Consider the following 55,025-nt stretch of genomic DNA (forward strand, 5'->3'; position numbering starts at 1 on the left):
CACCTCTGGCTCCACTGGCGCCAGCCGGGGCTGTTCCTGGCGCGCGAGTGGCTGGACAACGAACCCGGCATCCACTGGTCCCAGATGCAGATGCAGAGCAGTACGGTCGGCATCAACCGCGTGCGCATCTACTCCCCGACCCGGCAGGCGCGCGAACAGGACCCGGACGGGGTGTTCCTGCGGCGCTGGCTGCCGGAACTCGCGGACGTCCCCACCGACTTCATCCACGCGCCCTGGGAGTGGAGCGGCGCCGGACGCCTGAGCTACCCGCCGCCCATCGTGAACGAACACGAGGCCGGACGCCGCGCCCGCGCCCGCATCAGCGCCGCCCGCGCCAGCCCGGCATTCGAGGCCGAGGCCCACCGCATCTACGCGAAACACGGCAGCCGCAAGAAGGCGGACCTGCGCGCCGAAAGGAAAGCTCAGGGTCTGCCCGACAAACCCCCACCCCCCCGGCGGCCCGCTGCCGTAAAAAGGAACATCATGAGTGATCAACCCGATCTGTTCGGCCTGGCTCCGGCCGCCCCGAAGGCCGTCCTGCCCGCTGGCCTCCCCGCCGACTGGCAGCAGGCCCTGCACGGCGAATTCAGCGCCCCGTACTTCCACGAGCTGAAGGACTTCCTGGTGCAGGAACGCCGCGCGGGCAACGTGTTCCCGCCCGCGCCGGACGTGTTCAATGCGCTACGCTTCACGCCGCTGGAGGACGTGAAGGTGCTGATCCTGGGCCAGGACCCCTACCACCGCCCCGGTCAGGCACACGGCCTGAGCTTCAGCGTCCGCCCCGGCGTGACCATCCCCCCCAGCCTGCGCAACATCTACAAGGAACTGACCGCCGACCTGCCCGGCTTCACCCCACCCCGCCACGGATACCTGAAGGCCTGGGCCGAGCAGGGCATCCTGCTGCTGAACGCCGTCCTGACCGTCCGCGAGGGGCAGGCGAACAGCCACGCCAACAAGGGCTGGGAGCACTTCACGGACGCCGTCATCCGCGCCGTGAACGACAAGCCCGACCGGGTCGTGTTCGTCCTGTGGGGCGCGTACGCCCGCAAGAAGAAGAAACTCATCACCGCGCCCCAGCACGTCATCATCGAGTCCGCGCACCCCAGCCCCCTGAGCGAGGCGAAATTCTTCGGCAGCCGCCCCTTCAGTCAGGTGAACGCCGCGCTTGAGGAGGCGGGTCTCACGCCCATCGACTGGCAACTGCCCATGCAGGCCGAAGAATGACCTCCCGCACCGAACTCCTCGCCGGGGAGTACCTGCGCCGCGAAGGCAGCGACCCCAAAAAATTCAGGTACTTCTGGCCGGACGGCACGCCATACAAGGACAGGGCGGGCATCGAACGCATCGCCAGGCTCGCCGTCCCCCCCGCCTACGGGGACGTGTACGTCAGCCCCGACCCGGACGCCGAACTCCAGGCCTTCGGCCGCGACGCCGCCGGACGCCTCCAGTACCGCTACCACCCGGACTTCGTGCAGGCGGGCGCGCTGAAAAAATGGCAGCGCCTCACCCGCTTCGCCGGGGCGCTCGGCACCCTCAAGACCGTCACCGCCGGTGACCTGCGCGCCCAGGGCCTGCCCCCCCGCAAGGTCACGGCCCTCATGACCCGCCTGCTGCACGTCGCCCGCTTCCGCGTCGGCAGCGACATCTACGCCCAGCAGCACAAGACCTACGGCCTCAGCACCCTGCGCCAGCGGCACGTACAGGTGGGCGGGAACATCGTCACCTTCCACTTCAAGGGCAAGCACGGCATCACGCAGCACAAGGCCACCACCGACCGCACCCTCGCCACGAACATCACCCGCCTGCTCGACCTCCCCGGCCCCTGGCTGTTCCAGACCACAGATGCCGAAGGTGCGCGTAGGCGCGTCCGCAGCGGCGAACTCAACGCGTACCTCAAGGAAGTCATCGGCCCCTTCACCGCCAAAGACTTCCGCACCTGGGGCGGCACCCTCCTCGCCGCCGAATACCTCGCCGAAGCGGGCGTCGCCGACACCGAAAAACAGGCCCGGCAGACCCTCGTCGACTGCGTCAAATACGTCGCCGCCGACCTGGGCAACACGCCCGCCGTCACCCGCAGCAGCTACATCTGCCCCGTCATCTTCGACCGTTACCTGGAAGGCAAGATCCTCGACGACTACGAACCCCGCGCCACGAAAGGCGAGAGCGACCTCGACGGCCTGACCCGCAGCGAAGCCGCCCTGAAACGCCTGCTGGAAAGCGAGAAGACCCTCAGGACACGGCGGAAGAAAGCGGCGTAATACCTGCCTGAACAGCTATTCTGGCCTTCTTGAACACGAATGACCCGCAGGTACAATTCCAGATCGCTCTTCGGAACGGTAAATTTGGCACCCTACGGCCCCAGACTCAGAAGGCAACCGTTCTTCAGTTGCTGCCCAAGATCGAGCCTGGAACAGTTGATGGTTTCTACTATCAAGCTCTGTACCGGACATCTTGCCTTCAAGCCGCGCCTGGCGCGTGAAATGGCGTGCTCAGCAGCCTGATCAGTGCGGGTCACTCGGGGAGATTCCACCGCAGGGCATGGCACAGCCGCTCCGCGCCGTACCGCACGAGGCTCATGGCCGCCCGGCCATGAGCCTTCACCTTGACCGGAACCTGCGCCTGGAGCCACACGCCCACCCGGAGGCAGCTGATCCAGGCCAGGACGACCAGCCCGAACAGACGTTCCAGCCGGTCCGGGCGGGTGATGCCGGTCCGCTCCACATCGAACCCGCGGACCTTGAGGCTCGCAAACGTGCACTCCACCGACCAGCGAGCCCGGTACAGCACGCAGGTGTCCCACACGCTGAAATCCGTGGCAATGGCCACCAGGTCCCCTGCGGGGGACCTGGTGGCCACGACCTGCATCACCTCACCGTAGACGTTGGCCCGCTCGGCGAGGCACCGCACCTCCCCGACCTGCAGATCTCCAAACCACGTGTCCACGCGCAGCTCGTCCACGACGGCGTTCTTCCGGATGCGGATGGCCCGTTTGATGCCCTTGCGCCTCAGGAAGCGGAACCACTCCCCACCGATGAACTCCCGGTCAGCGACCAGGCCCTTCCAGCGGCCCGCTGGAAGGGCCTTCAGGAGTCGTGAGACCAATTGGATGCGCCGGACCGGGCCGCTGTTGCCGTCGTGATCGAGAGCGGTCCAGACGAGCGGCACCGTGTACCCGTGCACCACAACGCCGAGGACCAAGAGGTTCAGGGGCAACTCGCCACGCTCCCAGGTCGTCCGGTCCATGCTGAGCAGCAGTTTCCCAGGGGGCAGCAGGGCCAGCAGGAAGGCCAGGAACACCGGTCCGGTCAGCTGGGGATCCCGACATCCTCGTTCCACCCGGCGTTTCTTCGCGTCGAGGGAGCTTGCCCCAGGCAGGTGGGCGCACAGGTCACTCTGGTTCACGCTCCTCGCGGTCACCATCGCGAAGATCACGTCCACGACACGCTGCAGCGTGTCGTGGCGCAGGAAGGGCACGCAGGCTTTGAAATGGCGGGTGAGTTCAGTACGCTGGAGATCGGCGGGTTCTGGGATGGTCACACACCCAAAACACCGCCGTTTGTCGTGCCGATTCGCGACCGATCATACGTTCAGGAATTTTGCGTCCAGCACAGCCTCAACCTGAAGATGTCCGGCACAGAGACTATCAAGACAACATGGAATGGCTGTTTGCCGGAGAGCGACTGGAGCGGTTGAGAATCAGTTTGACGGGTCTTTCCGGGACACCCGTGAGCTTGGCCAGCTGCAACTTCAGTGGATAGCTGTGCTCTGGCAACGGCCCTACCGGGAGGTTCTTGCGTTGTTCCAGGCAAGTGGAAAGACGTTCCGGTCACTTAAGTACACAGACGGGACGCTCGGCCTGCATTATTTTCGTGCTCCTTCGGCCCTATTGCTCGACTTCGACGCCGAGGGCATATGTGAGCGGTTCACACTCGAATTCGAGGACAGGTTTGGACTACTCAGCGGGATTAGGTCGTTGACCCTGCACGATTAGCTCCCGGCTACCTCAGGTCCTTGCGCATGTTGATGTTGGTGGCGTGGTACCCGAGTTTCTCGTACAGGGCGCGGGCGGCTGTGTTGTGCCCGAAGACGTGCAGGCCGATGCGGGTGGCGCCGCGCGCGGCGGCGTCGGTTTCGAGGAGGGTGAAGGCCTGCGTGGCGTACCCGCGCCTGCGGTACGGTTCGAACACCTCAACCTCGTAGATGAAGGCGGTGGTGGCGAGGGCGGTGCGCTGGAGGGCGTACCAGAGGACGCCGACGTCCGCGTCCTCGTGCGGGTCGTGCAGGATGTACAGGACGTTGTCGGGCGTGTCCGGCCCCTGGGGAAGCAACTCCCGGAATTCGCGTTCGCTGCGCGCCTGGGCCTCGCCGGGGCTCCACTGGCCGCTCCTCACCTTCTCGGCGGCGTACTCGGGAACGGCGCGGGCCAGGAAGCGGGTGAAGGCACCGGCGTCCATCGGTCTGAGGTGCAGCATGAGGGCAGTGTAGGTGGGCGCGGCGGGGCGGGCGATACGCGTTTCAGCGCATGCGGGGCCGGGCCCGGGCGGGTACGGTGGCGGGGATGACGGACGCGCCCCCACCCATGCATGATTCGGAGGTGCGGGTCGACGCCGCGCTCGTGACGCGCCTGCTGGCCAGGCAGTGCCCGCAGTGGGCAGGGCTGCCCGTGACCCTGCTGCGGCACTCCGGGACGGACAACGCGGTGGTGCGGCTGGGGGACGGGCTGGTGGCCCGCCTGCCCCGGATCGGGTGGGCGGCGGCGGACGTGGCGAAGGAGGCCCGCTGGTTGCCGCTGCTGGCGCCGGGGCTGCCGCTGCGGGTGCCGGAGGTGCTGTTCACGGGCGTTCCGGGCGCCGGGTACCCGTTCGGGTGGGGTGTCTACGGCTGGCTGCCGGGTGTGGACGCGGCAGTGGGAACCGTGCGGGACGAGGCGGAACTGGCGCGGGATCTGGCGGCCTTCGTCCGGGCGTTGCAGGCGACGCCGCTTCCGCTCGGGCAGGGGCCGGTGGGGTCGCGTGGCGTGCCGCTGGCGGAGCGGGACGCGGCGACCCGCGACGCCATCCGCGCCTGCGCGCAGCTGGGCTTCCTGGATGAAGGGGCGGCGCTGGCCGTGTGGGAGGACGCCCTGAAGGCCGCGCCCCACGTGGGCCCGCCTGCATGGCTGCACGCCGACCTGAAGCCCGGGAACCTCCTGTCGGACGGCGGGCGGCTGAGTGCCGTGATCGACTGGGGCGGCCTGACGCTGGGCGACCCGGCGGTGGACCTCCAGCCCGCCTGGAATCTGCTGGGGGCGGCGGGCCGCGCGGCCTTCCGGGAGGCGCTGGGCGTGGAGGACGCCGCCTGGGCGCGCGGGCGGGGCTGGGCGCTGAGCGTGTCCGTGATCGCGCTGCCGTACTACCGGCACACCAATCCGGGGCTGGCCGGGGTGTGCCGGGACACCCTGCGCGCCCTGCTGCCGGGCTGAGGCGCGGGACTGCGCGCCGGCTTCCGGTGCGTCCCGGGCCGCGCGCCCTATGATGCGGCTCATGACGAAGCGGCCCGCCGTGGGGGACAAGCAGGACAAGGGCAGTGACGTGCAGGCGATGTTTGCCAGCATCGCGCCCCGTTACGACCTTCTCAACCGCGTGCTGAGCCTCGGGGTGGATAAGGGCTGGCGCCGGGCGGCGGCGCAGGAGGCGCTGGCGCTGAAGCCCGCGCGGGTGCTGGACGTGGCGACGGGCACGGCGGATTTCGCGCTGGAACTCAAGACCCGCGCCCCGCAGGCCGAGGTGATCGGTAGTGACTTCGTGCCGCAGATGCTCGCCATCGGCCGCGAGAAGGCCGCCGCGCGGCACATCGACATCCGCCTGGAGGAAGGGGACGCGTTGAACCTGCCGTACCCGGACGGGAGTTTCGATTCGATCACGTGCGCTTTCGGGTTCCGGAACTTCGCGGATTACGCGCGGGGCCTCGCGGAATTCTGGCGGGTGCTCGCGCCGGGCGGGCGGGCCGTGATCCTGGAGTTCCCCCCGCCCCGTCCGGGCCTGCTGGGCAGCCTGTTCCGGGTGTACTTCCAGCATGTGCTGCCGCGGATCGGTGGGCTGATAAGCGGGAACGCCTCGGCGTACACGTACCTGCCTGAGAGCGTGCTGGCGTTCCCCGAGCCGGAGCGACTGGCGCAGCTGATGCGCGCCACGGGCTTCCGCACCCGCTACCGCCTGCTGACCTTCGGCATCGCCGCCATTCACGTGGGGGACAAGCTGCCGTAAGCCAGGCACATCTGCTCGACTCGCGCGCGTGCGGGGGGCAGCATGGACCCATGCGAGGACGGATGCGGGTGGCGGCCCTGTTGGTGGGCCTGTGGGGTGGCGGGGCGCAGGCCCAGGCCGCCCCGTTCACGGTGGGTATGGTGCGCGTCCCGGAGGGCCTGCGGGTCCACTGGCCGTCCGGGGGTGAGGTGGGGGTGCTGGCCTGCCGGGGCGCGACCCTGAGCCTGCGCCGGGCAGGGACCAGCACGAGCGGTCCGGGCCCACTGCGGGCGCTGCTGTCGGGTTCGCGGCTGATGTTCGGGACGGTCACGACGACCCCGACAACTGCCCTGGCCCCGGACGAGGTGCGGTTCAGCTGCACGCCAGCCTCTCCACTGCCGGACGTGCGGCTGGGCGTGGACGTGAACCTCCGCTGGCGCTGACCTCCCCGTATGACCGTCAGGCCAGGACGGGTTCTGCCTGTTCCTCGTACTGGCGGGCCTGGAGGGCCCACAGGTCGGCGTACTCGCCGCCGCGCGCGAGGAGGGCGGCGTGGGTGCCGTCCTCGATGATCTGCCCGGCCTTCATGACGAGGATCCGGTCGGCCATCAGGACGCTGCCGAGGCGGTGCGTGACGAGCAGCGTGGTGCGGCCGCGCGCCAGGGCGGCGAAGGTGCCGAACACCTCGGCCTCGCTGCGGGGGTCGAGGGCGGCGGTGGGTTCGTCGAGGATCAGCACGCGGGCGCCTTTGTACAGGGCCCGGGCGGTGGCGAGTTTCTGCTACTGGCCGCCGGAGAGGTCCGCGCCGCCGAACGCCTGCCCCAGGCGGGTGTCGAGCGTGCAGCTGTCTGTCAGGACGGTGTTCAGGCCGCTGCCCTGCACGGCGGCGTTCAGGCGCGCGTCGTCCTGCGTCTGCCCCAGGAGGATGTTCTCGCGCAGCGTCCATTCGAAGCGCGCGAAGTCCTGGAAGACGGCGGCGACGCCCGCCCGCCAGTCGTTGAGGTCGAGGTCGCGCAGGTCGGTCTGCTCCGCGCCCGTGCCGATCAGGATGCGCCCGGCGGTGGGGTCGTAGTAGCGCAGAAGCAGTTTGACCAGGGTGCTCTTGCCCGCGCCGTTCTCGCCGACGATGGCGACGGTCTGCCCGGCGGGGATGGTCAGGGTCACGTCCCGCAGCGCGGGTGGCTGGTCGCGGTACGCGAAGCTCACGTTTTTCAGGGTGATGGCGCCGTCTGCGGGCAGCGGGCGCGGCTGCGCGGGGTTCTGCACGCCGCCGGGCGCGTTCAGGAACGCGTCCAGTTTGGCGAACCAGTTCAGGTGCTGCGTGCCGCTGCTGCTCAGTTCGGTCAGGCGGCTCAGTTCCTGTCGCAGGGCGGCCAGCGCCGTGATCACCAGTGCCACGCTGCCCGCCCCGACCCGTCCGGCCTGCGCCTGCGCGACCACGAACGCGAATAGGCCCCCGGTGACCAGCAGCGACAGGGCCTCGAAGGGCAGCAGGGCCAGCAGGCCGCGCGTGCGCTGGGCGCGCAGGGTGTTCTGGTACGCGTGGGTGCGGGTCAGCGCCTCGCGTTGCAGGTGCGGCGCGAGGCCGTACAGCCGGACCTCCTTGGCGTACTCGTGCCGCAGCGCCACGCGCGACAGGTAGTTCACCTCGCGCGCCTCGGGGGTGTTCTGGATGAACAGGCTCCAGCCCAGCCGGTAGAACGCCATCTGCCGGGACAGCAGCGGCAGCAGGCCCGCCACGACCACCAGCGGCACCCACCACCCGACCAGCAGCAGCGTGGCCGCCACGCTGACGGCCGCCACCACGCCGCGCAGCGCGTACACCAGCGTGGACAGCAGGTTCAGCGGGCGGTGACTTGCGCCGCCCTGGAGCACCTCGATGTCGTCGTGGAACTGCGGGTCTTCCAGCACGTCCAGGCCCTGCAATTCGGTCATGCGGCGCATCAGGCGCTGGTTCACGTGCAGGGTGTAGTGGTCGGCGGCGACGCCCTGCATGACCTGCGTGAGGGTCACGGTCACCTGCGTCAGGAGCGCCGCGCCCACCCACGCGACCGCCAGCACCGTCAGGTTCACGCTCTGCCCGGCCAGCAGGCCGCTCACGCCGTCCACGGTCCACTTCCCGATCAGGATGGTCACGGCGGGCAGCGCGCCCTGCGCGGCGCCACTCAGGAACAGACCTGCCGTGATCAGCGGCTGGGCGCGCCACAGGTCCGGCAGGGTCAGGCGCAGGGTGCGCCACAGGTCACGGGCAGGCAGGGAGGCGCTCGTCATGGGAGGCCCGCAGCGTACGGGAACGCACCCGGGGCGTGGGCTGCAGGTGCGCTTGACGGCCGCGTGATCAGTTCAGGGTCTTGATGTATGCGTGCAGGTCAGCCACCTGCGCGTCGCTGATCTGCGCTTCCCCGTAACGGGGCATGGTCGCGGACAGTTCCCGCTCGGGGGTTTTGCCTTCCCGCAGGGTGGTGGCGAACTGCGCCAGCGTCCAGCTCCTGGGTCCGTCGGCGGTCACGAGGCTGGGCCCGATCTGACCCTGACCGTTCGCGCCGTGGCAGCCCGCGCAGTTCCCGGCGAAGACTGTCTGCCCGGCCTGGGCGTCCCCGGCAGCCTCGGTGTCGCCCGCCGCTGTGTCGGGGGTGCCGCCAGCGGCCGCCTCCCCTGCGGCGCTGCTGGCGCCCTCGCCGGCGGCCATGTCACCCGAGTCCGCCTCACCAGACGCACCTTCCCCCGCCGTGCCCCCGCTCGCCATACCTTCTCCGCTGGCCATGCTGTCCTCACCGGTGCCCGTGTCGCTCTTGCCTGCGTCGGCGGGGCCGTTCTCGTTGGCGTTGGCGGGCGCGGTGCTCGCGGGGGTAGCCTCGGCCGGTTTGCCCATCAGTTGCGGCGTGGCGATCAGCAGGCCCACGCCCAGGATCAGGCCCAGCGTGACGCCCAGCCCCCAGGACGCCACGCTGCCCCGCACCCACTGGTCCCGCCGGGGGGCGGCGGGGGCCTCGCCCTGCTGCGGGGTGGGACGCTGCGCGTCACGGCGGGCCGGGGTGGAGTGGGGTACGTTCATGCGCGGAGCATACCGCCCGGTCAGCCGGGCAGAAATCCCGCGCTGCATGAGCGATCCTTCATGCAGCGCGGGGCGTCACAGCAGCGGGGCGGGGGGCGCGGCGCGGTCCTCGTCCGGCCACCACTGCCGCGCGGCGAGGTCGCAGCGGCCGTCCCTGAACTCCACGCCCTCGGCCATCAGCAGGCGTTCCTGCATGTCCCCGAAGCCGACCTTGTGGGTGCTGACGCGGCCCTGCGCGTTGATCACCCGCTGCCACGGCAGATCTGATCCGCCGACCAGCGAGTTCAGCACGAAGCCCGCCTGCCGCGCCGCACCGGGATTCCCGGCCAGCAGGGCCAGCTGTCCGTAGGTCATGACGCGGCCCTCGGGAATGCGGGCCACCAGCGCCAGGACACGCTCGCGGAAGCCGGGGGTCGGGTCGGGGGTGGTCATGCCGGGGCTGGTCATACGCGCATTCTGGCAGGCAGGGGTGCGGCGTGGCAGGGGCAGCGTCTCGTGGTGGGACAGCGGGTCAGCGTTTCGCGGCGGTGGGGGCGGGCTCGGCCGACGCGCCGTCGGCGGTCACGCCATTGACGAGCGCTTCGCGGATACCCTGCGCGATCCCCAGCGCCACGCGGTCGAGATAGTTGCTGTCTTGCAGGTTCTGCCCGTCCACGGGGTGGCTGGCGAAGCCGATCTCGACCAGCGCGGCCGGGACGCGGCTGTTGCGCAGCACGCCCAGGGACTGGCTGTTCTTCAGGCCCTTGTCGAACGCGCCGGTCTGCTGCACCATCTGCGTCTGGAGCAGCGCGGCCAGGGCGCTGCTGCGCGCGTGGTTGGGGTTCCACCACGTCTCGATGCCGTAGCCGCGCAGGGCGACGGCGGCCTCCAGAGCGTTCACGTGGATGCTGACGAACAGCGCGGTGCCCGGCGTGCCCATCGCGGCGCGCAGTTGCAGGTCCGTGGTCTTCACGGAGTGCAGTTCGCGGTCGCTGTCGCGCGTCAGGATGACGTCCACCCCGGCGGCGCTGAGGAGCTCACGGACGCGCAGTGCGACGTCCAGCGTGACCTGCTTCTCGATGACCGCGCCGACCGCGCCGGGGTCTTTGCCGCCGTGACCGGGATCGAGCACCACGCGGGGTTTCACGAGGCTGGTGCTCAGGGCCAGCAGCGCGGTGGGGCGCGCGGCGAACTGCGGGGCGACGGCCTGCACGGTGCGCTGGCTGGCGGTCAGGGGGGTGCGGTCGGCCAGGGCGGGCGACAGGTCCAGGACCAGCCGGGACAGGTCGCCGCTGGCAGGGGGCAGGAGCTGGGCGCGCCAGCCGCTGCGGTCGGTGGTGCGCGCGGCGGTGCTCAGCGTGACGGTGGCGCCCTGCGCGGTGGGGGCGTAGGTCCAGCCGCGCAGTTCGGGGCTGACGCCCGTCGCCTGCTGGGGCGCGGCCGTGACGCCGCTCAGGGTGATGTTCAGCCCGCCGGGGCCGGTGGTGATGCGGTAGCTGCTGCCGGGGGGCAGGTCGAGCACCACGCGGGTCTGCCCGGGGCTCTTGCCGATGCGGGGCGTGCCCAGCGGGGCGGGGCGGGCGGGACCGGGCACGCTGCCCTGCAGGGCGCTGGGCTGCGCGGGGTTGGCGTCCGGCAGGCTGGGGGCGGGCAGGGGGACGCTGCTCCTGACCTGATCGCCGGGGGGGAGGCTGCCGGGCAGCGGGGCGTTCAGGACGGTCTGCGCGGCGGCGCTGGTGGGGGCGCTGGTGCGTACCTGGCCGCGCACGCTGCTGCCTGCGCCGCCGCTGATGCCCGGGCCGAGTTCCAGGATCAGGACGCGCTTGCCGGTGGCGAGGGTGGCCTCGCTGGCGCGCCAGCCGTCGTTGGGGGCCAGGGGGTACGGGGTGATCAGGGTGGCCTGCCCGGCTCCGGCGCGGTACTCGCTGACGCTGGCGCCCAGTTTGGCGCTGATGGCGGGCTGCACGCGCGCGCCCTGCACGTCGAGGCGCAGACCCGCGAAGGTGGGGGTCAGGGCGTAGGTGAGGCCCGCAGGGAGGTCGAACACGACGCGGGTGACGCTGCCCTGGCTGCTCACGCGGGGGTTGCCGAAGGTGGCGGCGCTGTCGGGCGTGGCTGGAACGGTGCCGGGCGTGACGGCGCCGGGGGTCGTGATGGGCGCGAGGCTGGGCAGGTTGATGCCGGGTGCGCCGGGGGTGAAGGGGGTCGCGTTCTGGGCGAGGCTGCCGGTCGCGACCGTGAACAGCAGGCCAGATGAGAGCAGGATGGCTGTTCGCTTCATGTGCCTTTTACTGTACGGGACAGCGGTGAGAACTCCGGGTGGGTCCTCATGGGAGTGTCGTCAGCCAAAAGTGTGATCATGACGGCATTCCGGGACTCTGCCTCTCATGAGTGCTGGCCGCCTGCGCCTCTTTCATGAGGTGCCGGGCGGTGTCCGGTCCGAACCACTGGTGAAGTGTCAGATCAATGGTTTATTTTACAAAGTATGCTAGAATCCAGGGCATGACTCAACTCTTCACCCCCTCCGCCCCGGACCGGCTGCGCGTGGACATCTGGTCGGACGTCGCCTGCCCCTGGTGCTACATCGGCAAACGCCGCTTCGAACAGGCCCTCACGGCCTTCCCCCACCGCGATCAGGTCGAGGTGATCTGGCACGCTTTCGAACTCGACCCCGGCGCGCCCGCAGAGCACCCGCTGACCATGCGCGACGCCCTGGCGAAGAAATACGGCCGCACCGCCGAGGACGCGCAGGGCATGATGGACCACGTCACCCGCACGGCCGCCGGGGAGGGCCTGGAGTACCACTTCGGGCGCGCCCGCCTGGGCAACACCTTCCAGGCGCACCAGCTCATCCACCACGCCGCTCAGCACGGGAAGCAGGACGCCATGAAGGAACGTCTGCTGCGCGCCTACATGAGTGACGGCGACCTCGTCAGCGACCTCGACACCCTGGTGCGCCTCGCGCAGGAGGTCGGCCTGGACGGCGCCGAGGTCCGCGCGGCCCTGCTCGACGGCCGCCACGCCCACGCCGTCCGTCAGGACGAGGCGCAGGCACAGGCGCTGGGCATCAGCGGCGTGCCGTTCTTCGTGCTGGGCGGCAAGTACGGCGTCAGTGGCGCGCAGGACCCCCAGACCCTGCTGGGCGCCCTGAATCAGGTGTGGCAGGAGACCCACCCGGCCCCCCTCCAGATGCTCGGCACCGAGACCCCCGCCGACGGCTGCGAGGACGGTCAGTGCGCCGTGCCCGACCGCGCCTGACCGGAACCCGACACGCACGGAACACGCCCCCGGGCAGTCGCGCCGGGGGCGTGCTCCATGCGGTTCAGGCCGGGTCGGGTGTGAGCTGCCCACTGGGCGCCGGGCCGTCCTCGGGCCGCGGACTGGGCTCGGCGGGCGGCAGGGTGCCTCCCGCCAGCACGGTCTGCAACTCCTCGCCGCTGAGGCTCTCGCGGGCGACCAGTTCGTCGGTCAGGCGGTGCAGGATATGCGCGTGCTCGGTCAGCAGGCCCAGCGCCCGCTCGAACTCCCCGTTCAGGATGCGGCTGACCTCCGCGTCGATCCGTTCGGCGGTGTGGTCGCTGTACACGCCCTGCTGCGGCCCGAACCCCAGGTAACTGCCGCTCTCCTGCGCCAGCGCCAGCTGTCCCACGTCACTCATGCCCCACTCGGTCACCATGCGCCGCGCCAGCCCGGTCGCCTGCTGGAAGTCGTTCGCGGCCCCCGTCGTGACCTGCCCGGTCGCGACCTGCTCGGCGGCGTGCCCGGCCAGCGCCACGCAGATGCGGTCCAGCAACGCCGCCCGCGTGTAGTGCATGCGGTCCTCCGGGGTGTACAGCGCGCTGCCCAGGCTGCGCCCGCGCGGCACGACCGTCAGCTTGTGCGCCTTGTCCGCGTGGGGCAGGAGCTGGGCGGCGAGGGCGTGACCGACCTCGTGGTAGGCGGTGACCTTGCGGTCGGCCTCGCGCACGACCATGCTGCGCCGTTCCGGGCCCATCAGCACCCGGTCACGCGCCTCGTCCACGTCCCGCCCCGTGATCCGGGTCCGCCCCGACCGCGCCGCCAGCAGCGCCGCCTCGTTCAGCAGGTTCTCCAGGTCCGCCCCCACCATCCCGGCCGTGCGCCGCGCGATCACCCCCAGGTCCACGCTGGGGTCCAGGGGTTTCTTGCGCGCGTGAATGCGCAGGATCATCTCGCGGCCCCGCACGTCCGGGGCGTCCACCACGACCTGCCGGTCGAAGCGGCCCGGTCGCAGCAGCGCCGCGTCGAGCACGTCGGGGCGGTTGGTGGCGGCCAGGATGATGACCTCCTGCCCACTGCCGAAGCCGTCCATCTCCACCAGAAGCTGATTTAAAGTCTGTTCGCGTTCGTCGTTGCCGCCCTGCATGTTCATGCCGCGTTTGCGGCCGACGGCGTCGATCTCGTCGATGAAGACGATGCAGGGGGCGTTCTTGCGGGCCTGCTCGAAGAGGTCACGGACGCGGGCGGCGCCGACACCGACGAACATCTCGACGAAGTCGCTGCCGGAGATGCTGAAGTAGGGGACGCGCGCCTCGCCCGCGACTGCTTTGGCCAGCAACGTCTTGCCGGAACCGGGGGGGCCGACGAGGAGGACGCCGTGGGGGATGCGGGCGCCGAGCTGGTGGTAGCGGTCGGGGTGGCGGAGGAAGTCGACGACTTCCTGGAGGTCGGCTTTGGCCTCGTCGCAGCCGGCGACGTCGCCGAAGGTGAGTTTGATCTGACCCTCGCTGATCACCGCCGCCCGTGACCGCCCGAAGGTGCTCGCCGCGTCCGTCCCGCCACCCTGACGGCTGCGCAGCAGCAGCACGATCAGGCCCACGATCAGCGCCAGGGTCAGCAGCAGGCTCAGGGCGCCCAGCACGCTCAGGCGGGGAGGCGCGCCGTACGACACGTTCACGCCGCGCGCCTGCAGGGACTCCAGGTTCAGCAGCGGGTCCGCCGCGAGGGTCCGCGTGCGGTACGGCCCGCTGTCCAGCGCGCCCGTCACGACGGCCGTGCCGTTCTGGTACGTGATCGTCGCGCTCTGCACCTGCCCGCCGTCCAGCGCCCGCGCGAACGCCGTGACGTCCAGCTCGCCGCTCTGCGCGCGCGGCCACAGCACCCACGCCAGCAGGAGTGCCAGCACCGCCCCCCCAGCCACCCACAGCCAAGTTCCGCGCTTCATGCCCCAGTCTAAGCCTCCCGCCGCGCCCCACACTGCGACGCAGCCCGGCATCCGCACCCGCCGGGGGCGCACTTCACGCAGCCCTGATCAACGCGCGCCGGGGCAGACGTCCGTCAGGTTCGCGGGGCATACTCTACCGGTGCTGCCCGCCCGCCCCCCCCACCACCACCGCGCCCGCCGCGCCCGTTTCCGAACGGCGCTGCTCACCAGCCTGAGCCTGCTCACGCCGCCCCTGACGGGCGGCGCGTCCCTGCTGCTGCTGACCGCGCCCGCCGCCCACGCCGCCCAGCCCGCCCTGGGCAGCGTGCAGCTGACCTTCACGGTCGACGACACCGACCTGTACGTGAACGGCGCCCCGCAGCGCTGGCTGAGCCCCCCGCGCAACATCGCCGGGCGCACCATGCTGCCGCTGCGCGAGACGGCCGCGCTGCTCGGCCAGCCCCTCCAGGCCAGCGGCACCCAGGTGCAGCTCGCCCGGCTGAGTCTCGACACCCGCAGGAACACCGCGTCCCTGAGCGGCGCCGCGCAGCCCGCCGGGACGGTCGCCAGCGTGGGGCCCATCACGTACGTCAGCGCCCGCACCCTCGCCGACGCCCTGAACGCCAACCTGACCGGTGACGACACCGGACGCGGCTTCACCCTGACCGCCCTGCGTGACGGCGGGAACCCCATGAGCCCCCAGGCGCGCTTCAGCACCGACAAGAACGTGTACGCGCCCGGCGAGCGGGTCGTGTACACCGAGTACCCCTTCGATCCGGACGGCGCGGACATCACCGCCCGCCGCTGGACGGGTCGGCAGGACGTGTACTTCCAGCCCGGCACGTACACCGTCACCCTGACCGTCACGAACAGCCGCGGCCTGCAGAGCCAGCCGTTCACCCGCACCATCCGCGTGGAGGGCCAGCCGGTCGACACGCCCCTGACGTACGCCCTGAAGTACGGCCAGCCCGGCGACGCCTTCCCGGACCCGCAGATCCTCACCTACCCCGCCGCGCTGATCAGCCCGCAGCCCAGCCCCAGCTACCCGCTGCTGTTCAGTGACAGCCCCGAGGTGCCCGACCAGAGCGGCATCCTGTACCAGGACAGCGTCACCGGCCGCGCCCGCCTGCTCGGGTACCACATGAACGGCCTGACCCGCCCCGCGCGGCTGTACGTCGTCGCCCGGAACCTCGAGAGCCGCCCGGTCGAGGTCCGCAGCGAACGTCTCGGCGAGACCGCCCCCACCCGCATCGAGAGCATCCTGGGTCAGGTGACGCTGCTGGAGTACTTCGCGTCCACCGGCGGCACCACCCTGACCCTCTCGCCCGGGCAGTCGGCCGCCGTGTACGCCAGCCCCACCCTGGGTGTCGGCAGCGGCGTGAACCTCATGCAGGACCTCAGCACCTCCGGCCGCGTGGAACTCACGTTCGTGATGCTCGAGGAGAGCCTGCCGCCCACCCCGCAGGTCATCCAGCAGCTGCCGTACCTGCGCCCCGACGGGCGGCACGTGCGCGGCACCTTCCCGGACGCCGTGCGGACCCTGCGCGTCACGCTGGGGGCCCTGCCCACCCGCCTGATCATCGGGGACGGCCGCGTGGACCCCGCCGTGACCGGCACCGACGCCCTGACCGGCCAGCCCGTGCGCCTGAGCGGCAACTACGGTGTGCTGTACGACCTGGAAGTCAACGGCGCCGCCGGGACCGCCGTGGCCCTCAGCCCCCGCGGCGGCCTGTACCGGGGCGCCATGAACATCCAGGACGGCCCGATCACGCAGACCATCAAGCTGCCCCGCACCGGCAACGCCCTGAAACCCGACGAGCCGGTGCTGCTGTGGCGCGCGCAGAGCGACCGCCTGAACATCGACTTCGTGCCCAGCAGCGGCAGCAACCTGCCCATCAGCCTCGTGTTCTACCGCGCTGGCCGCGTCGGCGCCGAGGGCGGCGTCATCAAGACCTACCGCCCCTGAGCGGGCGGGGGAGAGGGGCGCCTGCGGGAGACTGGGGCGCCCCTCCCGGTTGTATCCGGTCAGGTCGGGTGTGCCGAGAGCCAGTCCAGCACGTCCTGCGCGCTGCGGTCCGGCGGGAACACCGGGTAGAAGACGTGCTCGATCACGCCGTCCCGCACGATCAGCGTCACGCGCCGCAGCAGCTCCTCGCGGCCCGCGTGGAAGGTCGGCAGCCGCAGTTCCTGGCGGACCGCGCCCGCCGCGTCGGACAGCAGCGCGAACGGCAGGTGCAGTCGCGCCGCCGCCTCCCGCTGGTACGCGGTGTCCTGCACGCTCAGGCCGAACACCCGCGCGCCCGCCGCACGCAGCTCCGCGTGATGATCCCGGAACGCGCACGACTGCGGCGTGCAGCCCCGCGCGCCGGGAATCAGGTCCCAGTCCTCCGGCATGGCCTGATCCGGCCGCGCCGTCTTCGGGTACGCGTACACCACCGTCCGCCCCGGCAGGACTGACAGGTCATGGGCCGCGCCGTCCGTGCCGGGCAGCGCGTACGCGGGCCAGCACCGCCCAGGCAGGTGCGCGCACGCGCCGTCGTCGGTGGGCACGGGCAGGTCGGCCGGAAGGATGTGCGGGTCGGTCATGCCCGCGAGCATAGAGGACGCCGCCCCCACTGGTCGGGGGCGGCGTTCAGAGGTGGATGTTTACGCGCCGACGAGCGCTTTTTCCCAGCCGAAGACGGCCTTGTCGTCCACGGCGATGCTCTCGTTGCCGGCCTTGATGGTCGCGGCGAGCGCCTTGGTCTCGGGGAACAGTTTGGCGAAGTAGAACTTCGCGGTCTGCACCTTGCTGAGGTAGAAGCCGTCCCTGTCCTGCCCGGCGTCGATCCTGTCCTGGGCGACCTTGGCCATGCGGGCCCACAGGTAGCCGTACACGACGTGCCCGAAGTAGCGCAGGTAGTCCACGGCGGCGGCGTTGACCTCGTCGGCGCCGCCTTCCTGCATGGCCTTCTGGCCGATGACCATGGTGAGGCTGCCGAGCTGCTGCGCGGCCTTGCCGAGCTGGTTCACGTAGTCGCCGATGTGCTCGTCGCCTTCGTGTTCCTCGGCGAATTCCTGCAGGGTCGCGGCGAGTTTCTGGAGTTTCTTGCCGCCGTCCATCAGGACCTTGCGGCCCAGCAGGTCGAGCGCCTGGATGCCGTTGGTGCCCTCGTAGATCTGGCCGATGCGGGCGTCACGGACGAACTGCTCCATGCCCCATTCCTTGATGAAGCCGTGGCCGCCGTACACCTGCTGGCTCTGCACAGCGATGTTGAAGCCGTTGTCGGTCATGAAGGCCTTGGCGATGGGGGTCAGCAGCGCGACCAGGTCGGCGGCTTCCTTGCGGGCCTTCTCGTCGGTGTGGTGGTGTTCCACGTCGAGGCTCAGGGCCAGCCACATGGCCAGGGCGCGCCCGGCCTCGGTGTAGGCCTTGCCGGTCAGGAGCATGCGGCGCACGTCGGGGTGCACGATGATCGGGTCGGCCTGCTCGCCGGGGTTCACGCGGGGTTCGTGGCGCATCTGGGTGCGGTCCTTGGCGTAGGTCAGGGCGTTCTGGTACGCGACTTCCCCGAGGCCCAGGCCCTGCAGGCCGGTGCCGAGGCGGGCGGCGTTCATCATGATGAACATGTGGTTCATGCCCTTGTTGATCTCGCCGACCAGCCAGCCCCTGGCGCCGTCGAAGTTCAGCACGGCGGTGGCGTTGCCGTTGATGCCCATCTTGTGTTCGAGGCTGCCGCAGATCACGCCGTTGCGCTCGCCGGGCGTGCCGTCAGCGGTGGGGATGTACTTGGGCACGAGGAACAGGCTGATGCCCTTGGTGCCCTGGGGGCTGCCGTCCAGGCGGGCCAGCACGAGGTGCAGGATGTTGTCGGCCATGTCGTGCTCGCCGGCGCTGATGAAGATCTTCGTGCCGGTGATGGCGTAGGTGCCGTCGCCGTTGTCGCTGGCCTTCGTGCGGATGATGCCCAGGTCGGTGCCGGCGTGGGGTTCGGTGAGGCACATGGTGCCGGTCCACTCGCCGGACACCAGCTTGGGCAGGTACAGGTCCTTGAGTTCCTGGCTGCCGACGGCGTGCAGGGCGCTGTACGCGCCGTGCGAGAGGCCGGGGTACATGCTCCAGGCGACGTTGGCGCTGTTCATCATCTCGACCAGCACGTTGCTGATCAGGTGGGGCATGCCCTGACCGCCGAACGCGGGGTCGGCGTCCAGCGCGGGCCAGCCGGCGTCGCGGTACTTCTTGTACGCCGCCTTGAAACCGGTGGGGGTGGTGACCTCGCCGTCGTCGTGGCGCACGCAGCCTTCGCGGTCACCGACGACGTTCAGGGGCACCAGTTCGGTTTCCACGAAGCGGGCGGCCTCGTCGAGGACCTGTTCCAGAAGGTCCTGGTCGGCGGTCTCGTTCTGGGCGTAGTAGGGCATCTTCCCGAGTTGCTCGGGAGCGCCGAGGAGTTCGTTCATCAGGAACTTGATGTCGCGCAGGGGGGCCTTGTAGGTGGGCATTCTGTGTCCTCCTTGGTGGGGGTTCGTCCGCTGGTGGACACAACCCGGCACTGTTAGTTGAACCGAGTATAAAACTTCCTGGGGCGAATGTCATGTGTGGAACATCTCCATTCCCGCCCCGCACCCCGCCCCCTGGGGGCAGACGCGCCGCACACCGCCCCCACGCGACTTTTCGGGTATGGTGTGAAGAATCATGAACTACCCAAGCCTGGTCTGGCACCTCAAGCGAACGGAGCTCTTCGCCGACCTTGAACTTGCCGAACTGGAACGGGTAGCGGCCACCACGCCCTACCGCTCCTACCAGCCCGGCGAGGTCATCTACCGCATGGACGACCCCGCCGACGCCCTGTACTTCGTGCGCAGCGGCCTCGTCAAGATCAGCAAGCTCTTCCCCAACGGCAAGGAAGCCATCCTGGGCGTCATCGGGCAGCACGACACCTTCGGCGAGCTGCTGCTGCAACCCGAGGAGCGCCGCCCCACCCAGGCCGAGGCCCTGGAACGCACCACCCTGATCGTCCTGCCCCGCGTGGAACTCCAGAAACTCCTGGCCACCAAGCCCGAACTGGCCATGAAACTCATCCGCCTGATGGCCGCCCGCCTGTTCGAGGCGCAGTCCTGGACCGCCACCGTCAGCGCCTACAGCGCCCCCGAACGCGTCGCCAGCCTGCTGTACCGCCTGGCGCGGGAATTCGGCCGCCCGCACAACCAGGGCGTCGAACTGAACCTGAAACTGAACCAGGAAGACATCGCCCGCATGGTCGGCGCCACCCGCGAGACCGTCAGCCACAGCCTGGGCAAACTGAAGCAGGAAGGCGCGATCGTCCGCGCCCGCACGCCCATCATCGTGCGCATGGACGCCCTGAAGCAGTACATCGAACAGGGCAACTGAGCCGGGTTCGCCTGTCTGCTGCATCTGCGCCGCCTTCCGGGGCGGCGCGCGCTTATGCTGCCGTATGTCCGTGACCCGCGCTCCCCTGATCCGCGCCGCCACGCCCGCCGACGCCCCCGGCATCGCCGCCGTGCATGTCCAGAGCTGGCGGGATACGTACGCGGGCCTGATTCCCGACGATGTCCTGGCCCGCATGACCAGCCCCGAGATGCAGGCCCGGCGCGAGGCGTTCTGGACGGGCAACACCGGGGCTGGGCAGGACGCCGTGTTCGTCGCCGAGGACGCCGGGCAGATCGTGGCCTTCGCCTCCGCCGGACCGCCACGCGACCATCCGGGCTTCGACGCGGAACTCTTCACGCTATACAGCCTGAAAGCCGCTCAGGGCGCAGGTCTCGGGCGCGACCTGCTGCGTCAGGCGGCGCAGGCCATGCAGGCACGTGGCGCGGCCAGCCTCGCCCTGTGGGTGCTGGACACCAACCCCACCCGCCACTGGTACGCCCGCCAGGGCGCCCACGAGTGCGGCGAGAAACAGGACGGCGCCCTGCGCGAGCTCCGCATGGGCTGGTCAGACCTCGGCGCCCTCGCCACCCCGCGCGCGTGACAGGCTCAGGCGCATGGCGACCGACCTCAAACCCACCGTCAGCCCGGCCCAGAGCCTCGACCTGCTCGACATCCGCCTGGGCCGCGTCCTGAACGCCGAACCCGCCCCCGGCACCCCCAAGCCCGCCTACCGCCTGACGGTCGACTTCGGGAAGTTCGGCACGCGCGTCAGCGTGGGGCGCTTCACCGGGCACACCCCGCAGGCGCTGATCGGCGCGCAGGTGCTGGGCGTCCTGAACTTCGAGCCCCGTCCCGTCGGGGACAGCGTGTCCGAGGTGCTGATCCTGGGCGTGCAGCTGCCCGGCGCGCCCAGCGGCGACGCCACCCCCCTGGTCCCGCTGCACGCGGCGAAACTGGGCAGCAAGGTCTTCTGACAGCGGATTCCAGTTCCACCATGGGGCCAACACCACGCCCTTCAATACTCCTGAATTCTGCTGTGACTGGAGGCTACGACCGTCAGCGGCGCAGTTTGCGGGCCGCCTCGTCCGGGGTGATCTCGCCGCGTTCCAGGCTGGCGAGCACCTCGGCCTGCGGGTCGGCCTGCTCGGGTTCGTAGCCGATGGCGCGCAGCAGCGTGTCGAAGCGCGCCCGCACCGTGGGGTAGCTGATGCCCAGGACCCGCTCGACCTCCTTCAGGTTGCCGCGCACGCGGATGTACAGGCGCAGGAACTCCAGGTTCTCCGGGGTCAGCACCGCGAACTCGTTCAGTTCGAACACGCCGCGCACCGTCACGCCACTGGTCGGGAAGCGCAGCTCGGTCACCAGCGGGGACTCGGTCTCGTCGGGAAAGGGGAGGGGCAGGGGCCGCATCCTCCCACTGTACGCCCCACCTGATCAGCGCAGCCGGGTCACGAGGCGCATTTCCGGGTCCGGCTGGTGTTCCAGGCGCAGGATGGGCGCGTCCGGGTACTCGGCGTACAGGCCCTCGCCCCACTCGATCACGCTGACGCGACTGCCGCGCACGAGTTCATCGAGGTCCATCTCGAAGAGTTCCTGCACGTCCCGCACGCGGTAGGCGTCCACGTGCAGCACCTGCCCGCCCGGCGCGGGGTACACGTTCATCAGCGCGTACGTGGGACTCGTGACCGGCTCGGTGAAGCCGTGCGCGCCCACCAGCCCCTGCGTGAGGCTGGTCTTCCCGGCGCCCAGCTCGCCTTCCAGGAACAGCACGCTCCCGGCCGGGAGGGCCCCGGCCAGCGCCGCGCCGAGGGCGTGCTGCTCGTGCAGGCCGCGCAGGACGCGGGACTCGCCGGGGCTCAGGGGCAGGGGAGGGGTGACGCTCATGCGCTCCAGTATCGCGCTGGGCGCCTACTCGCGCCAGATCGCCCAGTGGTTGTCCAGTGCGTCCATCTGCTCGGGCGTGCGGCCCCCCTGGCGGATCAGGCTCAGGACCTGCCCGCGGTGGTGGCTGTCGTGCACGATGGTGTGCATCAGGAAGTGCGCCGGGTCGCTCTGGTACGTGCCCTCGCCCCACGGGTCGGCGAAGGGCTCGCCGGACGCGCGGTGCGCCTCCACGGCAGCAATCGCGGCGGCGTCCCCGGCGGCCAGGGCCTCCGGCAGGCTGGCAGCGGGGGCGTTCGCCCAGCGCCACTGCGGGTCGCCGTCGGCGTCCAGTTCGTCGGGGTTGAGCAGGGGCATGGCGTGGTCGCGGCTCATGTTCCACAGCCAGCCCACCCGGAAGCCCGCCATGTGCCGCAGGTGCCGCTCGACCGTCCACCCGCCGCGCCCGTCGGTCAGGGAGAATTCTTCGGGCGTCAGGGCGGCGGTCAGGGTGTCGTTCACGCGGGCGTTGCGGCGGAAGGCCTCGAGCAGCAGGGTCAGGTCGGTCATGGGGTCTCCAGGGGTCATACGGACTCGGATGGAACGGCTTGCCAAAACCGTTCCATCCGGGCGCATGCGAGAACGAGAGAAGCGGCGTCCGGGCGTGGAGTTGGCAACCTGGTGAAGTTCCGGGTGGTCAACGAAACAGGCGGACGCCGTATCACGGCAGCTGGCAGCGGATGCGAGTCGCGGGACGCTGCGGCGCGGGGCGGGCCGGGGGTGGCGTGGAGCTCGGGGGGGCGGCAGGGATCATGGGTCCTCCGGGGGTGGGTTCACGACGGGGGCGGCCGACGGTCCGGTCTCCAGCGCGGGCAGGTAGAACAGCAGGTCCAGCTGCGGGGACCTCACGCCCTGGGTGCGCAGCAGCGCGGCGATCTGCGCGGTGTGGCGGACCTCGTGGAGCAGGACGTGCCAGATCAGGCCGCTCAGCGTGAACTGACGGTGCCCCTCGGGCCAGTCGTCCAGCGTGACCGTGCGCTCCAGGTCGGCCGCCGTCAGGGCGTGCAGGTACGCGCGGGTGTCCGCCTCGACCGCCTGCCAGTACGCGGCGATGGCGTCCAGGCCGAGGGCCGTGCCGGGCCCGGAGGCGCCCGCCTGAATGTCCGGGAAGTGGTCCTGCACCATCGGGAGGCCCTGGAAGTCCCCGTGGATCCAGCCGTCCTCGACCTCGGCCGCGTGGACCAGCAGGTCGAGGATCGAATGGAACCGCTCGCCGCGCAGCAGTGGCGCCCGGAGCACGTCGTCCGGCGTGGCGCGCAGCGTGCCCAGCAGGTCGCGCCGCGCCCGGGTCAGGTGGCTGTACAGCGTGGCGGGGTTCACGGCTCAGCGCTCGTAGAAGGCGGGAGGTTCGATGCCCAGCGCGCGCAGGTAGACGTACCCCTGGGCGCGGTGGTGGATCTCGTTATCCACGGCGTAGATCGCGGCGACCCAGCCGGGCATCTCGCCCCACGGCAGGGCGTGCATGCCGCTGAAGAAGGCCGGGTCGGTGTGGGGGCCGTGTTCGGCCAGTTCGGCGCTCACCGCGTCCCAGGCGGCCAGCAGGCTGGCGCGGTCGGTGGGTCCGGCACTCCAGTCGGGTTCGGGCCACTCGCCGCTGCGCATGGCGGTGACGGTCATGGCGTCCACGAGGTGGATCTCGGCGGCCTGCGCGCCGAAAGGCCGCATCCCGCCCAGGTTGAAGCTGAACAGCTGATCGTCGGGGAAGGTCTCGATGACGCGGCGGGTCAGGGCGCGGTGCCCCTGCCAGTGCGTGACGAAGTCGGGAATGGACAGGGCGGGGGACAGGGCAGCGGCGGACACGGCGGGTGCGGTCATGGTGGAACCTCCTGGGGTTGAATCTGCCCCCAGCATAATCCGGATTCCCGTCAGAACGTGACGTCTATTCCGATTAGACTTGGGGCATGTACGACCCGAGCATGCGGGTGCTGACCGTGCTGGAACTCCTCCAGGCGCACGAGGAGGTCAGCGGCGCCGACCTGGCCCGCCGCCTGGAGGTCAGTCCACGCACCGTGCAGCGTTACGTCGCCCGCCTTCAGGACCTCGGGATTCCCGTCGAGGGCCGCCGGGGCGTGGGCGGCGCGTACCGCCTGAAGGCGGGCTTCCGCCTGCCGCCCCTGATGTTCACGCCCGAGGAGGCGCTGGCCGCCGCGCTGGGCCTGCGGACCCTGCGGCACCTGGGCCTGCACGCGCTGGCCCCCGCCGCCGAGGCCGCCAGCGCCAAGCTGTCACGCAGCCTCCCGCACGATCTGCGTGCCGACATGCTCGCCCTGGAGGGCAGCGTGCAGTTCGACACCGGCCCCTGGGTGGCGCCCACCGACGCGCACCTGCTGGCCGCGCTGCTGCGCGCCGTGCGGGACGCCTGCACCGTGACCTTCACGTACGCCGCCCCCGACGCGCCCGAGACGCGCCGTGACGCCGACGTGCACCGCGTGGTGCACCTGGAAGGCCGCTGGTACGCGGTTGCGCACTGCCACCTGCGGGGTGCCCGGCGCTCGTTCCGGCTGGACCGCATGAGCGCCCTGACCGTGCAGGACCATCGCTTCACTCCCGAACCGGATTTCGACGCCGCCGCGTACCTGCGCGCCACGCTGCGCGCCCCGAAACCCACCTACCAGATCAGCGTGTGGCTCGACTGCCCCCCGGAGGACCTGCGCGGACGGGTGTCCACCTGGGGCACCGACCTGCGGCCCGACGCTCAGGGTACGCGCCTGACCACCACCCGCGAGGGCCTGGGCAGCTTCGCGGCATTCCTGCTGGGCCTGGACTGCGACTTCCGCGTGGACCACCCGCCCGAACTGCGCGCCGAGTTTGCCCGGCTGGCTGCCCGCTGCGCCGCCCACGCCGGCACGGCACCGTCCGGTCCCGCCAGCGCTGCGTACACTGGGGCATGACCACGCCCACCACCGAGGACCTCGCGCAGGGGAAGGCGTACACGGCACCGGGCATCACGGTGTACTACGATGCGCGCCGCTGCCTGCACGTCGCCAGCTGCGTGCGCGGCCTGCCCGGCGTATTCGACCCGCAGGCCCGCCCGTGGATCAGGCCCGCTCACGCCGGAGCCGAGGCGGTCGCGGCGGTCGTCCGCACCTGCCCCACCGGGGCGCTGCACTACGTTCTGGACGGACAGGAGACCGAGATGCCCGACGAGATCACCACCATCACCCCCAGCCCCGACGGCCCGCTGATGATCCGGGGCAACCTCGTGATCGACACGCCCGCCGGTGAGAAGAGGGACGTCCGCGCCGCGCTGTGCCGCTGCGGCCAGAGCGGCAACAAACCCTACTGCGACGGCACGCACAAGACCGTCGGCTGGACGAGCGGCGAGGAGACCGGTCAGGCCGGCTGAGCGCGGCCGGACTCAGGAACTCGTTCCAGCGCGGCGCCGCGCCGGGACAGATTTCCGCCCCTGGGCCGTACACTGGCCTATGACCGCGATCATTCCCGACCTGATCCGCAAGAAACGCGACGGCCTAGAGCACACCCGCGAGGAACTCGAGACCCTGGTGCTGGGGTACACGCGCGGCGACGTGCCCGACTACCAGATGAGCGCGTGGCTGATGGCCGTGTTCCTGCGCGGCATGGCCGAACAGGAAACCGCCGACCTGACCATGGTCATGGCCGAGAGCGGCGACCTGATGAACCTCGGCGACCTGCCCCGCACGGTGGACAAGCACTCCACGGGCGGCGTGGGCGACAAGACCAGCCTGATCCTGACGCCCATGCTGGCCGCGCTGGGGCAGACCGTCGCCAAGATGAGCGGGCGCGGCCTGGCCCACACCGGCGGCACCATCGACAAACTGGAGAGCATCCCCGGCTGGACCAGCGAGCTGGAAGAGGAGCAGTTCCTGACCCAGGCGCGCGAGATCGGCCTCGCGCTGGTCGGCCAGAGCAGGGACCTCGCCCCGGCGGACGGGAAACTGTACGCGCTGCGGGACGTGACCGCCACCGTGGACTGCCTGCCGCTGATCGCCAGCTCCATCATGAGCAAGAAACTCGCGTCCGGCGCGCATACCGTTGTGCTGGACGTCAAGGTGGGTGCCGGGGCGTTCATGCGCACCCTGGACGCCGGGCGCGGCCTGGCCCGCGCGATGGTGGACATCGGCACCCGCGCCGGGCGGCAGGTGCGCGCCGTGCTGACCGACATGGACACCCCGCTGGGCCACATGGCCGGCAACAGCCTGGAAGTTCTGGAGGCCCTGGCGACCCTGCGTGGCGAGGGACCCACCGACCTGACCGAACTGTGCGTCGCGCTGGCCGTCGAGGCCCTGGCCGCGCAGGGTGAGGACGAAACGGCTGCCGAGGCCCGCGCGCGCGCCACCCTGCAAGACGGCAGCGCCCTGGCGAAGTTCCGGGCGTTCATCGCCGCGCAGGGCGGCGACGCCACCTACGTGGACGACGTGAGCAAATTCGACGTGGCCCCCGGGCGCGCCGACGTGACCGCCCCCGAATCCGGCTTCGTGGCGGGCATCGATGCCCTCAGCGTCGGCCGCGCGGTGCTCGTGCTGGGCGGCGGCCGCGAACGCAAGGGCGAGGCCATCGACCACGGCGTGGGCGTGGAACTCCTGCGTAAACCCGGCGAGGCCGTCCGGGCGGGCGAACCCGTCCTGCGCATCTACCACAGAGGCGGCCGCGGCCTCGACGCCGCCACCCGCCTCCTCACGGAGGGCCTGACCCTGGGCGCCCAGGCCCCCGCGCCCGAGCCGCTGATCCTCGACCGCGTGTTTTAAGAGGTTGATAGTTGAAAGTTGATGGTTGATGGAAGGGCTGCCCCCCTCTATCGACCATCAACTTTCACCCATCAACGCCTTTTAGCGCCTGCCGTACCCGCTCCCGCCGGGGTTCGTTTCGGGCGTGCTGGTGGTGCGGGCGTCCCCGCTGCCGTTCCCACGGCCGAAGTCGTTGCGGCCCGACGCGTAGCCGCCCTGGGCGGGGGTGACGGTCGCGCCGAAGCCCTGCACGGGCGCCTGCCCGTACCCGGCGGGCATGCTGGCCGCGCCGCCCGCCGTGGCGATGCTGGGGTCGTTGGCGAGTCGGGCGAATTCCTTGCTGTCCACGGCGCGCTCGACGCCGGTGTCGAAGGAGATCACGCGGCGGCGGTACAGGTTCGCCAGGAAGGCGTCCATGGTGACCATGCCCTCGCGCGCGCCGGTCTGCATGACGCTGGTGATCTGGTACGTCTTGCCCTCGCGGATCAGGGCGCGCACGGCCGGGTTGGCGATCAGCAGTTCGTACGCCAGGATGCGGCCCTGCCCGTCCAGGCGCGGCAGCAGCTGCTGCGTCATGACCGCCACGAGGTTGTTCGCGAGCTGCACGCGGATCTGCTCCTGCTGCTCCTCGGGGAACACGTCCACGATACGGTCGATGGATTCCGGCGCGGAGTTCGTGTGCAGGGTGCCCATCACGAGGTGCCCGGTTTCGGCGGCGGTCACGGCGGCCTTGATGGTCTCGTAGTCGCGCATTTCGCCCACGAGGATCACGTCGGGCGCCTGGCGCAGCACGGCGCGCAGCGCGTCGTTGAAGCTCATGGTGTCCGCGCCGACCTCACGCTGGTTGATGATCGACTGCTTGTGCGTGTGCATGAACTCGATGGGGTCCTCGATGGTCATGATGTGCAGCCGCTTGGTGGTGTTGATGTGGTCGATCATCGCCGCGAGCGTCGTGGACTTGCCCGAGCCGGTCGGGCCGGTCACGAGCACCAGTCCGCGCGGGGCGTTGGCGATCTCGATGACGTTGGCGGGGAGGCCCATCTCCTGCGCGCTCTTGATCTTCGTGGGAATCAGTCGCAGCACGCCGCCCACGTTGCCGCGCTGCATGAACGCGTTCACGCGGAAGCGGGCCTTCTCGCCCAGCGCGAACGAGAAGTCCAGCTCGCGGCGTTCCTCGAAGGTCCGCTGCTGCTTCTCGTTCATCATGGAGTACATCAGTTTGCGGGTGTCGGTCGGGGCGAGTTCCGCGAAGCCCTGCGAGTCGTACACGCCCTGCAGCTTGAACTGCGGGGACAGCCCGACGGTGATGATCACGTCGGAGGCGCCCTTGTCGGCGGCGAAACGCAGGATGTCGGTGATGTCGGCAGCAGGCTGGGTCATACGGGTCACCTCGGGGGTGGAAAGGGGGAAGCGGGCGGTCAGGGTTACTTGCTGGTGACGGCCAGGACCTCTTCGAGGGTCGTGACGCCCTTAAGGGCCTTCTCGATGCCGTCCTGACGGAGGGTCTTCATGCCGCTCTGGGTCATGGCGACCTCGGTGATCTCGGTGGCGTTCTTGCCCGAACCGATCGCGACGCGCAGCGGTTCGTCGATGACCATCAGTTCGTGGATGCCCATGCGGCCCTTGTAGCCGGTACCGCCGCAGCGGTTGCAGCCCGCGCCGCGCATCAGCTGCGCGCCGCGCAGGTCCCGCTCGGTGATCCCGAGGCGGCGCAGGACGTCCGGGTCGGCGTTCGTGGGCGCCTTGCAGTCCGGGCAGACCTTGCGCACGAGTCGCTGCGCGACCACGCCCACCACGGCCGCGCCGATGTTGAAGTGCTCGACGCCCATCTCCTCCAGACGCACAATCGCGCCCGGCGCGTCGTTCGTGTGCAGCGTGGCCAGCACGAGGTGACCGGTCAGCGCGGCCTCCACGGCGATCTTGGCGGTCTCGGTGTCGCGGATCTCGCCCACGAAGATGATGTCCGGGTCCTGGCGCAGGAAGGCGCGCAGCGCGCGGGCGAAGGTCATGCCCGCCGCATTGTTCACCTGCGACTGCACGATACCCGGAATCTCGTACTCGACCGGGTCCTCGATGGTGGTGGTGTTCTTCTCCGGCACCGCGATGCGCTTCAGCGTCGAGAAGGAGGTGAAGGATTTGCCCGAACCGGTCGGGCCGGTCACCAAGAAGATGCCGTTGGGTTTGTGAATGGTGTCCAGGTAGCGCTGATAGTTGTGCTCACTGAAGCCCAGCTGCTCGACTTCCGGGATGTTGCTGGCCTTCTGCAGCAGACGCATCACGGCCTTCTCGCCGTACACGGTGGGCAGCGTGGACAGTCGCAGGTCCAGGTCGATGCTGCCCTTCTTGAAGCGCACGCGGCCGTCCTGCGGCACGCGCCGCTCGCTGATGTCGAGGTGCCCCATGATCTTGATGCGCGCCAGGATGCTCTGCGAGCTGCCCTTGGGCAGTTCGTTCTGCTCGCGCAGGATGCCGTCCACGCGGTAACGGACCTTCAGGGCCGTCTCGGTCGGCTCGATGTGGATGTCGCTGGCCTCCTGCAGCGCCGCCTCGCGGATGATGTTGTCCACGACGCGCACCACGGCGTTGTCGTCCAGTCCAGCCGTGAGGTCCTCGGCGTCCTGGCGTTTGCCTGCCGTCTCGCGCTCCTTGCTCTCCTTGGCGAGCTGCTGGTTCAGGTTCGCCATGTCCTGACTGCCGAAGTACCGCTCGATCAGGCGGGTGATGTCCTTTTCCGCCATGACCGCCGGGACGATGTCGCGCCCGGTGATCAGCTTCAGGTCGTCCAGCGCGAACACGTTGCGCGGGTCCTTCATAGCCACGACCAGCGACTCGCCCTGCAACCGGACCGGCACCACGCCGTAGCGGCGGGCGGTCGTCTCGGGGATCATCAGCGCGACCTTGTTGTCCGGCGGGTTCTGGACGGGGTCCAGGAACTCGTAGCCGAGCTGCGCGGCCAGCGAACGCGCCAGCATCTCCGGGCTGAGCTTCCCGGACTGCACCAGCGTGTCCTCCAGGCGCCCGCCCCCGGCGTTCTGCTTCTGCAGGGCGTTGTCGATCTCGTCGGCGGCGGCGAAGCCCAGGTCGACGATCACCTCGCCCAGCGGCTTGACGCGGCCCTCGCGGGCCTGCACCTGCAGCGCCTCGCGCAGCTGCTCGCGCGACAGGGTGCCCTGCTGCACCATCTGCTCGCCCAGCCGCCCACGCTGCGGGTAGAAGCGCTCGATCAGCGTCTCGATGTCACGCGGTTTGGCCAGCACGAGCTGCACGGGCCGCCCGACCAGCGCCTCGATGTCCTCGCGCTTGCGCGGGTCGCTGGCCACGACCGTCACCCCGTAATCGGTCTCATCGACCGGCACGGCAGTCAGGCGCAGCGCGTCGGCGCGCAGCATGCTGCCCAGCACGTCCTCGCTGGGCTGGAAGTCACGCGGGTTGCGCAGGAACACCGCGCCGACCTGCTCGGCCAGCACCTCGTACAGCTGGTCCTCACTGATGATCCGCTGCGCGATCAGGGTGCTGCCCAGCGGCTCGCCGGTCTGCTGCTGCGCGTCGAGCGCCACCTGCAGCTGCGCGTCACTGATCAGGCCGCGGCTGATCAGGCGCTGGCCCAGCATCCCGCCCGCCGGTCCGCCCTCGGCCTCGGCGGGCGCCTCGACCGTCAGGTGCAGTTCCGGGTAGTACGTGGCGATCGCCCACATGATCTGGTCGCGCAGCGCCTGGTACACCTCGATGTTCAGGCCGCTGTCGTCCTCGAGCGCCTCGATGGCCATGCTCGACAGGGGGTCCACGATCGCGACGCGCAGCGTCTGGCCGTCCAGCGCGAACGGGAACGCCTGGTACTGCATGGCCGTCTGGGCGCGCACGGCCTGCAGCGCGGCCGCCTCGGGCGTGACGACGAGCAGGTTCACGAGCGGAATGCCGAGCGCTTCCTCAATGGCGCGCGCGATGCGTTTCTCGCCGACCATGCCGGAGTCGATCAGGATCTCCGCGAGGCGCCCGCCGACCTCCGCGTGGCGGACCAGGGCTTTTTGCAGGTCCGTGTCATTAACGTAGCCCTGCTCGAGCAGGATGGCGCCCAGGCGCCGGTCACCGATGGAAAGAGCCATAACGTTTCAGTCTCCTTGCGTGAGGGAAATGGGGAGGACGGTCTGGACAGGCCATCAGTGGTGCCAGTCGTGCCCGTAGCGTTTCAGAACCGCGCGTTCCAGCCTGCGGGCCACGCGCGTATGAGGAAGGGCGTTGGTGACCAGAGGTCGGACCAGAATAGTGTGCATGCCGCTCAGGTTGCCGCCCAGCACGTCCGTGAACAGCTGGTCGCCCACCATGCCCACCTGCGCGGGCGGCAGGTTCAGGGCGCGCAGGGCCTTACGGAACGCCCGGGGGTTGGGTTTCCCGGCCAGCCCGACGCCCTGGAAGTCCAGCCTGTCCAGCCAGAACGCGGCCCGCTGCCCGGTCGCGTTGCTCAGGAGGTACAGGCCCACCCCGGCGAGTTTCAGGTCCCGCACCCACGCCAGGGTCTGCGCCACGCCCGCCGGGTCGTAACTGCCGTACGGCACCAGGGTGTTGTCGAGGTCCAGCAGCAGCCCGTGCAGGCCCCGGTCCGCCAGGAATTCCGGCGTGATGTGCGTGACGTGGTCGATCACGTCCGCCGGGCGCAGCAGGCTGCGGGAGGGGGCGGGGGCGGGGCGGCTCACGCGGCGCTCCCGGCGCGGCCGATCACGGCCCACATGCGCCCCGTGACGCCCGCGTCGCGCCGGAACGAGTAGAAGTCGCCTTCCGTGGAGCAGCGTCCACTGACCCACACCTGCGCGCCGGGCACGCCCGCGTCCAGCAGCGCGGCGCGGTTCGCCCCGGCGAGATCCAGGTGCGGGCCGTCCGCGCCGGGCTGCACGAACGCGCCCAGCCCGGCCCCCATGAAGGCGTCCGCGACGCCCTGACCCACCGGGTACGCGGCGGCGCAGATGCCCGGCCCCACCGCCGCGCGGATGCGCTCCGGGCGGGCGCCCAGCGCGGTCATGGCCTCCACGGTGCGCGCGCCGATGCGGCCCAGCGTGCCCTTCCACCCGGCGTGCGCGGCGCCCAGCACGCCCGCCTGAGGGTCCTCCAGCAGCAGCGGGTAGCAGTCGGCCGTGCCGATCGCCAGCAGCACGCCCGCCTGCCCGGTCACCAGCGCGTCCCCGGTCCAGTGACCGCCGCCGGTCACGGTCACCACGTCGGTTCCGTGCACCTGCGTCAGGCGGGCCACCTGCGCGGGCGTGAAGCCCAGCGCCCCGGTCAGCCGCGCGCGGTTCCCGGTGACCGCTGCCGGGTCGTCCTCGCGGTCATCCAGGTTCAGGCCCGCGTAGGGGCCGACCGAAACGCCACCCCGCCGCGTGGTGAACGCGTGCGGCGCGCTCAGGTGCGGCGCGTGAAGCAACATCAGCCCAGTATCGCGTGTCATCTCTCACCGGATTCTGACGCTTTTTGCACGCCTCACACCGTGAAGTGCTCCGCCCAGTCCGATTTTTTGCACCCGCATCAGCGCCGCCGGGCACGGGGTTGCTAGAGTCCCCCGCATGACGGTGCAGATTGACCTGAGTGACAAGACCGCCCTGGTGATGGGCGTCGCGAACGCCCGCAGCCTCGGCTGGGCCATCGCCGAGCAGCTCCTCGCCGCCGGGTGCCGCGTGGGCTTCTCCTACCAGGGCGAGCGCCTCAGGAGCGAACTCGACAAGCTCCTGACCGGCCGTGATGGCGTGTGGGCCCAGCAGGCCGACGCCACCAGCGAGGAAGACCTGACCGCGCTGTTCGCCCGCGTCAAGGAGGAATTCGGGCACCTGGACTACCTGATCCACTCCATCGCGTTCGCGCCCCGCACCGCCATGGACGGCCGCTTCCTCGACACGACCGAGGCCGACTGGAACACCGCCCTGAACGTCAGCGCGTACACCCTGGTCTCCACCGCCCGCCACGCCGAGCCGCTGCTGCGCCCCGGCGCGAGCATCGTCAGCCTCACGTACCACGCCTCGCAGAAGGTCGTGCCCAAGTACAACGTCATGGGCGTCGCCAAGGCCGCGCTGGAAGCCACCACCCGCTACCTCGCCAGCGAGATGGGCGCGGCGGGCGTGCGCGTGAACACCATCAGCGCCGGACCCATGCGGACCATCGCCGCGCGCAGCATCCCCGGCTTCGGCAGCATGTTCGAGAAGGCCGCCGAGGCGGCCCCGCTGGGTCGCAACGCCACCCCCGACGAGGTCGGCAAGCTGGCCCTGTTCCTCCTGAGTGACCTGGGCAGTGGCGTGACCGGGCAGACCGTGTACGTGGACGCGGGCTCCAGCATCATGGCCATGAAGATCGAACAGCCGAGCTGAACGGGGGGAATCTGTCGGGGTCGGCCTTCCGGTGTGGAGGTCGGCCCTCAGTCCATTCAGGTGTCCTGTTCCCGCTGGCGGTACGTTTCGCCCCAGGCGAGCATGGCGCGCACGATGGGTTCCAGCGTGCGGCCCAGCGGCGTCAGCGAGTACTCCACCTTGGGCGGCACCTGCGGGTAGACCTCGCGGTGCACGAGGCCGTCGGCTTCCAGTTCACGCAGCTGCAGGGTCAGGATGCGCTGCGTGACGCCCGGCATGCGCCGCTGGAGTTCCGAGAAGCGGCGCGGGCCGCCCAGCAGGTGGTACACCGCCACGGCCTTCCACTTCCCGCCGATCACGCCGACGGTGGTGGTGACCGCGCAGGTGGGTGGGGGCTCGGTGGGGGAGGGGTGCGGTGCGGGCGCCGTCATGCCCGCAGGGTAGCAGATGACAGTTCCCAAAATGTGCGTACCTACCTTGAGTGTACGTACTTGCCGATTCGTGGGCAGGCTGACACACTGACAGGCGCCGCAGGCGGGAAGCCGCCCGCCTGCACGTCCTCAGCCCTTCCCCGTTCAGCGGGCACCCTGACGTGCCCGGTGCAGGAGCACCCATGTCCATTCCCCAGACCATGACCGTGATTGAACTGCAGCAGCCCGGCGGCCCCGAGGTGCTGCGCCCCGCCACCCGCCCCGTGCCCACGCCCGGCCTGGGCGAGGTGCTCGTGCGCGTGCGGGCCGTGAGCATCAACCCGGTGGACACCAAGGTGCGCCGGAATGGCCCCCTGCCCACGCTGCCCGCCGTGCTGGGCTGGGACGTGTCCGGCGAGGTCGTGGCCGTGGGCCCCTTCGTGGTGGAGTTCGGCGTGGGCGACGAGGTGTTCGGCATGCTGGCCTTCCCCGAGCAGCCCGGCGCGTACGCCGAGTACGTGCTGGCCCGCACCGCGGACATCACGCACAAGCCCGCCACGCTGAGCCACGAGGACGCCACCGCCATGACCCTGGCCGCCCTGACCGCCGAGCAGGCACTGGAGAAGATGAACCTCCAGGCCGGGCAGCGCGTCCTGATCCACGCGGGTGCCGGGGGGGTCGGGCACTACGCGGTGCAGCTGGCCCACGCGCGCGGCGCGCACGTGATCGCCACGGCGTCTGCGCCCAACGTGGACTTCGTGCGCTCGCTGGGCGCAGACGAGGTCATCGACTACCGCGCCCGGCCCTTCGAGCAGCAGGTGCAGGGCCTGGACGCCGTGCTGGACACGGTAGGCGGCGAGACCGCTACGCGGTCCCTGGACGTGCTGCGGCCCGGCGGGTGGCTGGTGTGCATCGCCGCGCAGCCCGACGCCGCGCGGGCGCAGGCGCTGGGCGTGCACGCCGCGCGGATCCTGGTGTACCCGTCGCGCGCGCAGCTTGGCGCCCTGGTGAACCTGGCGGAGGCCGGGCGGCTGCGCTCGCACGTGAGCCGCACCTTCCCGCTGGCGCAGGTCGCGGACGCGCACCGCGCGCAGGAAACCGGGCGTACGGTCGGCAAACTGGTCCTGACCGTCCCCTGAGCCTGTGGGCGTGCCGGACAGGGCAGACCGTCAGCGGTCATGCCGTCCTGGCGGGCGCGGGGCCGCTATCCTGGGCGGCATGACCCTTTCCGCGCACGCCCTGCTGCTGCTGAACGCGCAGCGTCACGATCTGGACGACCGGCCCGACGAGCGGTCGGTGGCGCGCGACTGGGCGCACCACGTGGCCGACGCCCGCGCGCAGGGCTGGGTGGTGGCGTTCGTGCAGTGGGACGCCCCGCATGGCGCCGCGTGGGACACCTTCTCGAAGGACTGGACGCTGCACCCGGACTTCCGCGCCGAGCAGGGCGACGTGCTCGTGCGCGCCGAACTGCCCGACGCGTTCGCGGGCAGTGAACTGGCCGCGCAGCTGCACGCCCGCGCCGTGCAGCGCCTGCACCTGCTGGCCCTGAGCGGCACGCCCGCGCTGGACGCCACGCTGGCCTCCGCCGAGGCGCAGGGCTTCCGGATCGAGTCGCTGGAGGTGCCCGCGTGAACCTGGACTACACCCTGGACGTCCTCGTGCGCCTGCTCGCCACGCCCAGCCCCACCGGCTTCACGGAGGCGGCGGTGGCGCTGCTGGAGCAGGAGTTGCGGGCGCTGGGCGTGCAGCCGCAGCGGACCCGCAAGGGCGCCCTGACCTGGGAGGTCGCGGGGACCGGCGCGGGGCACGTGACGTTCAGCGGGCACGTGGACACCCTGGGCGCGATGGTCAAGGGCGTGAAGGACAGCGGGCGGCTGCGGCTGTGGCCGCTGGGCGGGTACGACTGGGCGACCGTGGAGGGCGAGGATGTCCTCGTGCACACCCAGGCGGGCCGCACCCTGACCGGGACGGTCGTGAACGTCCGCCAGAGCACCCACGTGCACGGCGCGGCCCTGCGGGACCTGAAACGCGAGGCGGCCGTCATGGAGGTGCGCCTGGACGAGGCGGTCTTCAGCGCCCGGGACGTCCGCGCGCTGGGGGTGCAGGAGGGCGACTTCGTGAGTTTCGACGCGCGCCCCCGCGTGACTGCGAGCGGGTACGTGAAGGCCCGCCACCTCGACAACAAGGCGGCGGTCGCGGTGTTCCTGGCGGTCACGCGTGAACTGCTCGCGGCCCCCGCGCCCGTCACGGCGGCCTTCCACGTCACCACCTACGAGGAGGTCGGGCATGGCGCCGCCACCGGCATTCCCGCCCACACGGACGCGCTGATCGCCGTGGACATGGCGGCGGTGGGGGACGGGCAGACGAGCAGTGAGCACGGCGTCTCGCTGTGCGTGGCGGACGGCGGCGGGCCGTACGATCACGCGCTGGGCAACCGCCTGCGCGCCGCCGCCCGATCGGCGGGTCTGGACCTGCGGGTGGACATCTACCCCTACTACGCCTCGGACGGCACCGCCGCGTGGCGTGCGGGCGGGGACTACCCGGTCGCGCTGATCGGGCCGGGCGTGGACGCCAGCCACGCCTACGAGCGCACCCACACCGACGCGCTGCGCGCCACGGGTGAGCTGATGCTGGCCTACCTGCACCAGTAAGGCGCGCGCTGGAGGTGGGTCCGGGCGAAGGCAGCCCGGGCCCGCCGCCCTTCAGGGCGTCGGCGTGACGTGGTCGAGCGTCTCGGCATTCAGTTCCCCCTGGGGCCGGGGTAGACCGTTCTCGTGCAGCAGGTACGCGGTGACGTCCAGCACCTCCTGCGGGCTGAGGGTGCCCCGGCGGTCGTCCGGCATGGTGTCGCGGATCAGGTCGTGCAGCGCGCGGGGCGGCAGCGTGCGGTACAGCGCCCGGAAGGCTGCGCCGTCCAGCTCGGGGGCGCTGACGCCCTCCAGCCGGTCGCCGTGGCAGATCGCGCAGGCCAGGACGTAGGTGGTCTCGCCGCGCTGAAGCTGCCCGGCCGGGGCGGGTGTGGGGACGGCAGGCGGCGTGGCGGGGAAGGGGGGCCCGGTGGCCACGGTACCCGGGGACGCGAGCAGGGACAGCAGGAGCAGGGGAGGGGCGCGGCGTACGCCGGGCACTCTAGTCGGGGCGGCGGGCGGTGTGGGTGAACCGGGTACAGTGGGGGGGACGGATGTATACAATCCGGGCTCGTCCCTGTAGGCTGGACGGGTGCTCTCTCTTCAGAAGGCGGCCAACATCCTGGGCGCATTCAGCGCCGAACAGCCCGAATGGGGCGTCCGTGCGCTCGCCGCGCACCTGGGAGTTCCCCGGGCCACCGCCCACGCGTACCTCGCCGGACTGACCGAGGCCGGATTCCTGCGCCGCACCCCCGCCGGCAAATACCGCCTGTCCTGGCACATCGCCGAGATGGGCGCCCAGCTCACCTCCTCGCTGCCGTGGTTCCAGGAAGCCCGCTCGCTGATCACCCGCCTCGCGCTGGAAGTCCGCGCCGTGGCGTTCCTGTGCATCCTCGAGGGTGACGAGGTCGTCGCCGCCATCCGCGAACGCCACCCCGACGCCGACATCGACCTGCCGCTGGACATCTACCTGCCCGCCACCGCCACCGCCAGCGGCAAGATCCTCTACGCCCACGCCGACATGACCCCCCGCACCTTCGCCGCCTGCACGCCCAGCTCCATCACCAGCCTGGACGAGTGGCGCACCGAGGTCGCCAAGGTCAAACGCCTCGGGTACGCCTATTCCATCGAGGAATGGGTGCCCGGCCAGTGCACCCTGGGCGTGCCCTACCACGCGCTGCACACCGCGCACGGCGACACCGACACGGTGGTGGCCGCCATCGGCGTGCAGATGAGCGCCCAGCGCTACCTGCGCGAGGAACGCCACATCCGCGAGCGCGTCGTGCAGATCGTCCGCGAGGCCGAAGCCCTCCCGTAACCCACCCCCACCCCAGCGCGCCGCCCGGCACTGGATTCCGGGCGGCGCGCTGCGCTGTTCATCCGGATTCCGCCTGTTTCGTTGACAACCCTGAACCACACCGGGTTGCCAGCTCCACGACCGGAACGCGTTTCTCTCCTTCTCGCTCTGCTCCGCAGCTCTCCGAGTCCGCTCGGATTGAACGGCTTTGCAGGCCATTTAACCGGAGTCCGTCTCACTCCTCGTACAGTTCGCCCGTGCGGGGCACCAGCGTCCAGTCGGTCACCCCCCAGCCCTGCGCGCCGCGCGCGAGGTTCACGATCATCGTGAAGCGCTCCCCGTTCACGTACTCGCTGTCGGTCTTCGCGTCCGTGAAGCCCACCGTGGTCGTCATGACCGCCTGCGCCCGCGTGGGCGTGTCCGTCAGCAGCCGCACGGAACTGAACGTGAAGTTCCCCAGCCGCGTCAGCGCGAACGCCTCCTGGCCCTTCCAGCCCGCCAGCCACGGCTGCGCGCGGGTCACGGCCGCCTGCACGCGCCGCTTCACCTCCGCCTGCTGCTCGGGCGTGCGCTTCACGTCCCGGAACTGCGCCGCCACGTGCCCCGCCAGCGCACTCAGGTCGCCCAGCAGGCGCGCCGTGACGCCCAGCGGTTCGTCCTTCAGTTCCGTCATCCCGCCCGCCGACACCCGCACCGGCAGGTAGCGGACGCTGCCGCTGCGCGCGTCCCGCAGCAGCGCGTCGTCCCGGCCCGACGCGCGGCGCACCGTGGTGGTCGGCCACACCGGCACGACCGGTTCCCCGTACCCGTCGCGGGTCACCGGTACCGACAGCAGTACGGGCCCCGCCATCACCTCTGAGCCCTGCGCGCGGTACAGGCGCAGCGTCGCCCCCTCTTTGCCGATCACCTGCCCCAGGTACGCCCGTACGCCCGGCGCGAGGAAGGCCCCGCCGATCCCACTGCGCCTCGCGTCCGCGTTCACCCCGGCCCGCGTGGGCCAGTCCCACATCCCGACATCCGACATGTCCTGCTGGATATCCGGCCCGTAGTTCGCCAGCCACGCCGCGAACGGTGCCTCCAGGCCGCGCGCCCACCCGTCCGCCGCGTCCGCCCCGCGCGTCAGCACCCGCGCCGCGTACTCCACCAGCACCCCACCGCTGAACCGCTCGTCCTCCGGCGCCGTCAGCGCGTACGCCTCCATGAATGCCGGGAACGCCCGCGTGTTCTCCACGAACCGCGCCCCGCCCGGCGTGGGCAGCAGCGAGTACACCACGGGCAGCGGCGCACTCTCCGCGAAACTCATCCCGTACCCGTACGCGAAGCGCCAGTCCGACCCGACCAGTTCCAGCGGCCCCCTGCCGTCCAGCTGCCGCGCCTCCAGCGTGTCACTGTGCGCACTGAACGCCGTCAGCAGCTTGCGGGGCGGGCTGGTCAGCGAGTACAGGTGATGCGTGAAACAGCAGTGCGCGCCGCCCGAGAAGCCCGAGAGGAGCACCTCCGGCACGCCGTCCCCCGTCACGTCCCGGCACCAGTCCACGCCCACCATCGTGTCCGTGACCGTCGCGTACGTCACGCCCGCCCGCGACAGGGTCACGCGGTCCTCCGGGTCGCCGAAGCCGTTCTCCACGGTTTTCACGGTGTACGCCCCGCAGGTGCTCAGGGTCGTTTTCAATGGCTGGGCATTCTGGGCATGACCAGGGGACAGGAGCAGCAGGGCGGGCAGGGACAGGAGCAGCAGGGCGCGATTCATGGAAACCTCCGGGACGTGGGACTCTCTGGCCTCATCTTCACCCGTCTGGACGGGGAAGGCCACCCCTGCTGTCGTGCGGGGCGCGGGCGGTGTACACTCGCCGCACAGTCACCAGGGGTGCCGACCGTCAACAGCGTCGGCTGAGAGAACACCGTGTTCAACCCTAGGAACCTGATCTGGTTCATACCAGCGGAGGGAGCGTGACGGGTGCCGAAACAGTTGTCGTGTTTCGCCCCCCTCCGACGCGTGAGGGGGGCGTTTTGTTGTTGCGAATCCACTGACCTGACCGACCCGACCTGACGGGCTGCCCTGCTGACAGCAGCCCCCACATCCGGACGCCCGCATGGGTGCCCGGCGGCCCCGTCCTGTTCCCAATTTCTTTGGAGTGCTCATGACCACCCTGACCCCACCCCTGACCGACCCCGCGACCGAAGCCCTGACGATTCTCGACCCGGAGTTGACCGCGCCGTTCCCGAACAGCGAGAAGGTGTACCTGAGCGGCACGCTGCACGCGGGCGTGCGGGTGCCCGCGCGGCGCATCCGGCAGTCGCCGACGCTGGAACGCGTGGGTGACCTGACCCGCACCGTCCCGAACCCGGCCCTGCTCGTGCCAGACACGAGCGGGCCGTACACGGACGCCCGCCTGAGCGTGGACCTGCGCGCCGGGCTGGGGCACGCGCGCCCCTGGCTGGCCGGGGACGCCCGGCTGGAACTGGCGCGGGAGCGGCACCACCCGGCGCTGGACGTCAGCGGCCCACTGCCGTTCCCGCGTGTGCCCCGGCCCCGCCGCGCCCGCCCCGGCGCAGGCATCACGCAGCTTCAGGCGGCGCGGCGCGGCGAGATCACCCCGGAGATGGAATTCGTCGCCCTGCGCGAGGCGCTGCGGCAGGAATCGGATTTCGACCTGACCCACCAGCACCCTGGGCAGGTCTTCGGGGCCGCCATCCCGCGTGAGATCACGCCGGAATTCGTCCGGTCGGAGGTCGCGCGGGGCCGCGCGGTGATCCCCGCGAACATCAACCACCCGGAACTGGAACCCACAATCATCGGGCGGAACTTCCGGGTGAAGATCAACGCGAACCTCGGGACCAGCATCGTGACCAGCTCCATCGAGGAGGAGGTCGGGAAGATGATCTGGGCCACCCGCTGGGGCGCGGACACGGTCATGGACCTCTCCACGGGTCGGCACATCCACCCCACCCGCGAGTGGATCGTCCGGAACAGCGCCGTGCCCGTGGGGACCGTGCCGATCTATCAGGCGCTGGAGAAGGTGGGCGGCGTGGCCGAGGACCTCACCTGGCACGTGTACCGCGACACGCTGATCGAGCAGGCCGAGCAGGGCGTGGACTACATGACCGTCCACGCGGGGGTGCGGCTGGCGCACCTGCCGCTGACCGCGCGGCGACGCACCGGGATCGTGTCGCGCGGCGGGAGCATCCTCGCGAAGTGGTGCCTCGCGCACCACCGCGAGAACTTCCTGCATACGCACTTTGCGGACATCTGCGAGATCCTCGCGGCCTACGACATCACCTTCAGCCTCGGGGACGGCCTGCGCCCCGGCAGCATCGAGGACGCGAACGACGCCGCGCAGTTCGCGGAACTGGACACCCTGGGCGAACTCACGCGCGTGGCGTGGGACCACGGCGTGCAGACCATGATCGAGGGCCCCGGCCACGTCCCCATGCAGCTCATCCGCGAGAACATGACCCGGCAGCTCGACGTGTGCCAGGAGGCGCCGTTCTACACGCTGGGGCCGCTCACGACCGACATCGCGCCCGGGTACGACCACATCACGTCCGCGATCGGCGCGGCGCAGATCGCGTGGTACGGCACCGCCATGCTCTGCTACGTCACGCCGAAGGAGCACCTGGGCCTCCCGGACCGGCAGGACGTGCGCGACGGCGTGATCGCGTACCGCATCGCCGCGCACGCCGCCGACCTCGCCAAGGGCCATCCCGGCGCGCAGGCCCGCGACAACGCCCTGAGCAAGGCCCGCTTCGAGTTCCGCTGGGAGGACCAGTTCAACCTGTCCCTGGACCCGCTGAAGGCCCGCGCGCTGCACGACGAGACGCTGCCCGCCGACGCGGCGAAGACCGCGCACTTCTGCTCCATGTGCGGCCCGCACTTCTGCTCCATGAAACTCAGCCACGACCTGCGCGCCCCCGACGTGCTGGCCGGACTGGAGGAGAAAGCCCGCGAGTTCCGCGCCCTGGGCGGCGAGGTGTACGTGCCTCGCCAGGAACAGGCACCGGAGGGAGAGGCGTGAACCTCGGTCGCCTGTACCTCGTCGCCACGCCCCGCGCCGGGCAGCCGGAACCCGAGTTCCTGGCGCGCCTTGAGGCTGCGCTGGACGGCGGCGTAGACACGCTGCAACTGCGCTGCAAGGACTGGGAGGCGGGGGCGTACATCGCACTCGGCGAGCGGGTGGCGGCGCTGGCCCGCGCGCGCGGCGTGCCCTTCTTCATCAACGACCGCGTGGACGTCGCCGCCGCGTGCGGCGCGGACGGCGTGCACCTGGGGCAGGGGGACCTGCCGCCCGCCTGGGCGCGCAGGCTCGCGCCGGGGCTGATGCTGGGCCGCAGCACGCACGCCCCCGCGCAGGCGCACGCCGCGCTGGCCGAGGCGCCCGCGTACATCGCCGCCGGGCCGGTCCACGCCACGCCCACCAAACCGGGCCGCGCGCCTGCCGGACTGGCCTACGTGCGCGCGGTGGCCGCGCTGAACCCGCCGCTGCCCTGGTACGCCATCGGCGGGATCGACGCCTCGAACGTCCACGAGGTGCTGGCGGCCGGGGCGACCCGCGTGGCGGTCGTCCGCGCCGTGCTGGACGCCCGCGACCCCCCGCAGGCCGCATCTGATCTGCTGGGGGCGCTGCGGGGGGTGCCCGCGTGACCCGACCCGCCACCCTGACCGTGAACGGCGAGGCGCGGCCCCTCACGCCCGGCCTGACCCTGCACGCCCTGCTGCGCGACCTGAACATCGACCCGGCGCGCGTCGCGGTGGGCGTGAACGACGACGTGTACCCCGGCGCCCGCGCGCCGCACCGCACCCTGGAGGCCGGAGATGTCATCGAGATCGTCCGCGTTATCGGGGGGGGCTGACCGTTCCGGGGCAGCGTGGGCCGTCAGGCCCTCTGCCCCCGAGCGGCGCGAGCAGGAACAGGTGCGGGTTCTGCGGACTGGAGAACCTGCGCGTCCATTCACCGGAGGTTCGTCATGAAGCAGAATCCGCACAGGCCCGACCCCTTCACCCTCGGCGGCAAAGTGTTCACCTCACGCCTGATGACCGGCACGGGGAAATTCACGGACTTCGGCGTGATGCGCGAGGCGCTCGCCGCGAGCGGGTCGCAGATCGTGACCGTCGCCATCCGCCGGGTCGAACTGCGGGCGCCGGGGCATGACGGCTTACTCGACGCGCTGGACTGGGACGCGCTGCAACTCCTGCCGAACACCGCCGGGTGCCGCACCGCCGACGAGGCGCTGCGCGTGGCGCGGCTGGCGCGCGTGGCGACCGGCGTGAACTGGATCAAGCTGGAGGTCATCCCCGACGCCCGCTACCTGCTGCCCGACCCGGTGGGCACGCTGCGCGCCGCCGAGGCGCTGGCCGCCGACGGGTTCACGGTGCTGCCGTACGTGCAGGCCGACGCGGTGCTGGCCCGCGCGCTGGAGGACGCCGGGTGCGCCGCCGTGATGCCCCTGGCGAGCCCCATCGGGTCCGGGCGGGGCCTGCGCAGCCCCGAGCTGCTGCGAACCGTGCTGGACGGCGCGCGCTTGCCCACCATCGTGGACGCGGGCCTGGGCGTCCCGAGCGACGCGGCGCAGGCGCTGGAACTCGGAGCAGACGCCGTGCTGGTGAACACCGCGATTGCCGAGGCGCGCGACCCGGTCGGCATGGCCCGCGCCTTCGCGCTGGGCGTGCAGGCGGGCCGCGCGGCGTTCCTGGCCGGACGCATGCCCGAACGCACGCACGCCAGCCCCAGCAGTCCGGCGGCGGGGGTGGTGCGCCTGCCCGACCCGGAAGTGCCGGTGTGACACGCACGCGGGAGGTGATCGTGGTGGGCGGCGGCCTGATCGGGTCGCTGGTGGCGTTCACGCTGCGACAGGCGGGTGCGGACGTGCTGGTGCTGGATGTGGACCGGCCGGGCGCGGCGTGGCGGGCGGCGGCAGGTCTCCTGACGCCGGACGGCGAGCGGCTGTGCGGCACGCCCCTGCACGCGGACGCGCTGGAGGGGCTGCGCCGCTGGCCCGCGCTGGCGGCGCAGCTGGAACGCTCTGGTGTGCCCGTTCACCTGCGCCCCGGCGTGGCCCGCGTGCTGCCCGGAGGTGGCCTGACCGGCACGCCGGGCGAGGGGAGCCTGCATCCACCGTCCGTGGTGCGCGCGGCCCGGCAGGGGCTGGAGGTGGTGGCCGCGCAGGTCCAGGCCCTCGGCCCGTCGGGCGGCGGGGTGCGGGTGCGGACGGACACGGGCGACTGGTTCGCCGGGCAGGTGATCCTCGCGGCGGGCGCGTGGAGCGGGGCGTTCGGCGTGCCGGTGGGGGCGCAGCAGGGGCAGGCGCTGCTGCTGCGCGGCGCTCCGGGCGTGGGCGCGTGGTACGGTCCGCCCGCGCGGGGGTTTTCCCGCTACGCGCTGTCCCGCCCGGACGGCCTGTACGTCGGCGCGACCAGCCGCGACACGTGGGCCACCACACCCGACGCCCACGCGGCCCGCTGGCTGCGTGGGGCCGCCCGGACGCTCGTGCCCGGCGCAGACGGGGCGGAGGTCGCCGCGCACCTCGTGGGCCTGCGGCCGGTCACGCCGGACTGTCTGCCGCTGGTGGGGCTGCACCCGACCCTGCCGGGCGTACTCGTCGCGGCGGGGCACGGGCGGCACGGGGCGCTGCTGGCCCCGGTCACGGCGGCGCGGGTGCTGGCGCTGGCGGAACGCGGGGTGAGTGCATGACGGTGCCCGTTGCGCTCACCATCGCCGGGTCGGATTCCGGTGGCGGGGCGGGCGTCCAGGCGGACCTGAAGACCTTCGAGGCGCACGGCGTGTACGGCACGAGCGTCCTGACGCTGATCACCGCGCAGAACACGCGGGGTGTGCAGGCCGCGTACCCGCTGCCGCCGGAGCTGGTGGCGGCGCAGCTGCGGGCCGTGCTGGACGATTTCCCGGTCGCGGCAGTGAAGACGGGTGCGCTGGGCAACGCGGGGCTGGTGCGCGCGGTGGCGGACGCCCTGCGCGGACGGAATCTGCCGCTGGTCGTCGATCCGGTCATGCTCGCCAAGAGCGGGGACGCCCTGCTGGACGGGGGCGCCCTGCACGCCCTGCGGGACGAACTGCTGCCCCTGGCGACGCTGGTCACCCCGAACGTGCCCGAGTGGGCGGCGCTGCGCGCGGCGGGCGTGCCGGACACCACGCCGCTGCTCCTGAAGGGTGGGCACGCGCCCGGCGAGACCGTCACCGACGAGCTGCGCGCCCACGGGCACCACCTCACACTGCGGGCGGCGCGGCAGCCCACGCGGCACACGCACGGCACGGGCTGCACGCTGTCGGCGGCGATCACCGCGAACCTCGCGCGCGGTCTGGCCCTGCCGGACGCCGTACGGGCGGCGCACGCATACCTTCAGGCCGCAATTCTCGCTGCTCCCGGCCTGGGCGCAGGATACGGGCCGCTGGGGCACCGGGCGGCCGGGCTGACCCTGCAATCCACCCCACATCCAACCTAACGCTCGTTAGGTACACTGGGGACAAGTCCCCATCCGGAGGTTGTCCCCATGACCCACCCCACCCCCGCCCAGACCGGTATCACACCCGGCGAAACCGCCGAGCAGCACGCCCACTTCGAGGCCCGAATCGCCCGCGGCGAGAAGATCGAGGCCGGTGACTGGATGCCCGCCGAGTACCGCCGCCAGCTCATCCGCATGATCAGCCAGCATGCCCACAGCGAGGTCGTCGGCATGCTCCCCGAAGGCGAATGGATCACCCGCGCGCCCAGCCTGAAACGCAAGACCATCCTCATGGCGAAAGTCCAGGACGAGGCCGGGCACGGCCAGTACCTCTACCACGCCGCCGAAACGCTCGGCGCCACCCGCGAGGACATGCTCCAGGCCCTCCTGAGCGGCAAGGCCAAATACAGCAGCATCTTCAACTACCCCACCCACACCTGGGCGGACGTCGGCATGATCGGCTGGCTCGTGGACGGCGCCGCCATCAAGAACCAGACCATGCTCGCCGGGTGCAGCTACGGTCCGTACAGCCGCGCCATGGTCCGCATCTGCTCGGAAGAGACCTTCCACCACAAGCAGGGCAAGGAAATGATCGTCGCCTACGCCCAGGGCACCCCCGAACAGCGCGCCATGGCGCAGGACGCTTTAAATCGCTGGTGGTGGCCCGCCATGATGATGCTCGGCCCGCACGACGCCGACAGCCCCAACAGCGGCGTCCTCACGAAATGGGGCATCAAGCTCAAGAGCAACGACGAGGTCCGTCAGGAATTCATCAACGAGCATGTCCCCGAACTGCTCGAAGCGGGCCTGACCATCCCCGACCCTGACCTGCACCAGGACGAGCAGGGCAACTGGCGCCACGGCCCCATCCAGTGGGACGAGTTCTGGGCCGTCATCCGCGGCGAGCAGGGCCTGAACAAAGAACGCCTCGGCGCCCGCCAGCAGGCCCATGATGACGGCGCCTGGGTGCGCGACGCCCTCCAGGCCTACGCCGACCGGCAACGCGCAGTCGCGGCCGACTGAACCCCTCCGCCCCTTCGGGGCACCTCCACTCAAAGGGGAGGCAATGCATATCCCTGGCTCCCCTTGAGGGGAGCTGTCAGCGAAGCTGACTGAGGGGTCGCCCCCCAGCTGCGAAAGGAAACCCAATGACTCAACCTCAATCCCCTTCCTCCGATACGCAGTGGCCGCGCTGGGAGGTGTTCAAGCAGGACGCCCCGGGCCGCCCGCATCAGGCGGTGGGGAGCGTGCACGCGGGTGATCCGCCGCATGCGCTCCTCACGGCGCGGAACGTGTTCGTGCGCCGCCCGGCGGCCGTGAGCCTGTGGTGCGTCCGTGAGGACAACATCCTCACCGCCACGCCCGAGGAACTGACCACGAATCCCGCGCTGCTGGACACGCCCGGCGAGCCCGGGACGTACCACGTGGGCGTGAAACGTACGAACAAGCGCAGCATGACGTTCGTGGACCTCAGCGGCACCGTGCAGGCCAGCGGGGGCGGCAACGCGCTGCGGCAGGCGCAGGTCATGCACCCCGACGTGCTGGCCTGGATGGTCTTCCCGGACACGGCGGTCGTCCGCACGGATGAGGACCCCGGCACCGTCGAGAGCTGGTTCGCGCCCGCAAAAGACAAGACGTACAAGCAGCAGCAGCACTACGGCGTGATCGGCCGGCACGTCGGCGAACTGAAACGCGCCGGGCTGATGCCGGGCCGCGCCGCCAGCGAGGAAGGCGCATGACCCCCACTCCATCCATCAGCGGGACCGAACTGACCGACACGCAGACGCAGGCGCTCCTCCTGAAACTCACGGTCCTCGCCGACGACGAGATCATCCTCGCCCACCGGAACGGCGAGTGGACCGGCCACGCCCCCATCCTGGAAGAGGACATCGCACTGGCGAACATCGCGCAGGACGAACTCGGGCACGCCGGACTGTACCTGAGCCTCGCGCAGACCCTCGGCGGCAGCGACCCCGACCGGGTGGCGTTCTGGCGCGGCCCGGACGACTACCGGAACACCCGCCTCGTGGAACTCCCGAAAGGCGACTGGGCGTTCACGATGGTCCGGCAGTTCCTGTACGACACCTCCGAGGCCCTGTGGCTGGAGGCCGCCACCCGCAGCACCTACGCGCCCCTCGCGGAGATCGCGGCGAAAGCCGTGCGCGAGGAGAAATTCCACGTGCAGCACACCGCGCTGTGGGTGGAACGCCTCGCGCTGGGCACACCCGAGAGTGAACGCCGCACCCAGGCCGCCCTGACGGAACTCTGGCCGCACGCCGCGCAACTCTTCCAGCCGGTCGAGGGTGAAGCGGCCCTGACCGCTTCCGGCATCCTTCCCGACCTGAACGCCGTGCACGCCCGCTGGACCGATCTCGTCACCCGGCACCTCGTGGACAAGTGCGGCCTCACCCTCCCCGACGCCCCCACCACCCAGCCCGGCCGCGACACGCACACCCACCACCTCGCCCCCCTGCTGGAAGAGATGCAGAGCGTCGCCCGACAACACCCCGACGCCGAGGTCTGGTGAACAGGTTGAAGGTTGATGGTCAACAGTTGATGGAAGACTCCACTCCATCAACTATCAACCATCAACTATCAACCATCTGGGGGGCCCTCGCCCAGATTCCCGACCCCGAGATTCCCGTCGTGAGCATCACGGACATGGGCATGGTGCGCGACGTGACCGTGGGCGACGCGGGGCGCGTGACGGTGACGTTCACCCCCACGTTCAGCGGCTGCCCCGCCCTGCACGTCATCCGGGAGAGCATCGAGCAGGCCGTGCGCGACCTGGGCGTCACGGACGTCGAGGTCCGCAGCACCCTCACGCCCCCGTGGACGACCGACTGGATAGGCGACGACGCGCGTGAGCGCCTGCGGCAGTACGGCATCGCGCCCCCCGCCCCCACCGGGGAAGGGCAGCTGATTCAGCTGGACGCGGAACCCACCCGCTGCCCCCGCTGCGGCAGCCTGAACGTCCGCATGACCGCCTCGTTCGGCCCGACCCTCTGCAAGCGCATGTACGTCTGCGACACCTGCCGCGAACCCTTCGAGGGCTTCAAGAGCGTATGACTGAGGGACACGCAAAGGTGGCGCGAGTCGTCCAGGGCATTGGGCACTTTGCCGAAGTCAGCTTGAGAGTGAGCAAAGCAAATACGCCCGGATACGGCAGAGTTCAGTTTTTGTGTACAGGTAAGGGATTCGTTGGGCAGGGTTACCTAGAAGAAGTGTCTCCAGAGGGGTATGAGGACTGGAAAACGGGAGCAGAAGCCGGCGTGCTTTTTGCTCTTAAATGCTCCGATTGGACCGCAGATGTCTACGTGGATGCCATTTCTGGTCTCTCCAGCGATACCAATGAATGGACTGTCGCAGAGGCGGCAGCAAAAGCTGTCTGGAACGCACTCGAGACAAACCTTGACAGTCAGGTGTTGGCACGTTTGGAGCATCTGGTTGACCGCAGTTGGTGTGAAGAAGGCCTCCGACTTGATGATCTCGAATCGCTCTTATTGGGACAGATTGGCTGATGCAGCAAGTGTCCGCCCTGATCACTCTGAGGGCATTACGCCGTCAATATCACCGGTTTTCCTTTGGTGATCATGATGGTGTGTTCGACGTGGGCGGCGAGCCCGCCGTCGGTGGTGGCGAGCGTCCAGCCGTCGCGGCGGGTGCGGACGCGGGGGCTCTTGCCGGTGCTGATCATGGGTTCCACGGCGATCACGAGGCCCTCGTGCAGCGGTTTTCTCAGCGTGGGCCGGTAGTAGTTGGGGACGTCGGGTTTCTCGTGGATGGCGCGGCCCACGCCGTGCCCCTGAAGTTCTGGCAGGAGCGTGAAGCCCCGGCGCTGAACCTCGGTCTGGATGGCGCGTCCGATGCCGTTCAGGGGTTGCCCGGCGCGGGCGGCGTTCAGGCCGCGCGCCAGGGCCGCCTCGGCCGCCTCGATGAGGCGGGCGGCGGTGGGGGAGACGGGCGGCACGGCGACCGTGATGGCGGCGTCCGCGACGAACCCGCCGACGTTCGGCGTGACGTCGATGCACACCACGTCCCCCGCCTGAAGCGGGCGGTGGGTGGGCAGGCCGTGCACGATGTCGTCGTTGACGCTGATGAACACGTTCACGGGCGCGCCGTACTCGGCCCGCGGGGCGGAGAACGCCCCGAACTGAGCGAAGACCTGCCCGGCCAGGGCGTCCAGTTCGGCGGGCGTCACGCCGGGTTCGACGGCGGCGCGCAGGGCGTCGAGGGTGCGGGCGACGACCTTCCCGGCGAGGGTCATGCCGTCCAGTTCATGCTGCGTGGTGATCGTCATGCGGCAGTGTAAGCGCGTTGTTGCAGTTGGGACTGTGGTGGGGCGGGGAAACATGCGGTTCACCGCCCCCCTTGAGTGGATGCGCGCAGCGCATGTTCGCCCGGCTTCACCCTCGACATCAGACCGAATCGTCTTTCTCTCTCCAAGGAGCGTTTCTTTGTGACTCAATCAATTACTTCTGATCTTCTTCGTCCGGCGTCGTACGTGTCGGGTTCGTGGCATGCGAATGCGGATGGGCAGGTGCTGGTGGACGCGGTGTATGGGCGTCCGGTGGCGGTTATTTCGTCGGAGGGCGTGGATTTTGCCGAGGCGCTGGCGTACGGCCGGCGGGCGGGTGGGGCGCTGCGGCGCATGACGTTCCACGAGCGGGCGCGGGCCTTGAGGGCGCTGGGCGCGTACCTGATGGAGCGCAAGGAGGCGTACTACGCCCTGAGCGCGCTGACCGGGGCGACGCGGCGGGACTCGTGGGTGGATATCGAGGGTGGGATTGGCACGCTGTTCAGTTACGCGAGTGCGGCGCGGCGGGAACTGCCGGACGAGCGCTTCTGGCCGGACGGGAAGGTGGAGCGGCTGGGGCGGGAGGGGACGTTCGTGGGGCGTCACCTGCTGGTGCCGCGTGAGGGTGTGGCGGTGCAGATCAATGCGTTCAACTTCCCGGTGTGGGGGATGCTGGAGAAGTTCGCGCCAGCCTTTATTGGTGGGATGCCGAGTCTGGTGAAGCCCGCGCCCCAGACGGCGTACCTGACGGAGCGGGTGGTGCGGGACATCGTGGCGTCGGGCCTGATTCCGGAGGGGACGCTGCAACTGGTGACGGGGGAGCCGGGGTCGTTGCTGGATCACGTGGAGGAGCAGGATGTGGTGGCATTCACGGGGTCGGCGGCGACGGCAGCGAAGTTGCGGGTGCATCCGGCGATCGTGGGGCGGTCGGTGCCGTTCAATGCGGAGGCGGACAGCCTGAACGCGTCGGTGCTGGGCCTGAGCGTGAAGCCGGAAGACCCAGAGTTCGCGCTGTTCGTGCGTGAGGTCGCGCGGGAGATGACCGGGAAGGCCGGGCAGAAGTGCACCGCGATCCGCCGGGCGCTCGTGCCGTCGCATCTGGTGGAGGCGGTGACGGAGGGTCTGCGCCGCGAGCTGGCGAAGGTGACGCTGGGTGACCCGGCGCGCGATGACGTGCGGATGGGCGCGCTGGTGAGCGTGGAGCAGCGCGAGCGGGTCCGCGAGACGCTGGAGAAGTTGCAGGCCGAGGCCCGCGTGGTGATCAGCGGCGAGGCTCAGCTGCTGGGCGGCGACCGCGAGAAGGGCGCGTTCCTCGACCCGACGGTGCTGCTGTGCGAGACCCCCCTGACCGCGCGGGGGCCGCACGAGCTGGAGGCGTTCGGGCCGGTGGCGACGCTGCTGCCGTACGACTCGCTGGAGGACGCCATTCACCTGACGAAGCTGGGCCGGGGCTCGCTGGCGGGGAGCATCGTGTCCCGTGACCGCGCCGAGGCGACCGAGCTGGTGCTGGGCATGGCGAGTTCGCACGGGCGGCTGCTGGTGCTCAACCGTGACAACGCGAAGGAGAACACCGGGCACGGGTCGCCGCTGCCGCAGCTCAACCACGGCGGGCCGGGCCGCGCGGGGGGCGGCTCGGAACTGGGGGGCCTCTCGGCGGTGCGGCATCACATGAACCGCGTGGCGGTGCAGGCCGACCCGACCATCCTGACCAGCGTCACGCGGGAGTTCGTGCCGGGCGCGCAGGTGCAGGAGGACGTGGTGCACCCCTTCCGCAAGTCCTTCGACGAGATTCAGGTGGGGGACAGTCTCCTCACGCACCGCCGGACCGTCACGGAGGCGGACATCGTGAACTTCGCGGGCCTGACCGGCGATCACTTCTACGCGCACGTCGATGAGATCGGGGCGCGGGAGGGCATCTTCGGGAAGCGCGTGGCGCACGGGTACTTCCTGATCTCGGCGGCGGCGGGGCAGTTCGTGTCGCCCGCGCCGGGCCCGGTGCTGGCAAACTATGGGCTGGAGAACCTGCGGTTCATCGAGCCGGTCGGGATCGGGGACACCATCCGCACCCGGCTGACCTGCAAGCGCAAGATCAGGAAAGACCTGCGCCCCGGCGAGACCCGCCCGACCGGCGTGGTCGAGTGGCGCAGTGAGATCACCAATCAGGACGGCGTGCTGGTCGCCACGTACGACATCCTCACGCTGGTCGAGCGTTCGCGCGACGGGTTCGACCCGCCCGCCGAGGACAGCAGCGTTCAGGCGTAAACCCAGCGCGTGACAGGGGCGGAGGGGGCGCGTGGCGTACCCTCCGCCCATGACTCTGATCACTGGACTGGATCATGTGCAGATCGAAGCCCCGGCGGGGTGCGAGGCACAGGCCCGCGCGTTCTTCGGGGTGTTCCTGGGCCTGCCGGAACTCGTGAAACCTGAGGCGTTGCGGCGCAATGGCGGCGTGTGGTTCGGCCTGCCGGACGGGCGGCAGCTGCACGTGGGCGTCGCGCCGGAGTTCGTGCCGCGCATGAAGGGCCACCCGGGCCTGCGCTGCGATGACCTCGCGGCTTTCACCGCGCACTGCGACCGGCACGGGATGCCCTACCGCGCCGATCAGGAGGCTGGGGTGGCACGCGTGTTCCTTCAGGACCCGTTCGGGAATCGGCTGGAGGTCGTGCAGGGCGCGCGTCCTGCCCGGATGGTCAAGGTTGGGTGAACCGCGTGGACGTGTCTGCCCCCGTTGGGCGGGTGGTACGGTGAGTCACCCGGACAGCCCACCCGCCTGATGTGAAGTCTTCTCCACGTCGGCGCGGGTGGCGCGGCGTTCGCGGCAACCGGCCGGTCCGGTCCTGAGCACCCCCTGGAGGCTTCATGAACTTCACTGAACTGCTGCATTCCTTCTTCGACGAGCCGGCCACCACGGAGCTGGGCCGCGTGGCGGGCCTGGATCCCGCTGCGGCCCGCCGCGTGCTGGAGACCGGTCTGCCTCTGCAGCTCGACGCGCTGGCCGCGCAGGCCGGCACGCCCGGCGGCGCGCACATCGCCGAGGCGATCGACAGCCTGCCGCGCTTCGAGAGCGTGCAGGGCGCCCTGAACGAACCGGACGGCGCGCAGAACCTCCAGCAGGCCGGTGAACTCCTAATGCCCGCGCTGCTGGGCGACCGGGCCGGGGACTTGACCCGGCAGGTCAGCGAGCGGACCGGGGTGGACGCGGGCGGCGCGGGCCGCCTGATGCAGATGAGCCTCCCGCTGCTGCTGAGCCTGCTGGGGCGGTCCGGCGTGACTGCCGGGAACGTCGGCCCGCTGCTGGGCGGCCTGCGCGGCACCCTGGCCGGTGGGCTGGGAGGCGCGTCGGCCGGTCTGAGCGGCCCCGCTTCTGGGCTGTCCGCCCCCGCGCCGTCCGTGCCGGGCCTGGACGTGACGCCCGCCCCGGTGGAGCACGGCACAGGTTCGGCTGGTCTGGATGCTGCCGGACTGGCAGCCCTGAGTGGCCCGGCCCTGCTGGACTGGCTGCGTGCGCAGTTCAGCGGGAAGACCGCCGACGCGCTGGGTGCCGCCGCCGGATTCACGGGCGGCGCGAGCGGCCGCGCGGCGCAGGCGACGCTGCCGGTCCTGCTGAGCGCGTTCGTGCAGCGTGCCAGGACGGATGCGGGTGCGCAGGATCTCCTGGCGCGCAGCGCGGCCAGCGCGGATCTGATCGGCGCGGACGGCACCCTGAACACCCGCGTGCTGACCGACCCGGCCGAGACGGCCCGCGTCGAGGGCCAGGGGCGCGGACTGCTGGGCAGCCTGTTCCCGAACCTGGACCCGGTCACGGGCCGCCTGGGGTCGGCGCTGGGCGGCAGCGGCGCGAGTGCCGGGCGCCTGCTGGCCCTGATGGCGCCCATGCTGCTGGGCCTGCTGGGCGCCCGCGCCCGCGCGGGTGGCCTGAACGCCGCGGCCTTCCGGGGCCTGCTGAGCGGCCTGGACGGCCACCTGACGGGCCTGCTGCCCGCCGGGCTGGGCAGCCTGGGGGCGCTGCTGGGCGCCGGGGCGCTGACCGGCGCGGCCGCCACGCCCGCCGCGTCAGCGCCGCCGCGCGCGGCCGCTCCGGTCGTCACGACGGCGCCGGTCTCACCGCCCCCACCGCCCGCGGCTGCGCCGGTCACGGCCGAGCGGCGCGGCGGCTTCCCATGGTGGATCATTCCGCTGCTGCTCCTGCTGGGCCTGGGGGGCTGCTGGCTGGTGAACCAGAACCGCGCGGCGCCGCCTGCCGCGACGGGTGAGGCGGCCGCGAGCATCGTGGTGACGAACCCCACGTCCGGCGCGGACCTCCCGGCCGAGCCGTTCACCATGAGCGGCACCGGCCCCGCGAACACTGAACTGACCATCTCGGATCAGGGGCAGGAGGTCGGGAAGGCCACCGTCGGCGCGGACGGCGCGTGGTCGGCGGAACTGCCCGCGCCCACGACGGGCGAGCACACGTACAGCGTGGACGGCGGCGGTGGCCGCAGCGAGCTGAAGGTGAACGTCACGGACGCCAGCGCGGGCACTGAGGGCACGGGCACCGACACCGGCAGCACTGATACCAGCACTGATACCGGCGGCACCGACACTGGCAGCACCGACACCGGCAGCACCGACGCGGGCGCCGCTGCGGGCACCTTCGCGATCAGCGCACCCGCCGCGGACGCCACGCTGCCCGCCGGGACGTTCACGCTGCGCGGCACCGGCACGGCCGGGCAGGAGGTCGAACTGTTCGAGGACGACACCAGCCTCGGTAAACTCACGATCGGGGAGGACGGCGCCTGGAGCTTCGACGTGCCCAGCCCCACCGCCGGGGCGCACACGTACACGGTGCGCGGCCCGGACGGCACGGACCTCGGGTCGGTCGCGGCGACCGTCAGCGCGCCCGCCGCGGACGCCAGCGCCGCCGACTGCACGGAGGCCTACACCCTGAGCATCACCGACGGGCAGACCGTGAACGAACCCTTCCGCTTCGGCGGGGTCGGTCAGGGTGAGGGGTACAGCGTGACCGTCAAGCGTGGAGAGCGCACCATCGGCACGAAGGACATTCCGCTGGACGCCACCTGCGGCTGGAGCTACCAGAGCAAGCCCGGCGCGGGCCAGATCACCTACGAGGTCCGCCCCCTGGGTGACGCGGCCGCCGCGCCCCTGAGCACCGTGAACCTCACCGTCGGGCAGTAAGGAACCGCCTTCAGGGCCTGCGCCTCCACCCGGAGGCCGCGGGCCTTTCGCTGCTGCCAAGGAAACACCCCCGCGCGGGGCGGGGGTGTTGTCCGTGCAGGCGGGGTTTAGACCGCGAGTACCTGACGGCCGTTGTAGTAGCCGCAGCTGGGGCAGATGTGGTGGCTGAGCTTCTTCGCGTGGCACTGGGGGCACTCGGTCAGGTTGGGCGCGACGAGGGCGTGGTGGCTGCGGCGCATGTCGCGCTTGCTCTTGCTGGTCTTCTTCTTGGGAACGGGGTGTTTGGCCATGTCTGTTCTCCTGGGCCACACGGCGTTTCCCGCCGGGGCGCGATTCTCGCCGGGGGGACCCAGTCGAGACAACAGGGGGGAGTATACCACAGCCTCGTCGATCCGGGACAGTGAGCCGCGCCTCGCTGTTCATGAAGCTGCGTGTTCCGCTCCGGGCCGGGCGCGACCCCGCCCGCCGGAGTCCATCTGGGGTGCGTGAAGCCGTGCCGCCAGGAGGCGTTTTACAGTGGGAGGCGTGCATGAACTCGAGTGGGCGCCCATCACGCTGGAGACCGGCCTGCGCGTCCTGGACCTGATCGGCGTGCTGGCCTTCGCGATGTCCGGCGCGCTGCTGGGCGTGCGCAAACGCTTCGATCTGTTCGGGGTGCTGGTGCTGGGCTGCGTGACCGCCGTGGGCGGCGGCGCGATCCGCGACACGCTGACCGGGCAGACCCCGCCGCTGTTCCTGCGGGACGAGACGTACCTGTACGCCGCGCTGCTGGGCTCCGGGCTGGCGTTCGCGTTCGGGACGCGCCTGGCCCGCTTCGAGCGGACCCTGAGCATCTTCGACACGGCGGGCCTGGGCCTGTTCGCGGCGTCCGGCGCGATCGGCGCGCTGAACTTCGGGCTGGGCCCGCTGGGCGTGGTGTTCGCCGGGATGCTGTCCGGCGTGGGCGGCGGCGTGATCCGCGACCTGATCGCCAACGAGGTGCCGGAGATCATGTACCGCAGCGAGCAGCTGTACGCCACCG

58 protein-coding genes and 1 riboswitch (2 of these 59 only partly in view) are annotated in these 55,025 nt (G+C 70.9%); of the genes, 34 read left to right on the forward strand and 24 right to left on the reverse strand.

Annotated elements, in window-relative coordinates:
- Positions 1–1,224 carry the 3' portion of a uracil-DNA glycosylase gene (ung, locus tag SY84_RS15915; protein ID WP_052751106.1) on the forward strand. 1,053 nt of this gene lie to the left of the window's left edge, so the window shows 1,224 of its 2,277 coding nt (coding positions 1,054–2,277); its start codon lies off the left edge, out of view; the stop codon is at positions 1,222–1,224.
- Positions 1,221–2,258: a DNA topoisomerase IB gene (locus tag SY84_RS09875; protein WP_046843863.1), complete on the forward strand. Its 1,038-nt coding sequence runs from the start codon at positions 1,221–1,223 to the stop codon at positions 2,256–2,258. The genes ung and SY84_RS09875 overlap by 4 nt, the downstream gene beginning before the upstream one ends.
- Before the next feature lie 253 nt (positions 2,259–2,511).
- Here the strand turns inward: SY84_RS09875 and SY84_RS09880 are convergent, their stop codons facing one another.
- Positions 2,512–3,420: an IS4 family transposase gene (locus SY84_RS09880; RefSeq protein ID WP_046845116.1), complete on the reverse strand. Its 909-nt coding sequence runs from the start codon at positions 3,418–3,420 to the stop codon at positions 2,512–2,514.
- A 36-nt stretch (positions 3,421–3,456) separates the two neighbouring features.
- On the opposite strand from SY84_RS09880, the gene SY84_RS16525 reads away from it, so the two are divergent.
- Positions 3,457–3,693, forward strand: coding sequence for a hypothetical protein (locus SY84_RS16525; RefSeq protein ID WP_157882952.1), 237 nt, complete (start codon positions 3,457–3,459; stop codon positions 3,691–3,693).
- A gap of 305 nt (positions 3,694–3,998) precedes the next feature.
- Here the strand turns inward: SY84_RS16525 and SY84_RS09890 are convergent, their stop codons facing one another.
- Positions 3,999–4,472 (reverse strand): GNAT family N-acetyltransferase, encoded by a 474-nt coding sequence (locus SY84_RS09890; protein WP_046843865.1) that lies wholly within the window; start codon positions 4,470–4,472, stop codon positions 3,999–4,001.
- Between the two features lie 86 nt (positions 4,473–4,558).
- Between SY84_RS09890 and SY84_RS09895 the strand changes: the two genes are divergently transcribed.
- From SY84_RS09895 to SY84_RS09905, 3 genes are all read left to right on the forward strand, one after another.
- The gene (locus SY84_RS09895; protein ID WP_245621314.1) at positions 4,559–5,461 is read left to right on the forward strand and encodes an aminoglycoside phosphotransferase family protein; all 903 of its coding nucleotides are present in this window, start codon (positions 4,559–4,561) and stop codon (positions 5,459–5,461) included.
- A 61-nt stretch (positions 5,462–5,522) separates the two neighbouring features.
- On the forward strand, positions 5,523–6,245 hold the full coding sequence (ubiE, locus tag SY84_RS09900; RefSeq protein ID WP_046843866.1) for a bifunctional demethylmenaquinone methyltransferase/2-methoxy-6-polyprenyl-1,4-benzoquinol methylase UbiE: 723 nt from the start codon (positions 5,523–5,525) through the stop codon (positions 6,243–6,245).
- A 50-nt stretch (positions 6,246–6,295) separates the two neighbouring features.
- Positions 6,296–6,667: a hypothetical protein gene (locus tag SY84_RS09905; protein ID WP_157882953.1), complete on the forward strand. Its 372-nt coding sequence runs from the start codon at positions 6,296–6,298 to the stop codon at positions 6,665–6,667.
- A 16-nt stretch (positions 6,668–6,683) separates the two neighbouring features.
- Here SY84_RS09905 and SY84_RS16920 read toward each other — a convergent pair whose 3' ends face one another.
- The 5 genes from SY84_RS16920 to SY84_RS09925 form a co-directional block, all read right to left on the reverse strand.
- Entirely contained in the window at positions 6,684–6,962 is a 279-nt protein-coding gene (locus SY84_RS16920; RefSeq protein WP_245621315.1) for a hypothetical protein, read from the reverse strand.
- 42 nt (positions 6,963–7,004) lie between these two features.
- Positions 7,005–8,495, reverse strand: a complete 1,491-nt coding sequence (locus tag SY84_RS09910; protein WP_245621316.1) for an ATP-binding cassette domain-containing protein — start codon at positions 8,493–8,495, stop codon at positions 7,005–7,007.
- A 67-nt stretch (positions 8,496–8,562) separates the two neighbouring features.
- Positions 8,563–9,279, reverse strand: a complete 717-nt coding sequence (locus SY84_RS15920) for a c-type cytochrome (protein WP_052751107.1) — start codon at positions 9,277–9,279, stop codon at positions 8,563–8,565.
- A 75-nt stretch (positions 9,280–9,354) separates the two neighbouring features.
- Entirely contained in the window at positions 9,355–9,726 is a 372-nt protein-coding gene (locus tag SY84_RS09920) for an MGMT family protein (protein WP_081424565.1), read from the reverse strand.
- 64 nt (positions 9,727–9,790) lie between these two features.
- Positions 9,791–11,539, reverse strand: coding sequence for an N-acetylmuramoyl-L-alanine amidase family protein (locus tag SY84_RS09925; protein WP_046843868.1), 1,749 nt, complete (start codon positions 11,537–11,539; stop codon positions 9,791–9,793).
- A gap of 221 nt (positions 11,540–11,760) precedes the next feature.
- On the opposite strand from SY84_RS09925, the gene SY84_RS09930 reads away from it, so the two are divergent.
- Complete coding sequence (locus tag SY84_RS09930) at positions 11,761–12,516, forward strand: DsbA family oxidoreductase (protein ID WP_046843869.1); 756 nt, start codon at positions 11,761–11,763, stop codon at positions 12,514–12,516.
- Between the two features lie 64 nt (positions 12,517–12,580).
- Here the strand turns inward: SY84_RS09930 and ftsH are convergent, their stop codons facing one another.
- Positions 12,581–14,440 carry an ATP-dependent zinc metalloprotease FtsH gene (gene ftsH / locus SY84_RS09935; protein ID WP_046843870.1) on the reverse strand — a complete coding sequence of 620 codons (1,860 nt, stop codon included), beginning with the start codon at positions 14,438–14,440 and terminating at the stop codon, positions 12,581–12,583.
- Positions 14,441–14,744: 304 nt separating this feature from the next.
- Between ftsH and SY84_RS09940 the strand changes: the two genes are divergently transcribed.
- Entirely contained in the window at positions 14,745–16,385 is a 1,641-nt protein-coding gene (locus SY84_RS09940) for a copper amine oxidase N-terminal domain-containing protein (protein ID WP_419177418.1), read from the forward strand.
- Positions 16,386–16,444: 59 nt separating this feature from the next.
- Here SY84_RS09940 and SY84_RS09945 read toward each other — a convergent pair whose 3' ends face one another.
- Both SY84_RS09945 and SY84_RS09950 read right to left on the reverse strand, forming a co-directional pair.
- Positions 16,445–17,005, reverse strand: coding sequence for a peroxiredoxin (locus tag SY84_RS09945; RefSeq protein WP_046843871.1), 561 nt, complete (start codon positions 17,003–17,005; stop codon positions 16,445–16,447).
- 60 nt (positions 17,006–17,065) lie between these two features.
- Positions 17,066–18,901, reverse strand: a complete 1,836-nt coding sequence (locus tag SY84_RS09950) for an acyl-CoA dehydrogenase C-terminal domain-containing protein (protein WP_046843872.1) — start codon at positions 18,899–18,901, stop codon at positions 17,066–17,068.
- Between the two features lie 193 nt (positions 18,902–19,094).
- Between SY84_RS09950 and SY84_RS09955 the strand changes: the two genes are divergently transcribed.
- The 3 genes from SY84_RS09955 (at position 19,095) to SY84_RS09965 (ending at position 20,764) form a co-directional block, all read left to right on the forward strand.
- On the forward strand, positions 19,095–19,790 hold the full coding sequence (locus SY84_RS09955) for a Crp/Fnr family transcriptional regulator (RefSeq protein ID WP_046843873.1): 696 nt from the start codon (positions 19,095–19,097) through the stop codon (positions 19,788–19,790).
- 70 nt (positions 19,791–19,860) lie between these two features.
- Positions 19,861–20,391, forward strand: coding sequence for a GNAT family N-acetyltransferase (locus SY84_RS09960; protein ID WP_380081307.1), 531 nt, complete (start codon positions 19,861–19,863; stop codon positions 20,389–20,391).
- A gap of 13 nt (positions 20,392–20,404) precedes the next feature.
- Positions 20,405–20,764: a t-RNA-binding domain-containing protein gene (locus SY84_RS09965; RefSeq protein WP_046843875.1), complete on the forward strand. Its 360-nt coding sequence runs from the start codon at positions 20,405–20,407 to the stop codon at positions 20,762–20,764.
- A gap of 82 nt (positions 20,765–20,846) precedes the next feature.
- On the opposite strand, the gene SY84_RS09970 is transcribed toward SY84_RS09965, so the two are convergent.
- The 5 genes from SY84_RS09970 to SY84_RS09990 form a co-directional block, all read right to left on the reverse strand.
- Entirely contained in the window at positions 20,847–21,200 is a 354-nt protein-coding gene (locus SY84_RS09970) for a DUF2089 domain-containing protein (protein WP_046843876.1), read from the reverse strand.
- 24 nt (positions 21,201–21,224) lie between these two features.
- A complete protein-coding gene (tsaE, locus tag SY84_RS09975; RefSeq protein WP_046843877.1) occupies positions 21,225–21,674 on the reverse strand; it encodes a tRNA (adenosine(37)-N6)-threonylcarbamoyltransferase complex ATPase subunit type 1 TsaE in 450 nt (149 codons plus the stop codon).
- A gap of 24 nt (positions 21,675–21,698) precedes the next feature.
- A complete protein-coding gene (locus SY84_RS09980; RefSeq protein ID WP_046843878.1) occupies positions 21,699–22,220 on the reverse strand; it encodes a DinB family protein in 522 nt (173 codons plus the stop codon).
- Between the two features lie 240 nt (positions 22,221–22,460).
- On the reverse strand, positions 22,461–23,030 hold the full coding sequence (locus SY84_RS09985; RefSeq protein WP_046843879.1) for a DinB family protein: 570 nt from the start codon (positions 23,028–23,030) through the stop codon (positions 22,461–22,463).
- Positions 23,031–23,033: 3 nt separating this feature from the next.
- Positions 23,034–23,525 (reverse strand): DinB family protein, encoded by a 492-nt coding sequence (locus tag SY84_RS09990; RefSeq protein ID WP_046843880.1) that lies wholly within the window; start codon positions 23,523–23,525, stop codon positions 23,034–23,036.
- An 86-nt stretch (positions 23,526–23,611) separates the two neighbouring features.
- On the opposite strand from SY84_RS09990, the gene SY84_RS09995 reads away from it, so the two are divergent.
- The 3 genes from SY84_RS09995 to SY84_RS10005 all read left to right on the forward strand — a co-directional run bounded on the left by SY84_RS09995 (position 23,612) and on the right by SY84_RS10005 (position 26,437).
- Positions 23,612–24,601 carry a helix-turn-helix transcriptional regulator gene (locus tag SY84_RS09995; protein WP_046843881.1) on the forward strand — a complete coding sequence of 330 codons (990 nt, stop codon included), beginning with the start codon at positions 23,612–23,614 and terminating at the stop codon, positions 24,599–24,601.
- Complete coding sequence (locus SY84_RS10000) at positions 24,598–25,056, forward strand: (4Fe-4S)-binding protein (RefSeq protein ID WP_046843882.1); 459 nt, start codon at positions 24,598–24,600, stop codon at positions 25,054–25,056. Before SY84_RS09995 ends, SY84_RS10000 begins: the two co-directional genes overlap by 4 nt.
- A 79-nt stretch (positions 25,057–25,135) precedes the next feature.
- Positions 25,136–26,437 (forward strand): thymidine phosphorylase, encoded by a 1,302-nt coding sequence (locus tag SY84_RS10005; protein ID WP_046843883.1) that lies wholly within the window; start codon positions 25,136–25,138, stop codon positions 26,435–26,437.
- 81 nt (positions 26,438–26,518) lie between these two features.
- On the opposite strand, the gene SY84_RS10010 is transcribed toward SY84_RS10005, so the two are convergent.
- From SY84_RS10010 to pgeF, 4 genes are read right to left on the reverse strand one after another with little or no spacing between them, the layout of a single operon-like run.
- Positions 26,519–27,796: a type IV pilus twitching motility protein PilT gene (locus SY84_RS10010; protein WP_046845121.1), complete on the reverse strand. Its 1,278-nt coding sequence runs from the start codon at positions 27,794–27,796 to the stop codon at positions 26,519–26,521.
- A 44-nt stretch (positions 27,797–27,840) separates the two neighbouring features.
- Positions 27,841–30,519 (reverse strand): type II/IV secretion system protein, encoded by a 2,679-nt coding sequence (locus SY84_RS10015; protein WP_046843884.1) that lies wholly within the window; start codon positions 30,517–30,519, stop codon positions 27,841–27,843.
- Between the two features lie 54 nt (positions 30,520–30,573).
- Positions 30,574–31,107, reverse strand: a complete 534-nt coding sequence (locus SY84_RS10020; protein WP_046845122.1) for a YqeG family HAD IIIA-type phosphatase — start codon at positions 31,105–31,107, stop codon at positions 30,574–30,576.
- On the reverse strand, positions 31,104–31,832 hold the full coding sequence (pgeF, locus tag SY84_RS10025) for a peptidoglycan editing factor PgeF (RefSeq protein ID WP_245621317.1): 729 nt from the start codon (positions 31,830–31,832) through the stop codon (positions 31,104–31,106). The genes SY84_RS10020 and pgeF overlap by 4 nt, the downstream gene beginning before the upstream one ends.
- A 136-nt stretch (positions 31,833–31,968) precedes the next feature.
- Here pgeF and SY84_RS10030 point away from each other — a divergent pair, with 136 nt between their 5' ends.
- Positions 31,969–32,763 carry an enoyl-ACP reductase FabI gene (locus SY84_RS10030; RefSeq protein WP_046843886.1) on the forward strand — a complete coding sequence of 265 codons (795 nt, stop codon included), beginning with the start codon at positions 31,969–31,971 and terminating at the stop codon, positions 32,761–32,763.
- A gap of 56 nt (positions 32,764–32,819) precedes the next feature.
- Here the strand turns inward: SY84_RS10030 and SY84_RS10035 are convergent, their stop codons facing one another.
- Positions 32,820–33,173, reverse strand: coding sequence for a winged helix-turn-helix transcriptional regulator (locus SY84_RS10035; protein ID WP_046843887.1), 354 nt, complete (start codon positions 33,171–33,173; stop codon positions 32,820–32,822).
- A 182-nt stretch (positions 33,174–33,355) separates the two neighbouring features.
- Here SY84_RS10035 and SY84_RS10040 point away from each other — a divergent pair, with 182 nt between their 5' ends.
- The 3 genes from SY84_RS10040 (at position 33,356) to SY84_RS10050 (ending at position 35,803) form a co-directional block, all read left to right on the forward strand.
- Positions 33,356–34,291, forward strand: a complete 936-nt coding sequence (locus SY84_RS10040; RefSeq protein ID WP_046843888.1) for an NADP-dependent oxidoreductase — start codon at positions 33,356–33,358, stop codon at positions 34,289–34,291.
- 79 nt (positions 34,292–34,370) lie between these two features.
- Positions 34,371–34,784 carry an isochorismatase family protein gene (locus tag SY84_RS10045; protein ID WP_046843889.1) on the forward strand — a complete coding sequence of 138 codons (414 nt, stop codon included), beginning with the start codon at positions 34,371–34,373 and terminating at the stop codon, positions 34,782–34,784.
- Between the two features lie 2 nt (positions 34,785–34,786).
- Entirely contained in the window at positions 34,787–35,803 is a 1,017-nt protein-coding gene (locus SY84_RS10050; RefSeq protein WP_046845123.1) for a M42 family metallopeptidase, read from the forward strand.
- Between the two features lie 51 nt (positions 35,804–35,854).
- On the opposite strand, the gene SY84_RS15925 is transcribed toward SY84_RS10050, so the two are convergent.
- Positions 35,855–36,217, reverse strand: a complete 363-nt coding sequence (locus SY84_RS15925) for a c-type cytochrome (RefSeq protein WP_157882955.1) — start codon at positions 36,215–36,217, stop codon at positions 35,855–35,857.
- A gap of 154 nt (positions 36,218–36,371) precedes the next feature.
- Here SY84_RS15925 and SY84_RS10060 point away from each other — a divergent pair, with 154 nt between their 5' ends.
- A complete protein-coding gene (locus SY84_RS10060; protein WP_046843890.1) occupies positions 36,372–37,097 on the forward strand; it encodes an IclR family transcriptional regulator in 726 nt (241 codons plus the stop codon).
- 214 nt (positions 37,098–37,311) lie between these two features.
- Here SY84_RS10060 and SY84_RS10065 read toward each other — a convergent pair whose 3' ends face one another.
- Positions 37,312–38,826, reverse strand: a complete 1,515-nt coding sequence (locus tag SY84_RS10065; RefSeq protein WP_046843891.1) for a hypothetical protein — start codon at positions 38,824–38,826, stop codon at positions 37,312–37,314.
- A 103-nt stretch (positions 38,827–38,929) separates the two neighbouring features.
- A riboswitch (TPP riboswitch) is annotated at positions 38,930–39,042 on the forward strand.
- A 175-nt stretch (positions 39,043–39,217) separates the two neighbouring features.
- Here SY84_RS10065 and thiC point away from each other — a divergent pair.
- The 11 genes from thiC to SY84_RS16530 all read left to right on the forward strand — a co-directional run bounded on the left by thiC (position 39,218) and on the right by SY84_RS16530 (position 48,053).
- Positions 39,218–41,092 carry a phosphomethylpyrimidine synthase ThiC gene (thiC, locus tag SY84_RS10070; RefSeq protein WP_046843892.1) on the forward strand — a complete coding sequence of 625 codons (1,875 nt, stop codon included), beginning with the start codon at positions 39,218–39,220 and terminating at the stop codon, positions 41,090–41,092.
- Complete coding sequence (gene thiE / locus SY84_RS10075; RefSeq protein WP_046843893.1) at positions 41,089–41,718, forward strand: thiamine phosphate synthase; 630 nt, start codon at positions 41,089–41,091, stop codon at positions 41,716–41,718. The genes thiC and thiE overlap by 4 nt, the downstream gene beginning before the upstream one ends.
- A complete protein-coding gene (gene thiS, locus SY84_RS10080; RefSeq protein ID WP_245621318.1) occupies positions 41,715–41,927 on the forward strand; it encodes a sulfur carrier protein ThiS in 213 nt (70 codons plus the stop codon). Before thiE ends, thiS begins: the two co-directional genes overlap by 4 nt.
- 114 nt (positions 41,928–42,041) lie before the next feature.
- Entirely contained in the window at positions 42,042–42,857 is an 816-nt protein-coding gene (locus tag SY84_RS10085) for a thiazole synthase (RefSeq protein WP_046843894.1), read from the forward strand.
- Positions 42,854–43,765, forward strand: a complete 912-nt coding sequence (locus SY84_RS10090; protein WP_046843895.1) for an NAD(P)/FAD-dependent oxidoreductase — start codon at positions 42,854–42,856, stop codon at positions 43,763–43,765. The genes SY84_RS10085 and SY84_RS10090 overlap by 4 nt, the downstream gene beginning before the upstream one ends.
- Entirely contained in the window at positions 43,762–44,532 is a 771-nt protein-coding gene (thiD, locus tag SY84_RS10095; protein ID WP_046843896.1) for a bifunctional hydroxymethylpyrimidine kinase/phosphomethylpyrimidine kinase, read from the forward strand. Before SY84_RS10090 ends, thiD begins: the two co-directional genes overlap by 4 nt.
- Positions 44,533–44,580: 48 nt before the next feature.
- Positions 44,581–45,555, forward strand: coding sequence for a 1,2-phenylacetyl-CoA epoxidase subunit PaaA (paaA, locus tag SY84_RS10100; protein ID WP_046843897.1), 975 nt, complete (start codon positions 44,581–44,583; stop codon positions 45,553–45,555).
- 125 nt (positions 45,556–45,680) lie between these two features.
- Entirely contained in the window at positions 45,681–46,271 is a 591-nt protein-coding gene (locus tag SY84_RS10105) for a phenylacetic acid degradation protein (RefSeq protein ID WP_046843898.1), read from the forward strand.
- The gene (gene paaC / locus SY84_RS10110) at positions 46,268–47,059 is read left to right on the forward strand and encodes a 1,2-phenylacetyl-CoA epoxidase subunit PaaC (RefSeq protein WP_046843899.1); all 792 of its coding nucleotides are present in this window, start codon (positions 46,268–46,270) and stop codon (positions 47,057–47,059) included. The genes SY84_RS10105 and paaC overlap by 4 nt, the downstream gene beginning before the upstream one ends.
- Before the next feature lie 29 nt (positions 47,060–47,088).
- Entirely contained in the window at positions 47,089–47,601 is a 513-nt protein-coding gene (gene paaD / locus SY84_RS10115; protein WP_046843900.1) for a 1,2-phenylacetyl-CoA epoxidase subunit PaaD, read from the forward strand.
- Positions 47,598–48,053 (forward strand): hypothetical protein, encoded by a 456-nt coding sequence (locus SY84_RS16530; RefSeq protein WP_162200798.1) that lies wholly within the window; start codon positions 47,598–47,600, stop codon positions 48,051–48,053. Before paaD ends, SY84_RS16530 begins: the two co-directional genes overlap by 4 nt.
- A gap of 35 nt (positions 48,054–48,088) precedes the next feature.
- Here the strand turns inward: SY84_RS16530 and map are convergent, their stop codons facing one another.
- Positions 48,089–48,832 (reverse strand): type I methionyl aminopeptidase, encoded by a 744-nt coding sequence (gene map / locus SY84_RS10120; protein ID WP_046843901.1) that lies wholly within the window; start codon positions 48,830–48,832, stop codon positions 48,089–48,091.
- Positions 48,833–48,991: 159 nt separating this feature from the next.
- On the opposite strand from map, the gene paaZ reads away from it, so the two are divergent.
- From paaZ to SY84_RS10135, 3 genes are all read left to right on the forward strand, one after another.
- Positions 48,992–51,091 (forward strand): phenylacetic acid degradation bifunctional protein PaaZ, encoded by a 2,100-nt coding sequence (gene paaZ, locus SY84_RS10125; RefSeq protein WP_046843902.1) that lies wholly within the window; start codon positions 48,992–48,994, stop codon positions 51,089–51,091.
- Positions 51,092–51,140: 49 nt separating this feature from the next.
- Positions 51,141–51,533: a glyoxalase gene (locus SY84_RS10130; RefSeq protein WP_046843903.1), complete on the forward strand. Its 393-nt coding sequence runs from the start codon at positions 51,141–51,143 to the stop codon at positions 51,531–51,533.
- Between the two features lie 155 nt (positions 51,534–51,688).
- Positions 51,689–54,004: a DUF937 domain-containing protein gene (locus SY84_RS10135; protein ID WP_046843904.1), complete on the forward strand. Its 2,316-nt coding sequence runs from the start codon at positions 51,689–51,691 to the stop codon at positions 54,002–54,004.
- A gap of 107 nt (positions 54,005–54,111) precedes the next feature.
- On the opposite strand, the gene rpmF is transcribed toward SY84_RS10135, so the two are convergent.
- Positions 54,112–54,294: a 50S ribosomal protein L32 gene (rpmF, locus tag SY84_RS10140; protein WP_046843905.1), complete on the reverse strand. Its 183-nt coding sequence runs from the start codon at positions 54,292–54,294 to the stop codon at positions 54,112–54,114.
- A 235-nt stretch (positions 54,295–54,529) separates the two neighbouring features.
- On the opposite strand from rpmF, the gene SY84_RS10145 reads away from it, so the two are divergent.
- A protein-coding gene (locus tag SY84_RS10145; protein ID WP_046843906.1) for a trimeric intracellular cation channel family protein crosses the window boundary here: on the forward strand, positions 54,530–55,025 show its 5' portion. 167 nt of this gene lie beyond the right edge of the window; 496 of the gene's 663 nt are visible here — the first part of the coding sequence; the start codon lies at positions 54,530–54,532; the stop codon falls past the right edge of the window.

Source organism: Deinococcus soli (ex Cha et al. 2016), from assembly GCF_001007995.1.
GTDB lineage: Bacteria > Deinococcota > Deinococci > Deinococcales > Deinococcaceae > Deinococcus > Deinococcus soli.

Coding starts and splice junctions, on each gene's coding strand:
- SY84_RS10010 (WP_046845121.1), bottom strand. CDS start 27,796: ATGACCCAGCCTGCTGCCGACATCACCGACATCCTGCGTTTCGCCGCC.
- SY84_RS09920 (WP_081424565.1), bottom strand. CDS start 9,726: ATGACCAGCCCCGGCATGACCACCCCCGACCCGACCCCCGGCTTCCGC.
- SY84_RS09910 (WP_245621316.1), bottom strand. CDS start 8,495: ATGACGAGCGCCTCCCTGCCTGCCCGTGACCTGTGGCGCACCCTGCGC.
- SY84_RS10015 (WP_046843884.1), bottom strand. CDS start 30,519: ATGGCTCTTTCCATCGGTGACCGGCGCCTGGGCGCCATCCTGCTCGAG.
- SY84_RS10040 (WP_046843888.1), top strand. CDS start 33,356: ATGTCCATTCCCCAGACCATGACCGTGATTGAACTGCAGCAGCCCGGC.
- SY84_RS09945 (WP_046843871.1), bottom strand. CDS start 17,005: ATGACCGACCCGCACATCCTTCCGGCCGACCTGCCCGTGCCCACCGAC.
- SY84_RS09895 (WP_245621314.1), top strand. CDS start 4,559: ATGACGGACGCGCCCCCACCCATGCATGATTCGGAGGTGCGGGTCGAC.
- rpmF (WP_046843905.1), bottom strand. CDS start 54,294: ATGGCCAAACACCCCGTTCCCAAGAAGAAGACCAGCAAGAGCAAGCGC.
- SY84_RS10130 (WP_046843903.1), top strand. CDS start 51,141: ATGACTCTGATCACTGGACTGGATCATGTGCAGATCGAAGCCCCGGCG.
- SY84_RS09990 (WP_046843880.1), bottom strand. CDS start 23,525: ATGACCGCACCCGCCGTGTCCGCCGCTGCCCTGTCCCCCGCCCTGTCC.
- SY84_RS10005 (WP_046843883.1), top strand. CDS start 25,136: ATGACCGCGATCATTCCCGACCTGATCCGCAAGAAACGCGACGGCCTA.
- thiC (WP_046843892.1), top strand. CDS start 39,218: ATGACCACCCTGACCCCACCCCTGACCGACCCCGCGACCGAAGCCCTG.
- SY84_RS09890 (WP_046843865.1), bottom strand. CDS start 4,472: ATGCTGCACCTCAGACCGATGGACGCCGGTGCCTTCACCCGCTTCCTG.
- ubiE (WP_046843866.1), top strand. CDS start 5,523: ATGACGAAGCGGCCCGCCGTGGGGGACAAGCAGGACAAGGGCAGTGAC.
- SY84_RS09995 (WP_046843881.1), top strand. CDS start 23,612: ATGTACGACCCGAGCATGCGGGTGCTGACCGTGCTGGAACTCCTCCAG.
- paaA (WP_046843897.1), top strand. CDS start 44,581: ATGACCCACCCCACCCCCGCCCAGACCGGTATCACACCCGGCGAAACC.
- SY84_RS10035 (WP_046843887.1), bottom strand. CDS start 33,173: ATGACGGCGCCCGCACCGCACCCCTCCCCCACCGAGCCCCCACCCACC.
- SY84_RS10105 (WP_046843898.1), top strand. CDS start 45,681: ATGACTCAACCTCAATCCCCTTCCTCCGATACGCAGTGGCCGCGCTGG.
- SY84_RS10085 (WP_046843894.1), top strand. CDS start 42,042: ATGAAGCAGAATCCGCACAGGCCCGACCCCTTCACCCTCGGCGGCAAA.
- SY84_RS09925 (WP_046843868.1), bottom strand. CDS start 11,539: ATGAAGCGAACAGCCATCCTGCTCTCATCTGGCCTGCTGTTCACGGTC.
- SY84_RS16530 (WP_162200798.1), top strand. CDS start 47,598: ATGACTGAGGGACACGCAAAGGTGGCGCGAGTCGTCCAGGGCATTGGG.
- tsaE (WP_046843877.1), bottom strand. CDS start 21,674: ATGAGCGTCACCCCTCCCCTGCCCCTGAGCCCCGGCGAGTCCCGCGTC.
- SY84_RS10045 (WP_046843889.1), top strand. CDS start 34,371: ATGACCCTTTCCGCGCACGCCCTGCTGCTGCTGAACGCGCAGCGTCAC.
- SY84_RS10030 (WP_046843886.1), top strand. CDS start 31,969: ATGACGGTGCAGATTGACCTGAGTGACAAGACCGCCCTGGTGATGGGC.
- SY84_RS09980 (WP_046843878.1), bottom strand. CDS start 22,220: ATGACCGACCTGACCCTGCTGCTCGAGGCCTTCCGCCGCAACGCCCGC.
- SY84_RS09880 (WP_046845116.1), bottom strand. CDS start 3,420: ATGGTGACCGCGAGGAGCGTGAACCAGAGTGACCTGTGCGCCCACCTG.
- paaC (WP_046843899.1), top strand. CDS start 46,268: ATGACCCCCACTCCATCCATCAGCGGGACCGAACTGACCGACACGCAG.
- SY84_RS10000 (WP_046843882.1), top strand. CDS start 24,598: ATGACCACGCCCACCACCGAGGACCTCGCGCAGGGGAAGGCGTACACG.
- SY84_RS09875 (WP_046843863.1), top strand. CDS start 1,221: ATGACCTCCCGCACCGAACTCCTCGCCGGGGAGTACCTGCGCCGCGAA.
- SY84_RS09930 (WP_046843869.1), top strand. CDS start 11,761: ATGACTCAACTCTTCACCCCCTCCGCCCCGGACCGGCTGCGCGTGGAC.
- pgeF (WP_245621317.1), bottom strand. CDS start 31,832: ATGTTGCTTCACGCGCCGCACCTGAGCGCGCCGCACGCGTTCACCACG.
- SY84_RS10065 (WP_046843891.1), bottom strand. CDS start 38,826: ATGAATCGCGCCCTGCTGCTCCTGTCCCTGCCCGCCCTGCTGCTCCTG.
- SY84_RS15920 (WP_052751107.1), bottom strand. CDS start 9,279: ATGAACGTACCCCACTCCACCCCGGCCCGCCGTGACGCGCAGCGTCCC.
- SY84_RS09950 (WP_046843872.1), bottom strand. CDS start 18,901: ATGCCCACCTACAAGGCCCCCCTGCGCGACATCAAGTTCCTGATGAAC.
- SY84_RS09965 (WP_046843875.1), top strand. CDS start 20,405: ATGGCGACCGACCTCAAACCCACCGTCAGCCCGGCCCAGAGCCTCGAC.
- SY84_RS10135 (WP_046843904.1), top strand. CDS start 51,689: ATGAACTTCACTGAACTGCTGCATTCCTTCTTCGACGAGCCGGCCACC.
- paaD (WP_046843900.1), top strand. CDS start 47,089: ATGGAAGACTCCACTCCATCAACTATCAACCATCAACTATCAACCATC.
- ftsH (WP_046843870.1), bottom strand. CDS start 14,440: ATGAAGCGCGGAACTTGGCTGTGGGTGGCTGGGGGGGCGGTGCTGGCA.
- SY84_RS09970 (WP_046843876.1), bottom strand. CDS start 21,200: ATGCGGCCCCTGCCCCTCCCCTTTCCCGACGAGACCGAGTCCCCGCTG.
- SY84_RS09955 (WP_046843873.1), top strand. CDS start 19,095: ATGAACTACCCAAGCCTGGTCTGGCACCTCAAGCGAACGGAGCTCTTC.
- thiD (WP_046843896.1), top strand. CDS start 43,762: ATGACGGTGCCCGTTGCGCTCACCATCGCCGGGTCGGATTCCGGTGGC.
- map (WP_046843901.1), bottom strand. CDS start 48,832: ATGACGATCACCACGCAGCATGAACTGGACGGCATGACCCTCGCCGGG.
- SY84_RS09905 (WP_157882953.1), top strand. CDS start 6,296: ATGCGAGGACGGATGCGGGTGGCGGCCCTGTTGGTGGGCCTGTGGGGT.